44 protein-coding genes and 1 tRNA gene (1 of these 45 running past the window's edge) are annotated in these 57,671 nt (G+C 56.4%); 26 read left to right on the top strand and 19 right to left on the bottom strand.

From position 1 onward, the window contains the following. The 6 genes from URZ40_RS13430 to coaD all read left to right on the top strand — a co-directional run. A protein-coding gene (locus tag URZ40_RS13430; RefSeq protein ID WP_320720671.1) for a glycosyltransferase family 4 protein crosses the window boundary here: on the top strand, nt 1-1,075 show its 3' portion. It extends 53 nt beyond the left edge of the window; the window shows 1,075 of its 1,128 coding nt (coding positions 54-1,128); its start codon lies off the left edge, out of view; its stop codon occupies nt 1,073-1,075. 2 nt (nt 1,076-1,077) lie between these two features. Further along, nucleotides 1,078-2,178 carry a glycosyltransferase gene (locus tag URZ40_RS13425; RefSeq protein ID WP_320720670.1) on the top strand — a complete coding sequence of 367 codons (1,101 nt, stop codon included), beginning with the start codon at nt 1,078-1,080 and terminating at the stop codon, nt 2,176-2,178. Between the two features lie 11 nt (nt 2,179-2,189). After that, nucleotides 2,190-3,179, top strand: a complete 990-nt coding sequence (locus tag URZ40_RS13420; protein ID WP_316380402.1) for a glycosyltransferase — start codon at nt 2,190-2,192, stop codon at nt 3,177-3,179. 66 nt (nt 3,180-3,245) lie between these two features. Continuing rightward, nucleotides 3,246-4,520 carry a lipid IV(A) 3-deoxy-D-manno-octulosonic acid transferase gene (waaA, locus tag URZ40_RS13415; protein ID WP_116342973.1) on the top strand — a complete coding sequence of 425 codons (1,275 nt, stop codon included), beginning with the start codon at nt 3,246-3,248 and terminating at the stop codon, nt 4,518-4,520. Further along, nucleotides 4,520-5,290 (top strand): glycosyltransferase family 2 protein, encoded by a 771-nt coding sequence (locus URZ40_RS13410; RefSeq protein ID WP_163330023.1) that lies wholly within the window; start codon nt 4,520-4,522, stop codon nt 5,288-5,290. The genes waaA and URZ40_RS13410 overlap by 1 nt, the downstream gene beginning before the upstream one ends. Before the next feature lie 3 nt (nt 5,291-5,293). Continuing rightward, nucleotides 5,294-5,773, top strand: coding sequence for a pantetheine-phosphate adenylyltransferase (gene coaD, locus URZ40_RS13405; RefSeq protein WP_320720669.1), 480 nt, complete (start codon nt 5,294-5,296; stop codon nt 5,771-5,773). Nucleotides 5,774-5,775: 2 nt separating this feature from the next. Here the strand turns inward: coaD and mutM are convergent, their stop codons facing one another. The 4 genes from mutM to radC form a co-directional block, all read right to left on the bottom strand. Next, entirely contained in the window at nt 5,776-6,585 is an 810-nt protein-coding gene (gene mutM / locus URZ40_RS13400) for a bifunctional DNA-formamidopyrimidine glycosylase/DNA-(apurinic or apyrimidinic site) lyase (RefSeq protein WP_116342967.1), read from the bottom strand. 72 nt (nt 6,586-6,657) lie between these two features. After that, entirely contained in the window at nt 6,658-6,825 is a 168-nt protein-coding gene (rpmG, locus tag URZ40_RS13395; RefSeq protein ID WP_003024094.1) for a 50S ribosomal protein L33, read from the bottom strand. Nucleotides 6,826-6,847: 22 nt separating this feature from the next. Next, nucleotides 6,848-7,084, bottom strand: a complete 237-nt coding sequence (gene rpmB, locus URZ40_RS13390; protein WP_002436699.1) for a 50S ribosomal protein L28 — start codon at nt 7,082-7,084, stop codon at nt 6,848-6,850. A gap of 218 nt (nt 7,085-7,302) precedes the next feature. Continuing rightward, the gene (radC, locus tag URZ40_RS13385; protein WP_316380399.1) at nt 7,303-7,968 is read right to left on the bottom strand and encodes a DNA repair protein RadC; all 666 of its coding nucleotides are present in this window, start codon (nt 7,966-7,968) and stop codon (nt 7,303-7,305) included. Nucleotides 7,969-8,141: 173 nt separating this feature from the next. On the opposite strand from radC, the gene coaBC reads away from it, so the two are divergent. The 3 genes from coaBC to slmA all read left to right on the top strand — a co-directional run bounded on the left by coaBC (nt 8,142) and on the right by slmA (nt 10,507). Then, on the top strand, nt 8,142-9,353 hold the full coding sequence (gene coaBC, locus URZ40_RS13380) for a bifunctional phosphopantothenoylcysteine decarboxylase/phosphopantothenate--cysteine ligase CoaBC (RefSeq protein ID WP_320720687.1): 1,212 nt from the start codon (nt 8,142-8,144) through the stop codon (nt 9,351-9,353). Beyond that, nucleotides 9,331-9,789 carry a dUTP diphosphatase gene (gene dut, locus URZ40_RS13375; RefSeq protein WP_015570042.1) on the top strand — a complete coding sequence of 153 codons (459 nt, stop codon included), beginning with the start codon at nt 9,331-9,333 and terminating at the stop codon, nt 9,787-9,789. Before coaBC ends, dut begins: the two co-directional genes overlap by 23 nt. 121 nt (nt 9,790-9,910) lie before the next feature. Further along, the gene (gene slmA, locus URZ40_RS13370) at nt 9,911-10,507 is read left to right on the top strand and encodes a nucleoid occlusion factor SlmA (RefSeq protein WP_028015015.1); all 597 of its coding nucleotides are present in this window, start codon (nt 9,911-9,913) and stop codon (nt 10,505-10,507) included. Nucleotides 10,508-10,549: 42 nt separating this feature from the next. On the opposite strand, the gene pyrE is transcribed toward slmA, so the two are convergent. Further along, nucleotides 10,550-11,191: an orotate phosphoribosyltransferase gene (gene pyrE, locus URZ40_RS13365; protein ID WP_041911672.1), complete on the bottom strand. Its 642-nt coding sequence runs from the start codon at nt 11,189-11,191 to the stop codon at nt 10,550-10,552. A 67-nt stretch (nt 11,192-11,258) separates the two neighbouring features. Then, nucleotides 11,259-11,975 carry a ribonuclease PH gene (gene rph, locus URZ40_RS13360; RefSeq protein ID WP_320720668.1) on the bottom strand — a complete coding sequence of 239 codons (717 nt, stop codon included), beginning with the start codon at nt 11,973-11,975 and terminating at the stop codon, nt 11,259-11,261. A 125-nt stretch (nt 11,976-12,100) separates the two neighbouring features. On the opposite strand from rph, the gene URZ40_RS13355 reads away from it, so the two are divergent. Both URZ40_RS13355 and URZ40_RS13350 read left to right on the top strand, forming a co-directional pair. After that, entirely contained in the window at nt 12,101-12,964 is an 864-nt protein-coding gene (locus URZ40_RS13355) for a YicC/YloC family endoribonuclease (protein ID WP_116342963.1), read from the top strand. Nucleotides 12,965-13,170: 206 nt separating this feature from the next. Continuing rightward, nucleotides 13,171-13,788 carry a trimeric intracellular cation channel family protein gene (locus tag URZ40_RS13350; protein WP_061096641.1) on the top strand — a complete coding sequence of 206 codons (618 nt, stop codon included), beginning with the start codon at nt 13,171-13,173 and terminating at the stop codon, nt 13,786-13,788. A 2-nt stretch (nt 13,789-13,790) separates the two neighbouring features. Here URZ40_RS13350 and ligB read toward each other — a convergent pair whose 3' ends face one another. Further along, nucleotides 13,791-15,461 (bottom strand): NAD-dependent DNA ligase LigB, encoded by a 1,671-nt coding sequence (gene ligB, locus URZ40_RS13345; RefSeq protein ID WP_320720667.1) that lies wholly within the window; start codon nt 15,459-15,461, stop codon nt 13,791-13,793. Between the two features lie 251 nt (nt 15,462-15,712). Here ligB and gmk point away from each other — a divergent pair, with 251 nt between their 5' ends. From gmk to recG, 5 genes are read left to right on the top strand one after another with little or no spacing between them, the layout of a single operon-like run. Then, the gene (gene gmk, locus URZ40_RS13340; protein ID WP_010426438.1) at nt 15,713-16,336 is read left to right on the top strand and encodes a guanylate kinase; all 624 of its coding nucleotides are present in this window, start codon (nt 15,713-15,715) and stop codon (nt 16,334-16,336) included. A 54-nt stretch (nt 16,337-16,390) separates the two neighbouring features. Next, nucleotides 16,391-16,666 (top strand): DNA-directed RNA polymerase subunit omega, encoded by a 276-nt coding sequence (gene rpoZ / locus URZ40_RS13335; RefSeq protein ID WP_000135058.1) that lies wholly within the window; start codon nt 16,391-16,393, stop codon nt 16,664-16,666. Between the two features lie 19 nt (nt 16,667-16,685). Further along, nucleotides 16,686-18,800: a bifunctional GTP diphosphokinase/guanosine-3',5'-bis pyrophosphate 3'-pyrophosphohydrolase gene (gene spoT / locus URZ40_RS13330; RefSeq protein ID WP_028015011.1), complete on the top strand. Its 2,115-nt coding sequence runs from the start codon at nt 16,686-16,688 to the stop codon at nt 18,798-18,800. Between the two features lie 4 nt (nt 18,801-18,804). Further along, nucleotides 18,805-19,494 carry a tRNA (guanosine(18)-2'-O)-methyltransferase TrmH gene (gene trmH / locus URZ40_RS13325; protein ID WP_320720666.1) on the top strand — a complete coding sequence of 230 codons (690 nt, stop codon included), beginning with the start codon at nt 18,805-18,807 and terminating at the stop codon, nt 19,492-19,494. Nucleotides 19,495-19,497: 3 nt separating this feature from the next. Beyond that, nucleotides 19,498-21,579: an ATP-dependent DNA helicase RecG gene (gene recG, locus URZ40_RS13320; protein WP_320720665.1), complete on the top strand. Its 2,082-nt coding sequence runs from the start codon at nt 19,498-19,500 to the stop codon at nt 21,577-21,579. 2 nt (nt 21,580-21,581) lie between these two features. Here the strand turns inward: recG and gltS are convergent, their stop codons facing one another. After that, nucleotides 21,582-22,784 (bottom strand): sodium/glutamate symporter, encoded by a 1,203-nt coding sequence (gene gltS, locus URZ40_RS13315; protein WP_116342955.1) that lies wholly within the window; start codon nt 22,782-22,784, stop codon nt 21,582-21,584. 225 nt (nt 22,785-23,009) lie between these two features. Between gltS and xanP the strand changes: the two genes are divergently transcribed. Both xanP and URZ40_RS13305 read left to right on the top strand, forming a co-directional pair. After that, nucleotides 23,010-24,401, top strand: a complete 1,392-nt coding sequence (xanP, locus tag URZ40_RS13310; protein WP_302219412.1) for a xanthine/proton symporter XanP — start codon at nt 23,010-23,012, stop codon at nt 24,399-24,401. A gap of 119 nt (nt 24,402-24,520) precedes the next feature. Beyond that, complete coding sequence (locus tag URZ40_RS13305) at nt 24,521-26,224, top strand: AsmA family protein (protein WP_320720664.1); 1,704 nt, start codon at nt 24,521-24,523, stop codon at nt 26,222-26,224. 60 nt (nt 26,225-26,284) lie between these two features. Here the strand turns inward: URZ40_RS13305 and yicI are convergent, their stop codons facing one another. Together yicI and URZ40_RS13295 are read right to left on the bottom strand one after the other, a co-directional pair. Continuing rightward, nucleotides 26,285-28,603 carry an alpha-xylosidase gene (gene yicI, locus URZ40_RS13300; protein WP_320720663.1) on the bottom strand — a complete coding sequence of 773 codons (2,319 nt, stop codon included), beginning with the start codon at nt 28,601-28,603 and terminating at the stop codon, nt 26,285-26,287. Between the two features lie 12 nt (nt 28,604-28,615). Beyond that, nucleotides 28,616-30,007 (bottom strand): glycoside-pentoside-hexuronide family transporter, encoded by a 1,392-nt coding sequence (locus URZ40_RS13295; RefSeq protein WP_320720662.1) that lies wholly within the window; start codon nt 30,005-30,007, stop codon nt 28,616-28,618. A 288-nt stretch (nt 30,008-30,295) separates the two neighbouring features. Between URZ40_RS13295 and URZ40_RS13290 the strand changes: the two genes are divergently transcribed. Beyond that, nucleotides 30,296-30,390: transfer RNA gene (locus tag URZ40_RS13290), tRNA-Sec, on the top strand. 477 nt (nt 30,391-30,867) lie between these two features. On the opposite strand, the gene URZ40_RS13285 is transcribed toward URZ40_RS13290, so the two are convergent. Then, on the bottom strand, nt 30,868-31,050 hold the full coding sequence (locus URZ40_RS13285; RefSeq protein WP_316380391.1) for a YlcI/YnfO family protein: 183 nt from the start codon (nt 31,048-31,050) through the stop codon (nt 30,868-30,870). Nucleotides 31,051-31,346: 296 nt separating this feature from the next. On the opposite strand from URZ40_RS13285, the gene URZ40_RS13280 reads away from it, so the two are divergent. Continuing rightward, complete coding sequence (locus URZ40_RS13280; protein ID WP_032662102.1) at nt 31,347-31,697, top strand: type II toxin-antitoxin system RelE/ParE family toxin; 351 nt, start codon at nt 31,347-31,349, stop codon at nt 31,695-31,697. Continuing rightward, on the top strand, nt 31,694-31,993 hold the full coding sequence (locus tag URZ40_RS13275) for a helix-turn-helix domain-containing protein (protein WP_032661956.1): 300 nt from the start codon (nt 31,694-31,696) through the stop codon (nt 31,991-31,993). The genes URZ40_RS13280 and URZ40_RS13275 overlap by 4 nt, the downstream gene beginning before the upstream one ends. Nucleotides 31,994-32,015: 22 nt before the next feature. Here URZ40_RS13275 and URZ40_RS13270 read toward each other — a convergent pair whose 3' ends face one another. The 3 genes from URZ40_RS13270 to URZ40_RS13260 form a co-directional block, all read right to left on the bottom strand. Beyond that, nucleotides 32,016-32,456, bottom strand: coding sequence for an acetyltransferase (locus tag URZ40_RS13270; protein WP_116342941.1), 441 nt, complete (start codon nt 32,454-32,456; stop codon nt 32,016-32,018). 102 nt (nt 32,457-32,558) lie between these two features. Next, nucleotides 32,559-33,557: a class I SAM-dependent methyltransferase gene (locus URZ40_RS13265; RefSeq protein ID WP_302219429.1), complete on the bottom strand. Its 999-nt coding sequence runs from the start codon at nt 33,555-33,557 to the stop codon at nt 32,559-32,561. A 78-nt stretch (nt 33,558-33,635) separates the two neighbouring features. Beyond that, entirely contained in the window at nt 33,636-34,160 is a 525-nt protein-coding gene (locus URZ40_RS13260) for a lipocalin family protein (RefSeq protein ID WP_008500115.1), read from the bottom strand. A 117-nt stretch (nt 34,161-34,277) separates the two neighbouring features. On the opposite strand from URZ40_RS13260, the gene URZ40_RS13255 reads away from it, so the two are divergent. The 5 genes from URZ40_RS13255 (at nt 34,278) to URZ40_RS13235 (ending at nt 38,644) form a co-directional block, all read left to right on the top strand. Then, nucleotides 34,278-35,003 carry a MerR family transcriptional regulator gene (locus tag URZ40_RS13255; RefSeq protein ID WP_032661978.1) on the top strand — a complete coding sequence of 242 codons (726 nt, stop codon included), beginning with the start codon at nt 34,278-34,280 and terminating at the stop codon, nt 35,001-35,003. A 99-nt stretch (nt 35,004-35,102) separates the two neighbouring features. Next, complete coding sequence (gene uraH, locus URZ40_RS13250) at nt 35,103-35,513, top strand: hydroxyisourate hydrolase (protein WP_069733374.1); 411 nt, start codon at nt 35,103-35,105, stop codon at nt 35,511-35,513. Nucleotides 35,514-35,615: 102 nt separating this feature from the next. After that, on the top strand, nt 35,616-36,575 hold the full coding sequence (locus tag URZ40_RS13245; protein WP_320720661.1) for a DUF523 and DUF1722 domain-containing protein: 960 nt from the start codon (nt 35,616-35,618) through the stop codon (nt 36,573-36,575). A gap of 146 nt (nt 36,576-36,721) precedes the next feature. Next, nucleotides 36,722-37,810 carry an AAA family ATPase gene (locus URZ40_RS13240; protein WP_320720660.1) on the top strand — a complete coding sequence of 363 codons (1,089 nt, stop codon included), beginning with the start codon at nt 36,722-36,724 and terminating at the stop codon, nt 37,808-37,810. A 102-nt stretch (nt 37,811-37,912) separates the two neighbouring features. Next, nucleotides 37,913-38,644, top strand: coding sequence for a carbonic anhydrase (locus URZ40_RS13235; RefSeq protein WP_163329999.1), 732 nt, complete (start codon nt 37,913-37,915; stop codon nt 38,642-38,644). Nucleotides 38,645-38,708: 64 nt separating this feature from the next. Here the strand turns inward: URZ40_RS13235 and URZ40_RS13230 are convergent, their stop codons facing one another. From URZ40_RS13230 to URZ40_RS13210, 5 genes are all read right to left on the bottom strand, one after another. Further along, complete coding sequence (locus tag URZ40_RS13230; RefSeq protein WP_163329998.1) at nt 38,709-39,131, bottom strand: nuclear transport factor 2 family protein; 423 nt, start codon at nt 39,129-39,131, stop codon at nt 38,709-38,711. 29 nt (nt 39,132-39,160) lie between these two features. After that, nucleotides 39,161-40,138, bottom strand: coding sequence for a beta-propeller fold lactonase family protein (locus URZ40_RS13225; protein ID WP_320720659.1), 978 nt, complete (start codon nt 40,136-40,138; stop codon nt 39,161-39,163). Nucleotides 40,139-40,295: 157 nt separating this feature from the next. Further along, complete coding sequence (locus URZ40_RS13220) at nt 40,296-41,048, bottom strand: anti-sigma factor (RefSeq protein ID WP_116342924.1); 753 nt, start codon at nt 41,046-41,048, stop codon at nt 40,296-40,298. Next, the gene (locus URZ40_RS13215; protein ID WP_116342922.1) at nt 41,045-41,563 is read right to left on the bottom strand and encodes a sigma-70 family RNA polymerase sigma factor; all 519 of its coding nucleotides are present in this window, start codon (nt 41,561-41,563) and stop codon (nt 41,045-41,047) included. The genes URZ40_RS13220 and URZ40_RS13215 overlap by 4 nt, the downstream gene beginning before the upstream one ends. A gap of 420 nt (nt 41,564-41,983) precedes the next feature. Further along, on the bottom strand, nt 41,984-57,181 hold the full coding sequence (locus tag URZ40_RS13210) for a hemagglutinin repeat-containing protein (RefSeq protein WP_320720658.1): 15,198 nt from the start codon (nt 57,179-57,181) through the stop codon (nt 41,984-41,986). Between the last annotated feature and the right edge of the window lie 490 nt (nt 57,182-57,671).

The raw sequence follows: 57,671 nt of genomic DNA, 5'->3' as shown, positions 1-57,671 counted from the left end.
GGCGGAGCGCTTCGTTTCACGTGCTCTCACCGCGCTGAGCAACCAGAATCTTGAACTCAACGTCATTACGCGTGAATGGCAGGGCGAAAAGCAGGACGACTGGCATATCCATATTTGCGACCCGCGTAAATGGGGCCGCATCAGCCGCGAACGCGGTTTTGCCCATGCCGCCCGCGCGCTGTGGCAACAACAGCAGTTTGATATTGTGCAAAGCCATGAGCGTATCCCGGGCTGCGATATCTACCGCGCTGGAGATGGCGTCCATCGCCGCTGGCTGCTGCAGCGTGCGCGCATTCTGCCCGCCTGGCGCGCGCAGATGCTGATGTTCGATCGCTATCACCGCTACGTGATGCAAGCCGAACGAGAAATGTACCAGGCCCCAGAGCTGAAGGCGGTTATCTGTAATGCGGAGATGATCAAACGCGAAATCGTCGAAGACTTTGATATTGACGCAAAAAAAATACATGTGATTTATAATTCAATTGATTCCAGCCGCTTCATTCCAGCCCAGGAAGCACAGCGAGCCGCGCTGCGTCAGCAATTTGGTTTCCCAGCCGATGCCGTGGTGTTCTGTTTTGTAGGGTCGGGATTTGAACGAAAAGGATTGGCCAGCGCCATACGCGCTATCGCAGGAACGCCAGCCTGGCTGATTGTGGTTGGACAGGATAAAGCAGAACATCGTTATCGTGACCTCGCCCGCTCATTAGGCTGCGAAGGGCAAATCCGTTTCCTGGGGATGCAGAAAGAAACTCTGCCTTTTTATCAGCTATCCGATGGTTTACTGTTGCCAACGCTGTATGATCCGTTTCCAAACGTCATTCTTGAAGCGATGGCCTGCGGCTTGCCCGTCATTACTTCAGAGAGCTGCGGTGGCGCTGAATTTATTCAGCAAGGCCAGAACGGATTTTATTGTGACGCCCTGGATATCGACACATTGAAGGAGGCAATTGCAGCCACCCCTTCTCTGGGAAAAAATAACACGATGGGGCAAGCGGCACGTGAACGCGTAAAAAGCGCCACCCCCGAAAAACTGTCAAGTCAGCTTATTTCGCTTTATCAAAAATTACTGGATTAAAAATGCGTATCCTAATGATTATTGATGGTTTACCCGGTGGGGGAGCTGAAAAAACAGTTCTTACACTTTCCAGCGGATTAATGGAAATGGGGCATCAGGTCTCCCTTTTCTCTCTGCGGAAAGTGTGTGATTACGCCATCCCGGAAGGCATTGATTATCAGGTGGTTCAGGATACCTGCAAAAAACCGTGGCGAAAGCTGACGGAGATCCCGCGCCGCGCCCGCCTGCTGGATCAGGCAATTGAGCGGGCTGAGCGCAGCGGAAAATTTGACGTTGTGTTCTCTCATCTGCACAAAACGGACCGCATTGTGGCGCACTGCCGCGCGCTGGAACGTGATAAAGTCTGGTTCTGCGTGCATGGCATGTTCTCGTTCTCTTATCTCCGCCACCGTAGCGGGCTTTCGCGCTGGTTTAAGCATCTTAAAATTCGTCATACCTACGAAAACCGAAACGTTGTCGCCGTCTCAGGCGCCGTGTGGAAAGATCTTTCCGAGACGCTGGCTCTCAAACTCCGGCGTAAAGCGGTTATCCATAATCCTTTTGATATCCCTGAGATTCAGCGTCTGGCGGATGCTCCTTTCGAGATGCAAGGGAAGGATTACATCATCCATGTTGGCCGCTTCCATGAACACAAACGCCACGACCGCCTTTTACGCGCGTTCGCACAGAGTCAGCTTGACACTACGCTTGTCATGATGGGCAATGGCTCCGAAGCCAAAATTCAAAAACTTAAGCAGCTTGCCCGCGATTTGGGTATTGAAAACAAAACGGTTTTCCGTCCGTTCGACGCTAACCCCTACCCCTGGATAAAAGGTGCACGCCTCTTAGTGTTAAGCTCTGACTGCGAAGGTTTTGGTAATGTGCTGGTGGAATCCATTATCTGCCAGACGCCACCGGTCAGTACCAATTGTCCGGGTGGCCCCGCAGAAATTCTCACCGGCGCCTTAGCGCGCGGGCTGGCAGAGTTAAATGACGCGTCACTGGCAAAAACCCTGGTAGATATTTATACCGCCCCGCCGGTCGTTGGCGATGCAACGATTGCGTCGTTCGGTATCAATGCCATCTGCCAGCAGTACATTGCTTTGGTCGACAATCAAAAATAATCAGGTTTCTTATGCAAAATTCAGCGCCATTGTTAAGCGTGGTGGTTGCCGTTTATAACGGCGAAGCTTTTCTGGATCAGTTCTTTACCTGCCTTGTGAATCAACGCATCGACAGCATGGAAGTCATCATTGTCAATGACGGCTCGACTGACCGCTCGATGCAGATCGTCGAAAGCTGGCGTGAAAAACTGCCGCAGATACAGGTGATTGAACAGCATAACCAGGGTGTTTCCATCGCGCGTAATACCGGCCTGGCCGTTGCAACCGGTCAGTATCTCTCTTTCCCGGATATTGATGATGTCTTCAAACCTGGCATGTACCAGCGTCTGCTGGATATGGCCGTTACGCAGGATCTGGATGTCGCCACCTGCAACGGCAACTATGTCTGGGAAAATGACAGGAAACCTTCTCGCCCTATCTTCCCTGAGGATAAACTCGCCTCGACGGGCGTCATGACGGGTCCGGCATGGCTGAAGATGGCGCTGGATTCACGTAAGTTCCTGCACGTGACCTGGCTTAATATTTATCGCCACGATTTTATTCGTAAACACCGTTTCCATTTCGAACCCGGCCTGCGCCATCAGGATATCCCGTGGACCACCGAGGTGCTGCTTGCCGCAGAGCGCGTTCAGTACACCAGCGAACGCTTTTATGACTACTACATTCACTCTGCCTCGGTATCGCACACGCCGGATAATGACGACACGCTGATTCGCTCCGCGCGCCACTACATGAAAATCCTGCAGATGCTTGATGCCATTAACCAGCGTTACCCGGATAAAGTGAAAAATATCCCCGCCTGCTACTGGCAAATCGCCAAAGAGGGGTTGGGAATCATTCATACCTTCGACAACATGAAGGATGAGGCAAAGAAGACAATGATTATCAAAGAGTTCTTCGACACCGGGATCTGGAAGCTTATCTGGAAAAGTGCCAAAAGCCCGCGTTTGCGCTGGCGCCTGGGCCGACGCTACTTCCGTTTAAAACGGTATCTGGCATAAGAGATAGCTTTACCTGGCTTAAATGCTTAGAATTTGCCCGCCGAAACTAAAAAGACGGATAATCGCTTGGAATTGTTGTATACCGCCCTGCTCTATATCATTCAGCCACTGGTGTGGCTGAGACTGTTGCTTCGTAGCCGTAAAGCGCCTGCGTATCGTAAACGCTGGGCTGAACGCTATGGCTTTTGCCGCAATAAAGTCGCGCCGGACGGTATTTTGCTGCATTCCGTTTCTGTTGGTGAAACGCTGGCGGCGATCCCGCTGGTTCGCGCTCTGCGCCATCGCTACCCGTCTCTGCCAATTACCGTCACCACCATGACGCCAACCGGCTCAGAGCGCGCGTTATCCGCGTTTGGTAAAGACGTTCATCACGTCTACCTCCCTTACGATCTGCCCTGCGCCATGAATCGTTTCCTGAACACCGTTCGCCCGAAGCTGGTGATCGTGATGGAAACCGAGCTGTGGCCGAACATGATTTCCGCTCTGCATGCCCGTAAAATTCCGCTGGTGATTGCCAACGCGCGCCTGTCAGAGCGCTCGGCGAAAGGTTACGGCAAGCTGGGTAAATTTATGCGCCGCCTGCTGAGCAAAATCACGCTGATTGCTGCGCAGAATGAAGAAGACGCGGCACGCTTTATCTCTCTGGGCCTGAAGCGCAACCAGCTTGCCGTAACCGGCAGCCTGAAATTCGATATTTCCGTTACCCCTGAACTGGCCGCCCGCGCCATCACGCTGCGCCGCCAGTGGGCTCCGCGTCGTCAGGTCTGGATTGCCACCAGTACTCATGAGGGTGAAGAGGCGATTATCCTGCAGGCGCACCGCAAGCTGCTGGAAAAATTCCCTGATTTACTGCTGATCCTCGTGCCTCGTCATCCGGAACGTTTTAAAGATGCCCGCGAAATGGTGCAGAAAGGCGGCTTCAGCTTCACTCTGCGCAGCAGCGGAGAGATCCCTTCCGGCAGTACCCAGGTGGTGATTGGCGATACGATGGGCGAACTGATGCTGCTCTACGGCATTGCTGACCTCGCCTTTGTTGGCGGAAGCCTGGTGGAACGCGGAGGCCATAACCCGCTGGAGCCGGCAGCCCACGCCATTCCTGTGCTGATGGGGCCACACACGTTTAACTTCAAAGATATCTGCGCGAAATTACAGCAGGCCGATGGTTTAATTACCGTGACCGATGCGGACTCGGTCGTCAAAGAGGTATCGACCCTTCTGACGGACGAAGATTACCGCCTGTGGTACGGTCGCCACGCCGTCGAAGTGCTGCACCAGAATCAGGGCGCACTCACCCGTCTGCTGCAGCTTCTGCAACCTTATCTGCCTCAGCGGAGCCACTAATGTCTACGCGTCTGTCGGTCGTCATGATCGCCAAAAACGCCGCCGACCTGCTTCCGGACTGCCTGGCCTCCGTCGCCTGGGCTGACGAGATCGTCATTCTCGACTCCGGAAGCACGGACAACACGGTGGACGTTGCCCGGGCAGCGGGCGCAAAAATCTTTACCAATACTGACTGGCAAGGCTATGGCATCCAGCGCCAGCGCGCGCAGGGGTATGCCACCGGTGATTACGTGTTGATGCTCGATACCGACGAACGCATCACGCCGGAGCTTCAGCAGGCCATCCAGGCGGTGCTTTCCTCGCCCAAGCCCGGCGCCGTATACAGCATCGCCCGCCGCAACTACTTCCTTGGCCGCTTCATGCGCCACAGCGGCTGGTATCCTGACCGCGTTATGCGCCTCTACGAGCGCGAGCGCTATCAGTACAACGACAACCTGGTCCATGAGTCACTGACCTGCGACAGCGCCCAGGTCATCCCCCTGACGGGCGATTTGCTGCACCTGACCTGCCGTGATTTCGCCAGCTTCCAGCAAAAGCAGCTCAACTATGCCACCGCATGGGCGCAGGAGCGTCACCAGCGCGGCAAGAAGGCCTCGCTGACGGGTATCTTCACCCACACGCTGGGTGCGTTTCTGAAAACGCTGCTGCTGCGTGGTGGCGTGCTGGACGGTAAGCAGGGCTGGTTACTCGCGGTAGTGAATGCCCAGTATACTTTCAACAAATACACCGAGCTGTGGGCGCTCTGCCGCGGCTACTCAGAGAAAACGTGAGCCATGAGCACAAAAGCGATTTATCCGGGTACCTTCGATCCGATCACCAACGGTCATCTTGATATCATCACCCGTGCGGCGTGCATGTTCGACAAGGTGATCCTGGCCATTGCCGCCAGCCCCAGCAAAAAGCCGATGTTTGACCTCAACGAGCGCGTACAGCTCGCCACCGATGCCATTTCGCACCTGTCGAATGTTGAGGTGGTCGGGTTTAGCGACCTGATGGCGAACTTCGCCCGCGCCCAGCAGGCCAATATTCTGATCCGTGGCCTGCGCGCGGTGGCAGACTTCGAGTATGAGATGCAGCTGGCGCACATGAACCGCCACCTGATGCCGGAGCTGGAAAGCGTATTCCTGATGCCATCAAAAGAGTGGTCGTTTATCTCGTCCACGCTGGTGAAAGAGGTGGCGCGCCATCACGGGGACGTTACCCATTTCCTGCCGGATAACGTCCACCAGGCGCTGATGGACAAGCTAAAGTAGCGCTATTTCTGGCACTGACGGCAGTAGAACGTGGCTCGCTGGGCGTGCTTTGCGGCAGCGATCGGCGTCCCGCATACCCGGCATGGCTCACCTTTACGGCCATACACCTGCAGCTCCTGGGCAAAATAGCCCGGTTTACCGTCGCTTTGCAGGAAGTCCTTCAGCGTGGTCCCGCCCTGCTCAATCGAGCGCAGTAATACGGCTTTAATGACCCGGACCAGCAGCTCACACTCCTGCGCCGACAGCGATGATGCCAGCCGATCGGGATGGATCCCGGCCGCGAAAAGCGATTCACTGGCGTAAATATTCCCCACGCCGACCACCAGCTTGTTATCCATCAGCCAGGGCTTGATCGGAGCCTTCTTCTTCGCACACTTCTCTTTCAGGTAGTCCGCGTTGAACGCGTCTGAAAGCGGCTCAGGGCCCAGATGCGCCAGCACGTTGTGTCCTTCCAGCTCCTTTGTCCACAGCCACGCGCCAAAGCGCCTGGGATCGGTGTAACGGAGCACTTTGCCGTTGCTCATCACCAGATCGACATGGTCGTGCTTTTCCGCAGGCAGTTCTTCGGTCAGGATGCGCAGGCTCCCGGACATCCCCAGATGGATAATAATCCAGCCGTCAGGCAACTCCAGCAGCAGGTATTTCGCGCGGCGCTGCACGCTAAGGACGGGTTTGTCGCTTAACGCGTGGATCTCATCGGACACCGGCCAGCGCAGACGTCCATTGCGAACGACAGCATGAAGAATAGTCGCGCCGACCAGATGGGGCTCAATGCCGCGACGGCTGGTCTCTACCTCAGGTAATTCAGGCATGGTTCCTCCGTTGAGATGCAGAATGCAAAAAACCCCGCAGTTGCGGGGTTTTTCAATACAAGGAGGCTAAAATTATTTGATTTTAGCTTCTTTGTACAGTACGTGCTGGCGTACAACTGGATCGAATTTTTTCAGTTCCAGTTTTTCCGGCTTAGTACGTTTGTTCTTCGTGGTGGTGTAGAAGTGACCTGTACCAGCAGAAGAAACCAGCTTGATTTTCTCGCGAATACCTTTAGCCATGATTTATTTCCTCTTTAAGTACTTAGTACTTTTCGCCACGGGCACGCAGTTCAGACAGAACTGTATCGATGCCTTTCTTATCGATTACACGCATACCTTTAGCAGATACGCGCAGGGTGACAAAACGCTTCTCGCTCTCAACCCAGAAACGGTGAGAGTGCAGGTTCGGCAGGAAACGGCGTTTAGTCGCGTTCAGTGCGTGGGAACGGTTGTTACCGGTCACCGGACGCTTGCCAGTAACTTGGCAGACTCGGGACATGTCTATTCTCCAAAAATCAAATTAGCTCGAGCTTCGTATGGGGTATCGGCGCCTCGTCAGGCTTTACAGCCCGGTCATCGCGTAGTTCTAAGTGAACTCTCGATTGCCAGGCCCAAATGCCAAACCCGAGATTCTCAAAGGTGGCGTAGTATACGCTGACTCGGCGGTGTGCTCAAGTCCCGAACAGACAAAGATCCCGATGGATCGCCAGAAATAGTCTAAATCCAGCCATGTTCTGCAAAAGAAATGTACTCTCCGCGGCCAATTATCAGATGGTCCAGCACACGAATGTCCATGAATTGACAGCATTTGATAATGCGCTCGGTGATTTCTTTGTCCGCTCTGCTCGGTTCTGCACAGCCAGAGGGGTGATTATGCGCGAGGATCACGCCTGCTGCATTCACTTTTATCGCTTCGCGCACAATTTCACGCGGATGCACCTCAACGTGGCTCAGTGTACCTGAAAAAAGGCGGGTATGCTTAAGCACCCGGTTTCGGTTGTCGAGAAAGATCACCATAAAGATCTCCCGCTCCAGACCGGATAGCTGGCTTTGCAGAAATTCTCGGGTCATGTCAGGGGTAAGGATCGGATCTTGCTCCTCCATCTGCACGTTATAAAATCGCCGGGCAAGTTCAGCAATACCCCGTAACTGGGCATATTTCGCGACGCCAATGCCTTCTACGTGCGCAAACTCCTCCAGTTCGGCTGTCAGCAAACCATACAGTGAACCAAAATGGTCTATCAGATTTTTCGCCAGCGTAAATACCGTTTTTCCCTTCGTACCTGTACGTAAAAAGAGCGCCAGCAGCTCGTCGTCTTTTAATAACGTGACGCCATGACGCAGCATTTTTTCGCGCGGTAGCAGCAGTTCAGTCTCTTCCATGCCCGGCCTCCTTCTGTTTGCCATTATGCTGCCACAGGCAAATCCGGGGCTCGACGCTGAAGTTTCGTTCTTGCGTAGCGCCTCGCAAAGTGAATAAAGGACTTCATCACCCCGTATTTGGGATTGTGATAAAATGCCCGCTCTCTGGTGAAACCCAACAGGAAAGAATCATGATGAGCCTGGCCGGTAAAAAAATCGTTCTTGGCGTGAGCGGCGGTATTGCTGCCTATAAAGCGCCGGAGCTGGTGCGTCGTCTGCGCGAGCGCGGGGCGGACGTGCGGGTCGCGATAACCGAAGGCGGTAAAGCCTTTATCACCCCTCTGAGCCTGCAGGCGGTTTCAGGATACCCGGTATCTGACAGCCTGCTCGATCCGGCCGCCGAAGCCGCGATGGGGCATATTGAGCTTGGGAAATGGGCCGATCTGGTGATTCTTGCCCCAGCCACGGCGGATTTGATTGCCCGCGTGGCGGCCGGTATGGCGAACGATCTGGTTTCGACCATTTGCCTCGCGACACCTGCACCTGTCGCCGTTGTGCCCGCCATGAACCAGCAGATGTACCGCAACGCCGCCACCCAGCATAATCTGGAGACGCTGGCCTCGCGCGGACTGCTTATCTGGGGCCCGGACAGCGGCAGCCAGGCCTGCGGCGACGTTGGCCCAGGGCGTATGCTCGACCCGTTGACGATTGTAGATATGGCTGTCGCCCATTTCTCACCTGTCAACGATCTGCAACATCTCAACATCATGATTACTGCGGGTCCCACGCGCGAGCCGTTGGACCCGGTGCGCTACATCACCAACCACAGCTCCGGCAAGATGGGCTTTGCAATTGCTGCCGCAGCGGCAAAACGCGGTGCTAACGTCACGCTGGTCAGCGGCCCGGTCTCGTTACCTACGCCACCTTTTGTGCAGCGCATTAATGTCACCACCGCGCTGGAGATGGAAGCCGCCGTGCAGGCTCATGCGCAACATCAGCAGATTTTTATCGGCTGCGCGGCCGTGGCAGACTATCGTGCCGAGACCATCGCCGAATCTAAAATCAAAAAGCAAGGTGATGAATTAACACTGAAAATGGTGAAAAACCCGGACATTGTTGCTGGGGTCGCCGCACTAAAAAACCATCGTCCTTACGTTGTTGGATTTGCCGCAGAAACGAATAATGTGGAAGAATATGCCCGGCAAAAACGTACCCGCAAAAACCTCGATTTAATTTGCGCGAACGACGTATCGCTGGCCACGCAAGGATTTAATAGCGACAGCAACGCACTGCACCTTTTCTGGCAGGATGGAGATAAAATCTTACCGCTTGAGCGCAAGGAACTCCTGGGCCAACAATTACTGGACGAGATCGTTACCCGTTATGATGAAAAAAATCGACGTTAAGATTCTGGACCCGCGTGTTGGCGAGCAATTCCCGCTGCCAACCTATGCCACCTCCGGCTCTGCCGGACTTGACCTGCGCGCCTGTCTCGATGACGCCGTAGAACTGGCTCCCGGTGCCACTACCCTGATCCCGACTGGCCTGGCGATCCACATTGCTGACCCATCTCTGGCGGCAGTGATCCTGCCGCGCTCTGGTCTGGGCCATAAGCACGGCGTTGTGCTGGGTAACCTGGTCGGCCTGATCGACTCCGACTACCAGGGTCAACTGATGGTATCCGTCTGGAACCGTGGCCAGGACAGCTTCACCATTGAACCGGGCGAGCGTATCGCGCAGATGGTTTTTGTACCGGTGGTTCAGGCAGAATTTAACCTGGTGGCAGACTTTGATGCCACCGACCGTGGCGAAGGCGGCTTCGGCCATTCCGGGCGCAAATAACCGCCCGACACACACGTATCTCGCAGCGCCATAACGCAATAACAAACCGCAAACGTCAGTTTGCGGTCGCTGTGTGGATGCCAGCCTGGCAAGTGCTTATTTTTCAGGGGTATTTTGTAACATGGCAGAAAAACAAACCGCGAAAAGGAATCGTCGCGAAGAAATACTTCAATCTCTGGCTCTGATGCTTGAATCCAGCGATGGCAGTCAACGCATCACCACCGCTAAACTGGCCGCCTCTGTGGGCGTGTCTGAAGCGGCGCTGTATCGTCATTTCCCCAGCAAAACAAAAATGTTCGACAGCCTGATCGAGTTTATTGAAGACAGTCTGATCACACGCATTAACCTGATTTTGAAAGACGAAAAAGACACCACCGCGCGTCTGCGTCTGATTGTGCTGTTAATTCTGGGCTTTGGGGAACGCAATCCGGGTTTAACCCGTATCCTGACCGGCCACGCGCTGATGTTTGAGCAGGACAGGCTGCAGGGCCGCATCAATCAGCTTTTTGAGCGTATTGAAGCACAGCTGCGCCAGGTGCTACGCGAGAAGAAAATGCGTGAAGGCGAAGGATACAATACGGATGAGACATTGCTGGCAAGCCAGATCCTGGCGTTTTGTGAAGGCATGCTCTCCCGCTTTGTGCGCAGTGAATTCAAATACCGACCAACGGACGATTTTGACGCCCGCTGGCCGTTAGTAGCAGCACAACTGCAGTAGCGCCGCAGCGCCCGGTAAGCGTAGCGCCGCCGGGCAATTCAATTACACGCCAAACTCTTCGCGATACGCCCGCACCGCCGCCAGGTGATCCGCCATCTCTGGCTTCTCTTCCAGATACGCAATCAGGTCTTTCAGGGTGATGATAGAGGTCACTTTGCAGCTGTAATCACGCTCTACTTCCTGGATAGCAGAGATATCGCCGCGACCACGCTCCTGACGATCCAGAGAAATAAGCACGCCAGCCAGCGTCGCACCGTTGGCCTGGATAATCTCCATAGATTCACGGATCGCAGTGCCTGCGGTGATCACGTCGTCCACCAGCATCACGCGGCCCTGCAGCGCGCTGCCTACAAGATTACCGCCTTCACCGTGGGTTTTGGCCTCTTTGCGGTTAAAGCAGTACGGCACGTCGCGGTCGTGATGTTCCGCCAGCGCGACTGCTGTGGTGGTCGCAATTGGAATGCCTTTGTAGGCCGGGCCAAACAGCAAGTCAAAATCAATCCCGGAATCCACCAGCGCTTCGGCATAGAAACGGCCTAACAGGGCCAGATCGCGCCCGGTATTAAACAGCCCGGCGTTGAAGAAATAGGGGCTCTTACGCCCGGATTTCAGCGTAAATTCGCCAAACTTAAGTACCTGTTTATTAATAGCAAACTCAATAAACTGGCGCTGATACGATTTCATGGATTCGCTCCTTTAGTTTTTCTGTCTTACAGGCAAAAAAAAGGCGACTCACTGGTCGCCTTTAAAATCAATTTTCTAACGCCGCTTTTTGCGTCGTTACAATGGATTCGATTCCCCCTCGGGCCAACGCCAGCAGGGAGAGAAGTTCTTCATGGGTGAACGGCTCGCCTTCCGCCGTGCCCTGCACCTCAATGATGCGGCCATCTTCGGTCATCACCACGTTCATGTCGGTCTCGGCGGCGGAATCTTCAACGTATTCCAGATCGCAAAGCGCTTCGCCGTTAACGATCCCCACGGAAACCGCCGCGACCATCCCTTTCATTGGGTTGGTTTTCAGCTTACCGGCTGCAACCAGCTTGTTCAGGGCATCCGCCAGCGCTACGCAGGCACCGGTAATGGACGCGGTACGCGTGCCGCCATCTGCCTGAATTACGTCGCAGTCCAGCGTAATAGTGAATTCACCGAGAGTTTTCAGGTCAACGGCAGCGCGCAGCGAACGTGCGATCAGACGCTGAATCTCCATGGTACGGCCGCCCTGCTTACCCTTTGCCGCTTCACGGGCATTACGGGTGTGCGTTGCGCGTGGCAGCATGCCGTATTCGGCGGTGATCCAGCCCTGACCCTGGCCTTTCAGGAAGCGCGGAACCCCTTCTTCGATGGACGCGGTGCACAGCACTTTGGTGTCACCAAACTCAACCAGCACGGAGCCTTCAGCGTGTTTTGTATAGTTACGGGTCAGGGTGACGGGACGCACCTGATTGGCGCTACGACCTGATGGACGCATGATGGATTCTCCGGCTTGAAACGAATGTGGCTGCGCATTATACGGATAAAGGAAGCTTATTCCTATCCTGAGAAGCCCCCGAAAGCTATAATCCCCCCATCTCTCCTTTAAAAACGGGAATGTCTATGATCCGCAGTATGACCGCCTACGCCCGGCGTGAAATCAAGGGTAGCTGGGGTAGCGCTACCTGGGAAATGCGTTCGGTAAACCAGCGCTATCTGGAAACATATTTCCGTATGCCGGAACAGTTCCGCAGCCTTGAACCTGTGGTGCGCGAGCGTATCCGTACGCGTCTGACCCGCGGGAAAGTAGAATGCAACCTGCGCTTTGAGCCAGATGCAAGCGCGCAGGGCGAACTGATCCTCAACGAAAAGCTGGCGAAACAGCTCGTGAATGCGGCGAACTGGGTCAAAATGCAGAGCGATGAAGGCGAAATCAACCCGGTTGATATTCTGCGCTGGCCTGGGGTCATGGCCGCCGGTGAGCAGGATCTGGATGCCATTGCCGCTGAAATTTTGGCAGCCCTCGACGGCACGCTGGACGATTTTATCGTTGCCCGAGAAACCGAAGGCCAGGCGCTAAAAGCGATGATTGAGCAGCGTCTTGAAGGCGTGAGCACCGAAGTGGCCAAAGTCCGCACCCACATGCCAGAAGTGCTGCAATGGCAGCGCGAACGACTTGTCGCCAAGCTGGAAGAAGCGGAAGTTCAGCTGGAAAACACCCGTCTGGAACAAGAGCTGGTGCTGATGGCGCAGCGCGTTGACGTGGCCGAAGAGCTGGATCGTCTGGAAGCGCACGTGAAAGAGACCTACAACATACTGAAGAAGAAGGAAGCTGTAGGCCGCCGTCTGGACTTTATGATGCAGGAGTTCAACCGCGAGTCGAATACTCTGGCTTCTAAGTCTATCAATGCTGAAGTGACCAACTCAGCGATTGAACTGAAGGTTCTGATTGAGCAGATGCGCGAGCAGATCCAGAATATTGAGTAATCCCTTTTTGGGTGGTATCGGCTGATGCCACCCATTATTATTTCTAATTCGAATTTTCACACCTTTTCCAATTCACCTGCCAATAATCAACCATATTCAGCATGTATTGATTAGATTTTATAGGTGAAATCCAATCGCCTTAGAAAATCTCAATCGTGATCTTGCGCACAAATCGCTAACCTTCCCGCGTTCACACCGGAGGGTATATGCTGCTTCACATTCTTTATCTCATTGGTATCACCGCAGAAGCCATGACTGGCGCTCTCGCCGCCGGGCGTCGCCGGATGGACACCTTCGGCGTGATCATTATTGCTACTGCAACCGCGCTGGGCGGCGGTTCCGTGCGCGATATCCTGCTTGGCCATTACCCGCTTGGCTGGGTGAAGCATCCTGAGTACGTGATTATCGTCGCAACGGCTGCCGTATTAACCACCATAGTGGCACCCGTTATGCCCCATCTGCGCCGCCTGTTCCTGGTGCTTGATGCGCTGGGGCTGATCGTTTTTTCAATCATCGGCGCGCAAATCGCGCTCGATATGGGGGAAGGTCCGGTTATCGCTACCATCGCGGCCGTGGTCACGGGGGTATTCGGCGGCGTGCTGCGCGATATGTTCTGCAAACGCATTCCTCTGGTCTTTCAAAAAGAGCTATATGCCGGCATCTCCTTCGCCGCAGCGGTGCTCTACATTGCCCTGCAGCATTACGTTTCAAACCACGATGTGGTGGTCATCTCCACGCTGCTGTTTGGCTTTACGGCCCGCATGCTGGCGCTGCGTCTGAAGCTCGGGCTGCCTGTGTTTCACTATAAGCACGGCGCTCACTAATCTCAGAACCCGTTGATGTGCTGTTCAGCGAGCCACTTCGCCAGCACATCTATCTCTGGCGCGTGCAGCCAGCTAACGATTTGCCGCGCCTTCTCCTCTCCCGTTCCCGGCAGGGTCTGCCATGACTTTGCGCTGCGCTCGCTCATCTTCTGCCAGGACACCTCCCCTGAAGCCTTCAGCGACGCCTGCGGTAACGGAACACCCAGAGCCATAATCCAGCGGATGAAAGGCTGCTCGCGCACCTGATTAAAGCGGTGCCAGAGCGCGAGTCCGCGCGCTGCGGAAAACCCCGGCGTCGACTGCAGCTGTTCCTGCGTTAATAGCAGCCATGAAAAGAGATGTTCAAAATGATGTGCCTGCCAGAGCATCCGCCAGCCTGACTCACCTAATCCTTCAATGTTGAATACCTGCTTTGAACTGAGCCACGTCAGCCGGGCAAAGAACTGTTCCATACACTCCGGCGAGGCATAAAGGCAGCTAAGGGAGTGATAACGCGAGGCCGGTGGTTCTGGTTTTTGTCTGTCCGTTCCTCGCCAGACCACCTTATCAAACCGGGGGATACCCTGCCCGGCCAGACTTACCTGAACCTGATCGCCCGGGGCAATATCCAGCCTCTGCCAGCGCCCAACCGAACCCAGGCTCACTCGCTGCACCTGTTTATCGTCCAGTTGGACAGGCTCCAGTGCCGCCACGACAGAAATTTTGCCCGTGCGCCCCACGGAAAAATGAATATTCCTGACCTCAGCGACCTGTGCCGCAGGCGAATATTTCCACGCGATGACCCAATTGCCTTCGCCTGGCAGCCAGTGCTCCCCTGAAGGAGACTCCGCAGACCGAACCACTATGCCATCCGTGGCAAAGGGTAATGCCGTGTTTTGCCAGGCCAAACGCTGTTTTTCAACAGCATCAACAGTCTGTACGGGCAGCGTATAGCGCGCCGTCAGGGAAAAACCTGCGCTGGACAGCTCATAAAGCCTGTTTTCCATTCCCTTCGGTCCATCCGGCCAGGCCCAGATAAATATTCCCGTCTGGTTCAGAAACGCGTTGTCCTTTTGTCGCATCATCGCGCCCGCCACTTTTGCACGTGCATTCATTCCGCCCATCTGCCGCTGGACGTGGTTTTCGCGTAGCCAGAAAAGCTCCCCCTGTAAGACGCTGTTTGCCAGCACGCCGGATACCTCCTTAGGCACGGACGGAATCAAACGCACGCGTGCCGTCCAGTCCTCGCCTTTTAGCCCATTACCACGGCTGATCGCCCGAGCTAGCTTTCCGTTTCGATACACAAGCGTCACCGCCACGCCGTCGACTTTTGGCTGCATCCAGAGATTTTTCCGGCCGTGCATCCACTGGCTCAACGCTTCTTTGCTGGCTGCTTTACGTACCCCCGTATGAGCAACAGGATGTTTTACGCTTCCGGTCAGCGCAGGAAGGGAGCTCTCAGCAAGATCGTTGCCAAAACAGTGTTGCCACTGGGTTAAACGTCCGTTGAGCTGGTCATACACTTCGTCACTGACCTCGCTCACCCCCTGCTTCCAGTAAGCCTCATCCCAGCGTTTAATTTGTGCGCTTAATGACGCAATCTCTTTTTCGGCTTTTGCCTGTGACCACACCGGACACACCGCCGCCCCGTAACCACACCACAACAACATTAACCCGCTTATCCATCGCCACATCGCTACCCCTCCTTTGCAATGCAGGAGGTATAACCTGCCGTGAGAAACGATGCTAATAGCAACCTTTCACGCTGCGAGGCGCTATCCAGCGTAAATTTTTATTGCTGCAAACCGCAGGTAAAACCTGAAAACGGTACGCAAAATTCAATAATCCAGGGGAAAAAGTGTGACAAAGGCTACGTCACACAGCGGCGACGTGTATAATAAGCCCGTATGTAGGACTTCTTCGCTAACACATACAAAAGACTCTCATGGCTCAAGGCACGCTTTATATTGTTTCTGCCCCTAGTGGCGCGGGTAAATCCAGCCTTATTCAGGCACTGTTAAAAACCCAACCGTTGTACGATACACAGGTTTCTGTTTCTCACACCACGCGAGCGCCGCGTCCGGGTGAAGTGCACGGTGAACACTATTTCTTTGTAGATCACGACGAGTTCAGAGCGATGATCGGCAGAGACGCGTTTCTTGAACACGCAGAAGTGTTTGGAAACTACTACGGCACCTCACGTGAAACCATTGAGCAGGTTCTGGCGACGGGCGTGAATGTGTTCCTCGACATCGACTGGCAGGGCGCACAGCAAATTCGTAAGAAAATGCCTGACTCGCGCAGTATCTTTATTTTACCGCCGTCGAAAGATGAGCTGGATCGCCGCCTGCGTGGCCGCGGTCAGGACAGCGAAGAAGTCATCGCAAAGCGTATGGAACAGGCAGTTGCAGAAATGAGCCATTACGCGGAATATGATTACCTTATTGTGAATGATGATTTTGATGCCGCGCTGAGCGATCTCAAAACCATTCTTCGCGCAGAACGACTGCGTATGAGCCGCCAGAAGCAGCGACATGACGCATTAATCACCAAACTGTTGGCAGACTGAACCCACTTTCAGTATCATGCCCAGTCATTTCTTCACCTGTGGAGCATTTTAAGTATGGCACGCGTAACTGTTCAGGACGCTGTAGAGAAAATTGGTAACCGTTTTGACCTGGTGCTGGTCGCCGCGCGTCGCGCTCGTCAGATGCAGGTAGGCGGTAAAGATCCGCTGGTACCGGAAGAAAACGATAAAACCACCGTTATTGCACTTCGCGAAATCGAAGAAGGTCTGATTAACAACCAGATCCTCGACGTACGTGAGCGCCAGGAGCAGCAAGAGCAGGAAGCCGCAGAACTGCAGGCCGTAACCGCCATTGCTGAAGGTCGTCGTTAATTAAACCTGCGGGTCGCCCTTGTATCTGTTTGAAAGCCTGAATCAACTGATTCAAACCTACCTGCCTGAAGACCAGATTAAGCGTCTTCAGCAGGCGTATCTCGTTGCACGTGACGCTCACGAGGGCCAGACACGTTCAAGCGGTGAACCTTACATCACGCACCCGGTTGCGGTAGCCTGTATTCTGGCCGAGATGAAACTCGACTACGAAACGCTGATGGCCGCCCTGCTGCACGACGTGATCGAAGATACCCCTGCCACCTACCAGGATATGGAACAGCTGTTTGGCAAAAGCGTTGCCGAGCTGGTGGAAGGGGTCTCTAAGCTTGATAAGCTGAAATTCCGCGACAAGAAAGAGGCGCAAGCCGAAAACTTCCGCAAGATGATTATGGCGATGGTGCAGGATATCCGCGTCATTCTCATCAAACTCGCTGACCGTACCCACAACATGCGCACGCTGGGCTCACTTCGCCCGGATAAACGTCGCCGCATTGCCCGTGAAACCCTCGAAATCTACAGTCCGCTGGCGCACCGTTTAGGTATTCACCATATCAAAACCGAGCTGGAAGAGCTGGGTTTTGAAGCGTTGTACCCGAACCGCTATCGCGTAATCAAAGAGGTGGTGAAAGCCGCCCGCGGTAACCGTAAAGAGATGATTCAAAAGATCCTCTCTGAAATTGAAGGGCGCTTACAGGAAGCGGGAATTCCGTGCCGCGTCAGCGGTCGCGAGAAACATCTGTACTCCATCTACTGCAAAATGGTGCTCAAAGAGCAGCGTTTTCATTCGATCATGGATATCTACGCGTTCCGCGTAATCGTCCACGATTCGGACACCTGCTATCGCGTGCTGGGGCAGATGCACAGCCTCTACAAACCGCGTCCGGGGCGCATGAAAGATTACATTGCCATTCCAAAAGCGAACGGCTATCAATCTCTGCATACCTCGATGATCGGTCCGCACGGCGTGCCTGTTGAAGTGCAGATCCGCACCGAAGACATGGACCAGATGGCAGAGATGGGTGTTGCCGCACACTGGGCGTACAAAGAGCACGGTGGCGAAAGCAGCACAACCGCACAAATCCGCGCCCAGCGCTGGATGCAGAGCCTGCTGGAGCTTCAGCAGAGTGCGGGTAGCTCGTTTGAATTTATCGAGAGCGTTAAATCCGATCTCTTCCCGGATGAGATTTACGTTTTCACCCCAGAAGGCCGCATTGTCGAACTTCCTGCGGGCGCAACGCCGGTCGACTTCGCCTACGCCGTGCATACCGATATCGGGCACGCCTGCGTCGGCGCGCGCGTCGACAGACAGCCTTACCCGCTGTCTCAGCCGCTCTCCAGCGGCCAGACGGTGGAAATTATTACCGCGCCGGGCGCACGTCCGAACGCTGCCTGGCTGAACTTTGTCGTGAGCTCCAAAGCGCGCGCAAAAATCCGTCAGCTGCTGAAAAACCTCAAGCGCGACGACTCCGTCAGCCTGGGGCGTCGTCTGCTCAACCACGCGTTAGGCGGCAGCCGCAAGCTGGCTGAGATCCCGCCGGAGCATATCCAGCGTGAACTCGACCGTATGAAGCTCACGTCTCTGGACGATCTGCTGGCGGAAATTGGTCTGGGCAACGCCATGAGCGTCGTGGTGGCGAAAAACCTGCAGCAGGGCGAAGCGACGCCTTCTGCTCCAGGCGCATCCGGCCATGCTCATCTGCCGATTAAAGGCGCGGACGGGGTGCTGATCACCTTCGCAAAATGCTGCCGCCCAATCCCTGGCGACCCGATTATCGCGCACGTCAGCCCGGGCAAAGGGCTGGTTATCCACCATGAATCCTGTCGTAACATTCGCGGCTACCAGAAAGAAGCCGAGAAGTTTATGGCGGTCGAGTGGGATAAAGAGACCGCGCAGGAATTTATCACCGAAATTAAGGTGGATATGTTCAATCACCAGGGTGCTCTGGCGAACCTGACGGCAGCAATCAACACGGCCTCGTCCAACATTCAGAGCCTGAATACGGAAGAAAAAGACGGCCGCGTGTACAGCGCCTTTATTCGTCTGACCGCTCGCGACCGCGTGCATCTGGCGAACATTATGCGCAAGATCCGCGTCATGCCGGACGTGATTAAAGTCACCCGAAACCGAAACTAGGTTTATGAATTCACAACGTTATGCCCGTATCTGCGAAATGCTCGCCAGGCGTCAGCCTGACCTGACGGTCTGCATGGAGCAGGTCCATAAACCACATAACGTTGCTGCTATCGTCCGTACCGCTGACGCCGTAGGCGTGCATGAAGTGCACGCCGTCTGGCCAGGCAACCGCATGCGCAACATGGTCTCCGCTGCCGCAGGCAGTAACAGCTGGGTCTCGGTCAAAAACCATCAAACCATTAGCGAAGCCGTATCGCACCTGAAAGGCCGCGGGATGCAGGTTCTTGCGACAAACCTCTCCGCTAAAGCCGTGGATTTCCGCGAGATCGACTATACCCGCCCGACCTGCATTTTGATGGGTCAGGAAAAAACAGGGATCTCCCGGGAAGCGCTGTATCTGGCGGATCGGGACATCATCATTCCGATGATCGGCATGGTCCAGTCCCTTAACGTCTCCGTAGCGTCCGCGCTCATTCTGTATGAAGCGCAGCGCCAGCGTCAGAACGCCGGGATGTACGAGCGCAGCAACAGCATGCTGCCGGAAGAGGAACAGCAGCGTCTGCTGTTTGAAGGTGGCTATCCGGTGCTGGCTCGCGTTGCGAAGCAGAAAAAATTGCCTTACCCCCACGTCAACGCGCAGGGCGAAATTGAAGCCGATGCCGAGTGGTGGGCCACCATGCAGTACGCCGGGTAACCGATGAAAGGCCGCCTGCTGGATGCTATCCCGCTCAACAGCCTGACGGGCGTGGGCGCGGCACAAAGCAATAAGCTGGCAAAAATTGGCCTGCATACCGTGCAGGATCTCCTGCTTCACCTCCCCCTGCGTTACGAAGACCGCACTCAACTCTACAAGATTGGCGATCTGCTTCCCGCCATTTACGCCACCGTTGAAGGCGAAGTTCTGAACTGCAACATCACTTTCGGCGGACGCCGGATGATGACCTGCCAGATCAGCGACGGCACCGGCATCCTCACCATGCGTTTCTTCAACTTCAGCGCGGCGATGAAAAACAGCCTGGCGACGGGCCGCAGGGTGCTGGCCTATGGCGAAGCTAAACGCGGGAAATACGGCGCAGAGATGATCCACCCGGAGTACCGCGTGCAGGGCGATCTCAGCACGCCGGAGCTGCAGGAGACGCTCACCCCGGTTTACCCGACGACGGAAGGCATCAAGCAGGCAACGCTGCGTAAGCTCACCGATCAGGCGCTTGAGCTGCTGGATACCTGCGCCATCACCGAGCTGCTGCCGCCAGAACTGGCTCAGGGGATGATGAGCCTGCCCGAGGCGCTGCGCACCCTGCACCGCCCGCCGCCAACGCTGCAGCTCAGCGATTTAGAAAGCGGCAAACATCCCGCCCAACGGCGTCTTATCCTTGAGGAATTACTGGCACATAACCTGAGCATGCTGGCGCTTCGCGCGGGCGCGCAGCGTTTCCACGCTCAGCCGTTAAGCCAGAATGATACGCTCAAAGATAAGCTGCTGGCCTCGCTGCCCTTTAAGCCCACCGGCGCGCAGGCGCGGGTCACCGCCGAGATCGAACGCGATATGGCGCTCGACGTGCCGATGATGCGCCTGGTACAGGGCGACGTCGGGTCCGGTAAAACGCTGGTTGCCGCCCTGGCCGCGTTACGCGCCATCGCCCACGGCAAGCAGGTCGCACTGATGGCGCCGACAGAGCTGCTGGCCGAGCAGCACGCCAACAATTTCCGCACATGGTTCGCGCCGCTCGGGATTGAAGTGGGCTGGCTTGCCGGGAAACAAAAAGGCAAAGCGCGTCTTGCGCAGCAGGAAGCCATCGCCAGCGGCCAGGTGCAGATGATTGTCGGCACGCACGCCATCTTCCAGGAGCAGGTGCAGTTTAACGGCCTTGCGCTGGTGATTATCGACGAGCAGCACCGCTTTGGCGTGCATCAGCGTCTGGCGCTGTGGGAAAAAGGGCTGCAGCAGGGCTTCCACCCGCATCAGCTGATCATGACTGCCACGCCGATCCCGCGCACCCTGGCGATGACCGCCTACGCCGATCTGGATACCTCCACCATCGACGAACTGCCGCCGGGCCGTACCCCGGTCACGACGGTCGCCATTCCTGACACGCGCCGCAGCGATATCATTGACCGCGTGCGCAACGCCTGCACCCACGAAGGGCGTCAGGCCTACTGGGTCTGTACTCTGATTGAAGAGTCTGAACTGCTGGAAGCGCAGGCCGCCGAAGCGACGTGGGAAGAACTCAAGCTGGCACTGCCCGAGCTGAACGTTGGCCTGGTTCACGGCCGCATGAAGCCTGCCGAGAAGCAGGCGGTGATGCAGTCCTTCAAACAGGGAGATCTGCATTTGCTGGTTGCGACGACGGTCATTGAAGTGGGCGTTGACGTACCCAACTCCAGCCTGATGATCATCGAAAACCCGGAGCGTCTGGGCCTTGCTCAGCTCCACCAGCTGCGCGGACGCGTTGGCCGTGGCGCGGTAGCGTCCCACTGCGTACTGCTCTACAAAGCCCCGCTCTCAAAAACAGCCCAGATGCGGTTGCAGGTGCTGCGCGACAGCAACGACGGTTTTGTGATTGCGCAAAAAGACCTGGAGATCCGCGGCCCGGGTGAACTGTTGGGCACGCGCCAGACGGGTAACGCAGAATTCAAAGTGGCGGATTTACTGCGCGATCAGGCCATGATCCCCGAAGTTCAGCGCCTGGCTCGCCATATTCATGAACGCTACCCCGAACAGGCGGCAGCGTTAATTGAACGCTGGATGCCGGAAACCGAACGCTATTCCAACGCCTGATCTCAGGCAAACATCGGCAGCATCAGGTACAGCTTGATCACCAGCGCGTTGACGATATCAATGAAGAATGCGCCAACCATCGGGACCACCAGAAATGCCATATGCGATGGCCCGAACCGTTCGGTGATCGCCTGCATGTTGGCGATAGCCGTTGGGGTTGCCCCCAGACCAAACCCGCAGTGACCCGCCGCCAGCACCGCCGCATCGTAGTTTTTGCCCATCATGCGCCAGGTCACGAACATGGCGTACAGCGCCATAAACAGCGCCTGCACCGCCAGAATCGCCACCATCGGCAGCGCCAGCGAGGCCAGTTCCCACAGCTTGAGGCTCATCAGCGCCATCGCCAGGAACAGCGACAGGCAGACGTTGCCGAGCACCGATACCGCCCGTTCAAACACGCGGTAGAAGCCCATCAGCGCCAGACCGTTGCTCAGGATCACCCCGATAAACAGCACGCAGACAAAGGTCGGCAGCTCAAACGCGGTACCCGCCAGCCATTGCGCAACCACTTTGCCCACGGTCAGGCAGATGGCAATCATCGCGATAGTTTCAATCATCACCAGTGAGGTGATGCTGCGTCCAACGTCCGGCTTTTCGAACGCGGTCGGCACCATTTCATCGTCAGGTCTGCCGTTCGGCGTGGTGGAGTGCTTCACCAGATAACGCGCCACCGGGCCACCAATCAGGCCACCCAGCACCAGGCCAAAGGTGGCACAGGCCATCGCCACTTCCGTTGCGTTTTCAAACCCGTAGCGTTCGATGAACAGCTTGCTCCACGCGGCGCCGGTGCCGTGGCCGCCCGAAAGGGTAATCGACCCCGCCAGCAGACCCATCAGCGGATCCAGCCCCAGCAGCGTCGCCATGCCGATGCCAATGGCGTTTTGCATCAGCAGCAGCCCCACCACCACAATCAGGAATACGCCGAGCACCTTACCGCCTGAGCGCAGGCTCGCCAGGTTGGCGTTCAGGCCGATAGTGGCAAAGAAGGCCAGCATCAGCGGGTCTTTCAGGGACATATCAAAATCAATTTCCCAGCCCATGCTTTTTTTCAGTATCAGCAGGGCCAGCGCCACCAGCAGACCGCCGGCGACGGGTTCAGGGATAGTGTACTTTTTCAGAAAGGAAACGCTATGTACCAGCTTACGGCCAAGCAGTAAGACCAGCGTTGCGGCAACAAGGGTCGACAACGTATCGAGATGAATCATAAAAGGCTCCTGTTTTGCGCGTGTTCCATACACACGCGGCGTTATCCTGGGCCGGTTTGCGCTCTTCATGAGCCCCCGGCGCAAAAAGTGTAATTTTTTTTCCCGATGCGTTGTAGAAAACCTGCTCACAGCGGCAGATTTTCTTCCCTTTTTTTGCTGGCAATCGTTTGCTTTTACCTGGTGGTCAGATAAAATGCCCGCTTTTCCACCGTGGGATTGCCGCCGATGTCCGTTAACACCATAGAGTCGCCTGATGCGCAACCGATTGCGCAGAAGCATAATAGCGAACTGATTTACCGCCTTGAAGACCGCCCGCCGCTTCCGCAGACGCTTTTCGCCGCCTGCCAGCATCTTCTGGCGATGTTTGTTGCCGTGATCACTCCGGCGCTGCTGATCTGCCAGGCACTTGGCTTACCGGCGCAGGATACGCAGCACATCATCAGTATGTCTCTGTTCGCTTCCGGCGTGGCCTCCATTATTCAAATTAAAGCGTGGGGTCCGGTGGGCTCTGGATTATTGTCGATTCAGGGCACCAGCTTTAACTTCGTGGCACCGTTGATCATGGGCGGTACGGCGCTGAAAACCGGCGGTGCGGATGTCCCAACCATGATGGCGGCGCTGTTCGGCACCCTGATGCTGGCCAGCTGCACTGAGATGGTCATCTCCCGCGTGCTGCATCTGGCTCGCCGCGTCATTACCCCGCTGGTCTCCGGCGTGGTGGTGATGATTATCGGCCTGTCGCTGATCCAGGTGGGCCTGACCTCCATCGGCGGCGGCTATGCGGCAATGAGCGACCACACCTTCGGCGCGCCGAAAAACCTGCTGCTGGCGGGCGTAGTACTGGCAATCATTATTCTGCTTAACCGTCAGCGTAACCCTTACCTGCGCGTCGCCTCGCTGGTGATCGCCATGGCGGCGGGTTATTTGCTGGCGTGGGCGCTGGGCATGCTGCCGGAAAACACCGCGCCTACCAACAGCGCGCTGATCACCGTCCCCACGCCGCTGTACTACGGACTGGGCATTGACTGGGGCCTGCTCCTGCCGCTGATGCTGGTCTTTATGATCACCTCTCTGGAGACCATCGGCGATATCACCGCCACCTCCGACGTCTCCGAGCAGCCGGTGTCCGGCCCGCTGTACATGAAGCGTCTGAAAGGCGGCGTGCTGGCGAACGGCCTGAACTCGTTTGTCTCTGCGGTATTCAACACCTTCCCGAACTCCTGCTTCGGCCAGAATAACGGCGTGATCCAGCTGACCGGTGTGGCCAGCCGCTACGTCGGTTTTGTGGTGGCGCTGATGCTGATCGTCCTCGGCCTGTTCCCGGCGGTGAGCGGCTTTGTGCAGCACATTCCTGAGCCGGTGCTCGGCGGCGCAACGCTGGTGATGTTCGGGACTATCGCGGCCTCCGGCGTGCGTATCGTCTCCCGCGAGCCGCTGAACCGCCGCGCGATCATGATTATCGCGCTGTCGCTGGCAGTTGGCCTGGGCGTTTCCCAGCAGCCGCTGATCCTGCAGTTTGCCCCGGACTGGGTGAAAAACCTGCTCTCTTCCGGCATTGCCGCGGGCGGTATCACCGCTATCGTGCTGAACCTCGTTTTCCCGCCTGAGAAGAACTGATCTCCCTCACGGCAGGCAGTCAATGCCTGCCGTGACATCTAATTACACCATTCCCGCCTTGAGCATTGCGTATAAATCGTGCATAACTCCCTTATGTTCGTTTTGCGGGATGGAAGACCATGAAATTTATTGGAAAGCTACTCGTCTATCTTCTGGTAGCCCTGCTTATTGTGCTGCTGGCGTTCTATATTTTGCTCCAGACCCGCTGGGGCGCGGCTCAGGTCAGCAGCTGGATTACGGTGAATACCGACTACGAACTCAGTTTCGATAAAATGAATCACCGCTTTTCGTCGCCTTCCCACATCATTCTGGAAAACGTTACCTTTGGGCGGGATGGTAAACCTGCCACATTAGTTGCCAAAAAAGTCGATATTGGCCTGAGCAGCCGCCAGATCACCGATCCGCTGCACATGGGCACCATCACCCTGTTCGACGGTACGCTGAATCTCTCGCCTCAAACAGCACCGCTGCCCTTCCAGGCCGATCGTCTGCAGCTGAACAACATGGCCTTTAACAGCCCGAATACCGAATGGGACCTGAGCGCGCAAAAGGTCACGGGTGGCGTCAGCCCATGGCAGCCGGAAGCCGGCAACGTGCTGGGGAATAACGCGCAGATCCAGATGAGCGCGGGCTCGCTGACCCTGAACGGCGTACCGGCCACCAACGTGCTGATCGAGGGCCAGCTGAACGGCAAGGAGGTGGTGCTGAAAACGATTGGTGCCGACATGGCCCGTGGTTCGCTCACCGGCTCCGCCCTGCGCAACACCGACGGGAGCTGGATTATCGACACGATGCGCCTGAACGAGATCCGCCTGCAGAGCGACAAAACGCTGACCGCGTTCTTCGCACCGCTGGCCACCATTCCCTCTTTACAGATTGGCCGTCTGGACGTGACCGACGCCAGGCTTCAGGGTCCGGACTGGGCGGTGACCGATCTCGACTTAAGCCTGCGCAACCTGACTCTCAGCAAAGGCGACTGGCAGAGCCAGGAAGGCCGCCTGTCCATGAATGCCAGCGAGTTTATCTACGGCTCGCTGCACCTTTTCGACCCGATCCTGAATGCGGAGTTTTCCCCGCAGGGCATGGCGCTGCGCCAGTTCACCTCCCGCTGGGAAGGCGGCATGGTGCGCACGTCCGGTAACTGGCTGCGCGACGGCAAAGCGCTGGTGCTGGACGATGTCGCCATCGCCGGGCTGGAGTACACCCTGCCGCAGAACTGGAAAACGCTGTGGATGGATCCGCTGCCGGAATGGCTGCACAGCGTCACGCTGCAAAAATTCGGCCTGAGCCGCAACCTGGTGATCGACATCGATCCCGCCTTCCCGTGGCAGATCACCTCTCTGGACGGCTATGGCGCAAACCTGCAGCTGGTGAAAGATCGCCAGTGGGGCGTCTGGGGCGGCAGCGCAACATTGAATGGCGCGGCGGCGACCTTTAACCGCGTCGACGTACGCCGTCCGTCGCTGGCGCTGAATGCCAACGCCGCCACGGTGAACATTACCGACCTGAGCGCGTTTACCGAGAAAGGTATTCTTGAAGCCACGGCGACGGTTTCACAGCTGCCACAGCGGCAGACCACGGTGAGCCTGAACGGGCGCGGCGTGCCGCTCAACGTGCTGCAGCAGTGGGGCTGGCCTGCGCTGCCGATTACGGGCGACGGCAATATTCAGATGACCGCCAGCGGCAGCGTGCAGGCGAATGCCCCGCTTAAGCCGACGGTGAACGGCAAGCTGAACGCGGTGAATATGGATAAACAGCAGGTACAGCAGACGATGACGGGCGGTGTGGTGTCGACACCACCCTCACCCCAGCCCTCTCCCTGAAAGGGAGAGGGAGCAAACCCTTCCCTCGCCCCTTTGGGGAGAGGGTTAGGGTGAGGGGAATTAAAGGTGAACCACCACCACTTCCCCCTCCGCTTTCACCACCACACCCCACTCGCTGCCCGCGAGTGAACCGCCCTTCACGCCGCTCACCTTCTGCACGTTGCGCAAGCACACCGACCAGTTTTGCGCGTCTCCCGCGCCGGTAAAGGTCACAATGTCTCCCCGACGTGACGCCTTCAGCGTAAACGCCACTGAACCGTCCGCCGCAGGCACCTCGCTTACCGCCGTTGCGCCATCGTCCAGGTTAAACAGCTGGAAGGCCGTCCCCTCATTCCACGCGTAGTCCGGCTTCTGGTTGTTGTTACCCAGCGCCAGCAGGGTATTGTCGCGCACGTAGACCGGCAGGCTCATGAAATCGTGCTGCTGCTTATGCCAGCGGCTGCCCTGAAGTTCGTCGTTGTGCCACAGGTGCGTCCAGCGGCCTTCCGGCAGGTAGAACTGTACGTCGCCCGCCTCAGAGAACACCGGCGCGACCATCACTGAATCCCCCAGCATGTACTGACGGTCAAGGTAATCGCACGCCGGATCGTCCGGGAACTCCAGCATCATCGCCCGCAGCATCGGCGTGCCGAACTCACGCGCCAGCGCCGCCTGGCGATACAGATACGGCATCAGCTGACATTTGATCTGGGTGAAGTGACGCACCACGTCGCAGGACTCGTCATCGTACGCCCACGGCACGCGGTAGGATTTGCTGCCATGCAGGCGGCTGTGGCTGGAGAACAGCCCGAACGCGCACCAGCGCTTGTAGACGTGCGCCGGGGCGGTGTTTTCGAACCCGCCGATATCGTGGCTCCAGAACCCGAAGCCGGACAGGCCAATCGACAACCCGCCGCGCAGGCTTTCAGCCATCGATTCGTAGTTGGCGTAGCAGTCGCCGCCCCAGTGCACCGGGAACTGCTGCGCACCGACGGACGCCGAACGGGCAAACAGCACCGCTTCTTCCTCCCCCACCGTCTCTTTCAGCACGTTCCACACCAGTTCGTTGTAAATGTAGGCGTAGTGGTTATGCATCTTCTGCGGATCGGACCCGTCGAACCACTGCACGTCCGTCGGGATACGCTCGCCAAAGTCGGTCTTGAAGCAGTCGACGCCGATATCCACCAGGCCTTTCAGCTTGTCGGCATACCACCGGCACGCTTCCGGGTTGGTGAAGTCATAAATCGCCAGCCCCGGCTGCCATTTGTCCCACTGCCACAGGGAGCCGTCCGGGCGCCTGAGCAGGTAGCCCTTTTCTTTCAGCTCCCGGAAGATCGGGGATTTCTGGCCGATGTACGGGTTAATCCACACGCAGACCTTCAGCCCTTTCTCTTTCAGGCGGCGGATCATCCCTTCCGGATCCGGGAAGGTCACCGGGTCCCACTCGAAGTCGCACCACTGGAAGGCCTTCATCCAGAAGCAGTCGAAGTGGAAGACGTGCAGCGGCAGGTCGCGCTCGGCCATGCCATCGATAAAGCTGTTTACCGTCGCTTCGTCGTAGTTGGTGGTGAACGAGGTGGTGAGCCACAGGCCGAACGACCACGCAGGCGGCAGCGCCGGACGCCCGGTAAACTGCGTATAGCGGTTCAGCACCTCTTTCGGCGTCGGGCCGTCGATCACGAAGTACTCGAGATATTCCCCTTCCACGCTGAACTGCACTTTGGAGACCTTCTCGGAGCCGACTTCAAACGAGACGTTTTCCGGATGATTCACCAGCACGCCGTAGCCGCGGTTGGTCAGGTAGAACGGGATATTTTTGTAGGACTGCTCGGTGCTGGTGCCGCCGTCGCGGTTCCAGGTTTCGACCGTCTGGCCGTTGCGCACCAGCGCGGTAAAGCGCTCGCCCAGACCGTAGACCGTTTCCCCCACGCCCAGATCCAGACGTTCGAACACGTAATTGCATTCGGTATTGCTGTCCTGCACGTAGCCGTTGTTTTTCAGCTGGCTGCCGGTAATGCGCTGGCCGTTGCGCAGGAAATCCAGCGCCCAGAACTCGCCTTTGGTGACTCGCACGCTGACGCTTCCGCTTTTCAGCTCGGCAAAATCGGCGTTGTTTTCAATCTCTACCTTCACGTCTTTCAGAACGTTCAGCGGGTAGTGCGGGCCATTATTCAGCGCGCCCTGGAAGTGCTCGATGCGCACCCCGACAATCCCTTCCTGCGGGGCAAACAGGCGCACCGTGAACATCAACGTGTCAAGCTGCCAGGTGCGTTCACGCACGTCGCGCGGCGCAACAAACACCACCAGGTCATTGCCCTGCTGCTCCACGTCGAACACCTGAACCGGATACGTCACGTTCAGGCCCGGTTGAATAAGCCAGTTTCCATCACTGATTTTCATACTCTCGTCCTCTTAGTTCTGCAATTCTTTGCTGGCCGGCAGGTTTTCAAACTCCTGCTGATTGCGGCGCGCGCCCTGCGCCAGCTCGCCCAGGATTTTGGTCAGGAAAGGGGTTTTCAGCGTGTAATAGCGTTTAGCGATGATGGCGCTCAGCACGTAGCAGACCGCCGGGGCCAGGGTGAACAGGCCGATAATGATGCTGATGGTCGCGCTGTTCTGGGTTTTGGCCGCCGCGTCGTAGCCGCCGCCTGCCAGCATCCATCCGATCATTGCCCCGCCCAGCGCCAGGCCGAGCTTCAGCACGAACAGCGTGCCCGCAAAGCTGATGCCGGTCAGGCGCTTGCCGTTGCTCCATTCGCCGTAGTCGACGGTATCGGACATCATCACCCACTGAATCGGCGTCACCAGCTGGTGCAGCACGCCGATGACGAAGATGAAGCCGAACATCAGCACGGTGGCGTGCATCGGGACGAAGAACATCGCCACACTGACCACCGCCAGCGCGGCGTTGGTCCACCAGAAGATGCTGACCTTGCATTTCCAGTCGGTGAGCGGTTTCGCCAGCGCGGAGCCGATCAGGTTGCCGACGCAGTAGGTGGTGAGGAACGCGACGAACACCTCCGGCGAACCCATGATCCAGGTGCAGTAGTACATCATCGCCCCGCCGCGCACGCAGACGGCGAGGATGTTGAGGATGGTGAGTACGCCAACGATGCGCCACTGGTCGTTTTGCCAGATGTCGCGTAGGTCTTCTCGCATGGAGGTGGTGCTCGGCGGCACCTGAATGCGCTCTTTGGTGGTGAAGAAGCAGAACGCCAGCATCAGGAAAGCGACAACCGACAGCACGGCGATGCCGCCCTGGAAGCCGAACGCCTTATCGTCGCCGCCAATGAGGTTCACCAGCGGCATCATCAGCACCGTGGAGAGCATGCCGCCCGCGGTCGCCAGCACGAAGCGCCAGGACTGAAGGGAGATACGCTGCGTCGGGTCGTTGGTGATCACGCCGCCCAGCGCGCAGTAGGGGATGTTGACCACGGTATAGAGCAGAGTCAGCAGCGTGTAAGTCACGGCGGCGTAGACCATTTTACCGTTGAGGCTAAGGTCCGGCGTGGTGTAGGCCAGCACGCAGACGATACCGAACGGTATCGCACCGAACAAAATCCACGGGCGGAACTTGCCCCAGCGGCTGCGGGTGCGGTCGGCAATCAGCCCCATGCACGGGTCGGAGATCGCATCCAGCGCGCGGGCCAGCAGGAACATGGTGCCGACAAAACCGGCGGGAATGCCGAAAATATCGGTGTAGAAAAACATCATGTACAACATGACGTTATCAAAAATGATGTGGCTGGCGGCGTCTCCCATGCCGTAGCCAATCTTCTCTTTTACTGACAATACTTCGCTCATCTTTTTTATCCTTCACGCTGTAGGGGGCGCTGAGACCGGTTGCATTGGTTTTAAACCATTGTTTCAAAGGCGGGTATTGCGTTTTCTGGTTAGCAAATTACGTTTCTTGTTTTTTGTGATCGCGGTAAATGTTGGCAGCACGAAAAGCTAACCTGAGGATTTTCTTAAGAATTAACTGAAACAGGGGTGTACAGGTCAAAAGAGAGGTGAAAAAAGTGTGTGGGGGTATGTGGTAAATGCCTGAAAGTAGCTATAATGCGCCCCGCCTCCATGTAGCAATCGAGGCGCGGAAGATCGTCATCTCCGGTGAGGTGGCTGGACTTCAAATCCAGTTGGGGACGCCAGCGTTCCCGGGCAGGTTCGACTCCTGTGATCTTCCGCCAAAATGCCATCCGCTTTAATAAAAACTTTATTAATAAATAGATTCGCCCATTCCAGTCACCTTATGTGAACATGATCACTTATTCATTTAAATATTGAGTGTTATTCTCTCCCCCTTTTCAAAATTATCACCAAGGGAATCCGTAATGGAATGGATTATAGGTGCTGTAGTTTTAATGGTCATTATTGGTGCTATATTGAAGCCCAGACAGTGTGATATCTGTCATAATCCCTTTAAGAAGAAATACTACACATGGGAAATTGAAGGGAAGAAACAACATTTATGTCCCAATTGTAATGGTAAAATGCAACGACGAATCAGTTCGCAAAAATTTAAAAGCAGATTCGGTTAAAATCGACTGATACATTTTAATTATATAAATGATAATTATAAAATCATCATCAATGATAAGTTTGGAACATATATTCCGAACTTATCATCTATTTTATCGTTAACACTACCTATAAAGCTTTGATGACTACTCACTCAAAAGCCTAAGCCTACAAGCCTCTTTCACCCACTTATTAAAATTCCCCTTACCCGCAGCCTTTTCAATCTGTTCCAAAAGCTCATCCTCGAACCGGATGTTCTTCATCGTGCTCTTTGTGCGGTCAAAATTGGTTTCTTTTTCTTGAGACGTAATCCAATCTCCGGCAGCCATGGCCGATCTGTAAGGTAAAGATGTTCGAACTATTAATGGGTATCTCATGAAAAAATTTTCTGGTCGCAAAGTTGATTAACATTCAACTAACCGGTTATCCCGGATAGTTCACTAGCCAGCATGAATAGAAAATACGCTGGAAAGCGCCTCGCAATTTTTTAATTGCGCGATCCGCTTGATTTCCCTTCTTTGTCATACTCTTGCCACTAACAGCCTGGCTGTCGATGACAGCCATTGCATTTATTAACTACAGCTTATATTCTATTTATAAGCTACAGCTTATCATGGACGAAAGCATGTGGACGGTTCTGTTCGGAAAGGTATTCGAGCAATGGCTGCTTGAGCAGGAAGAAGGATTACAGGATAAGGTACTGGCAGACCTGTTAAATCTGCAAAACTATGGGCCACGTCTTCCTCGCCCCTATGCAGATACGGTTAAAGGCTCACGGTATAACCATATGAAGGAATTACGTATTCAATATGCTGGTCGTCCGATACGTGCTTTCTTCGCATTTGATCCTATCCGTCAAGCCATTGTGCTTTGCGCGGGCGATAAGAGTAATGACAAAGCCTTTTATGAAAAAATGATTCGCATCGCAGATGCCGAATTTTCCTTTCATCTGACAAGCCTGGAGGCAACCAAGTGAAAACCTTAAATGAAGTGATTGCGTCACGTTCACCGGAAAGCCAACAACGTATTAAAGAGATGGCAGATGAAATGATCCTCGAGACGGGTCTACAACTTTTACGTGAAGAGCTGAGGCTTTCGCAAAAAAATGTTGCCGATCTGATGGGGGTGAGCCAACCCGCAGTAACGCAGCTTGAGCAACGTGGAAATGAACTAAAAATTGCCACGCTTAAGCGTTACATCGAAGCAATGGGTGGAAAACTCTGTATCGACGTTGAACTTCCCACAGGAAAACGCGTTGCATTTCATATCTAACAAGCGTGATATTTGCGTTAAGTTAGCATTCACCCAACCGCATATGCAGCAACGGAAACGGATTCCCCTGCCCGTCCAGTTCCGAGCGTCCGACCTGCTCAAACCCCATATGGCGATAAAATCCCACGCCCTGCGGGTTCTGCTCATTCACGTCCACCTCGTTCGCGCCAAACTCTTCGATGGCGTGTTGCAGCAGCAATTTCCCGACGCCCTTTCCCCGGCTCGCGTCATCCACAAACAGCATTTCAATGCGGTTTTCATCCACGCCTAAAAAACCGTGAATAACGCCTGCGTCATCGCGAGCGATCACAACCTTGAGGTTAGGCAGGTAGGCGTTGAGCAATAGCGGGCGCAGCGCCGCAATATCGCTTTCCTGTAAAAAGTGATGGGTGGCACGGACGGAGGATTCCCAGATCGCGACCAGACGTTCGAAGTGTGAGGGGAGTGCGGTTTCTATTTTCATTGGGGGATCATGATTGGAAAACCGAGCTATTTCAAGCCACGCTTTGCGGTCTGTTCCACCCTCACCCTAACCCTCTCCCTCAGGGAGAGGGAACAGATCGAGCTAAACCTTAATCTCCATCACCGCGTACACCCCATCCTTCGGCACAACCACGGTGACGTTTTCCACCGGCACGCCCGCCGCGAGGTGAATATCCTGCAGCTGCTGTAACGATCTCGGGTAAATATCTTCCCAGCCGATACCCCGCAGCACAAAGTCAATTTGCGGGCTGCTGGTGAGCATGTTCGACACAATCACCGCGCCGCCGGGTTTGACCAGCCGCAGGGCGCGCTGGAGAAAAATCACCGCGTCGGTATCGTTGAAGTATTCGAAGATCCCCAGCGCGTCGACCAGTTCGGCCTGGTGCTCGCCCAGCTCCAGCAGCAGGTCCTCGTTACGCACCAGCGTATGGAGCAGGTTGCGCCTGAGCAGGGTCAGCTGTTCGCCCACCACAATGCCTTCCTGCGCCGCCATGGTTTCGGCCCAGCTGAGCGCTACCGGGTCTTTGTCCACCAGCGTGAGATAGACCTGCTGGCCGTCGAGCTTTGCTTCGCGCAGCGCCTCCAGCACCGGAATGGCGGCGCCGCTCGCGAGGCTGACCCAGTTGTTCTCGCTCTCGTTGTGAATGTACTTATCCACCAGCGCGGCCAGCACCCGGGCGCGGGAGCGCACGCCGATGGCATCGTTGGCGTGGATAAACCACTGGCGGCTGTCGCTGTCCATTTTTGTGCCGTCGGGCAGGCGGTCCTCCAGCGGGTTTTGCACCACAAACAGCGCCAGCGCAGAGGGCACCAGCCGGGTGCGCCACGCGGCGAGCGCCGGACGGTTGCGGAAGGCCTGTTCGGAATAGCGGTTCTGAGGAACCAGCACGGCCTGCCCCCCTTCGTCGTATTCCACCCTCGGTGGCCGGAGCGCCGGTTCGGCTTTCAGGGCGCGGTCAAGGGAGGCGATCTCACGGGCAGCATCGTCTTTCATCGGCCACTGGTCGCTGACGTCGGGAAAGGACGCGCTGAAAATGGTCATATTTTCCGGTGCATCGCCGCGAAAAGGCTGCCAGTTCATGTTGTCGTCCCTCCGTTAGGCTTTTAACGGAAGTCTATCCAGGCGAGCCAGTAATGCCCCAGGAAGAAAGCACGATTTTTATTGCTTCACCCACACCAGCTGATCAACCCGGAAGCCCAGACTGCGCGCGGTGTTCAGGTAATCCTGCTTCACCGCATCCGGAATGGTTGGCGTGCGCGACAGGATCCACAGGTAATCGCGGTTCGGGCCGCTCACCAGCGCGTACTGGTACTTATCGTCCAGCCTGATCACGTTATAGCCGCCGTAGAACGGGCCGAAGAACGACACCTTGAGCGCGGCGGTGGTCGGTTCGCCGGTAAAGTACGCTTTCCCTTCACTCTCGTTCCACTTGTTCTTCACCGGATCGTAGCCCCGGTTAAGCACGCTGATGCCGCCGTCGCTGCGTTTGCCGTAGGTGGCGGTTACCTGCTCCAGCCCGCGTTCAAAGCGGTTTTCCAGACGGGCGACCTCGTACCATTTTCCGAGATAGCGGCTGGCTTCAAAGTTGGTAATAGGCTGCACGCCCTTCGGCGGCGTGGGGGATTTACAGGCGACCAGCGTCAGCGCAATGGCAACACCGGTCACTACAGGCCATAGCTTCATGAGAATTCCTTTCATTTGCGCGGTTGGATGTTAAGTGTAGTGCACCGTTTCGGCGCTTCATCCCGTTCGGGAAAATTCGTAGTATATTGAGAGTATTCCTCCACTCTGGACACGGACATGGCTTACTCCATCGGCGAATTCGCCCGACTCAGCGGCATCACCGCCACCACCCTGCGGGCGTGGCAGCGTCGCTATGGTTTACTCAAGCCACAGCGCACGGAAGGCGGCCACCGCCAGTACAGCGATGAGGACGTCCAGCAGGCGCTCAAAATCCTCGACTGGGTAAAAAAAGGCGTCCCGATCGGCCAGGTCAAACCGCTGCTGGAACGCCCGATGCCGGGTCGGACCAACAACTGGCAAACCCTGCAGCAGAACATGCTGCAGCGCCTGCAGGACGGCAAAGTCGAGTCCCTGCGCCAGATGATTTACGACGCCGGACGCGAATACCCAAGGCCGGAGCTGGTCGCGAACGTGCTGCGCCCTCTGCGCAGCCAGGTTTCGGCCAACGTCGCCGCCGCCATGACCCTGCGCGCGATCCTCGACGGCATCATTATCGCCTACACCTCGTTTTGCCTCGAAGGCGATAAAAAAGCGCCGGGCGATAACATTCTGCTCAGCGGCTGGCACCTGAATGACCCGTGCGAGATCTGGCTCGAAGCCCTGACGCGCACCGGGCAGGGCCACCGCATCGACATCCTGCCGGTTCCGCCTGACGCGCTGGCACCGGAAATTTTCCCGGAGCGAAAATGGCTTCTGGTCACCAGCGGCAAACTCACCGCCGGGCGGAAAAAGCAGGTGGAGCAGTGGCAGCAGCAGGTATCGCTTGAAGTGATTATCCTCTGATAATTTTCTCCTGCGGGAATCTTCACGAAAAGTTGAATATTTTCCCGCGCCGCAGATGCTAACGTTTTCCTGTGACGAATAACTCCACAGGAATACACCATGAAAAAAACTGCCCCTCTGCTGATCCTGGCCTCGATGGCCTTTGCCCCTGCCGCCTTTAGCGCCCCTGCCGGCACGCTGAGCGTCCACATTCTCGACCAGCAAACCGGGATGCCGCCGTCGGATGTGACTGTGACTCTCGAAAAGCAACAGCAGGACAAGTGGACCCCGATTGCCAGCGGCAAAACCGACCACGACGGCCGTATCAAATCGCTCTATCCGCAGGATCAGGACATGCAGCCTGGCGTGTATAAAGTGACCTTCAAAACCGCAGAGTACTTCCACGGCAAAAAGCTGGACACCTTCTTCCCGGAGATCCCGGTGCTGTTTACCGTGACCCGCACCAACGAGAAACTGCACATTCCGCTTCTGCTGAGCCAGTACGGTTATTCGACCTACAAGGGCAGCTAAGACGCATTGATTTTAAAGGATTATAAAAAATAGTTCCGCGAATACTTGGACAAATTAGTCATGTTGTGTAAGTTTTAGTTATATGAACGGGAGGACTACATCATGACAACGAAACCTGTGCTCGGTATTAGCGGATGTTTGACCGGATCCGCTGTTCGCTTTGACGGCGGACACAAACGCATGGGCTTCGTCATGGATGAGCTGGCCCAGTGGGTGAATTTCAGGCCCGTCTGCCCGGAAATGGCCATCGGCCTGCCTACGCCTCGCCCGGCCATACGCCTGACGCTGACGGACAGCGGCGAAACGCAGCTCCGTTTCAGCAAGCCGCCTCATGATGACCTCACGCAGAAAATGGCCGAGTTCACGGCGGACTACCTGCCGAAAATCGGCGATCTGTCAGGATTTATCGTCTGTGCAAAATCCCCAAGCTGCGGCCTGGAACGCGTGCGGCTGTATGATGAAAACGGCAACCGGGGCCGCAAGGAGGGCGTCGGGCTGTTCACCGCCGCCCTTCTTGAAACCTGGCCGTGGCTGCCCGTGGAAGAGGACGGACGCCTGCACGACCCGGTGCTGCGGGAAAACTTCGTCGAGCGCGTTTTTGCGCTGCACGAACTGAATACGCTGCGTAAAAATGGCCTTACGCGCCGCGCGCTGCTGGACTTCCACAGCCGCTATAAGCTTCAACTGCTGGCGCACCATCAGGCGGGCTACCGTGAAATCGGCCCGTTCGTTGCCTCGCTGCACGAGTGGGAAGACCTGGACGCCTTCTTCGTGGCGTACCGGGAAAAGCTGATGACCATCCTGAAAAAACCCGCCTCGCGGAAGAATCACACCAACGTGCTGATGCACATTCAGGGGTATTTCCGTAACCAGCTGAACAGCCGCCAGCGCGGCGAGCTGCGCGACGTGATCCTGCACTATCGCAACGGACAGTTGCCTATCCTCGCGCCGATCACGCTGCTGAAGCACTACCTGGCCGAATACCCCGACCGGTATCTGATGACGCAAAACTATTTTGATCCCTATCCTGATGATTTGGGTCTGCGTCTGGCAGTCAAGTGATCATAAAAATGCGAAGGCCCCATTGACCCTTAGAGGCCCAAAGCAGTACCCCGTTTAGACGACATCCTCACTGTCGTCTCTTTTTTGCATTTCACCTCAAAGACTGTGATTATATACAGGCTTATTCTGCAAAAAGGGGCCTGCCTGTGATCAACACCCTGCATATTCAAAACTACCGCTCCATCCGCGAGATGTCGCTGGAGCTGGAGCAGCTCAATATCGTCTTTGGGCCAAACGGCACCGGGAAATCCAATATTTACAAGGCGATATACCTGATGCACAGCGCCGCCCAGGGGCAGTTTTCCCAGGCGCTGGCGAACGAGGGTGGCATTCTGAAGGTGTTCTGGGCAGGTAAAACCCGTAGCGACCAGCTGCGGCGGATGAACCTCGCGGTGGAAACAGAGACCTATGAATACGAGCTGCAGGTCGGGTTTGTGGAGAAGCTACCCTACCCCTCGCAGTTTCAGCTCGACCCGGTGATCAAGGAAGAATCTCTCTGGCTGAGCGGCCAGCATCGACGCCCCTCGTCCCAGCTGATGAAGCGCAGGAATCAGGCCGTGTTTCTGAACAACGTGCATCACGAGAAGGTGACCCACAGCGGCACGCTGTACGAGAACGAATCGGTATTCGGACAGCTCGGCGAACCGCACCTTTACCCGGAAGTGTCGCAGATGCGCGAGTCCCTGCGTAACTGGCGCTTTTATCATGAGTTTTCTGTATCAATCGGCTCGGCGATGCGCGCCCCGCAGGTCGGCTTTCGCTCGCCGGTGCTGGCCAGCGACGGCGCTAATCTCGCGGCGGCGTTTCAGACCATTGTGGAGATTGGCGACGAGCTGCTGCTGATGCGCATCCTCGACCAGGCCTTCCCCGGCTGCGTGTTTTACAGCGACAACACCGGCGGACGTTTTCGCATGATGATGCAGCGCGAGGGGCTGAGCAGACCGCTGGAACCGGCGGAGTTCTCCGACGGCACCCTTCGCTTTTTATGCCTGGCGGTGGCGCTGCTCAGCCCGCGTCCACCAGCATTTATCGCGTTGAACGAACCGGAAAACAGCCTGCACCCGCAGATGCTGCCCGCGCTGGCGAGCTTAATCGCCGAGGCCAGCCGCTACTCGCAGATTTGGCTCACCAGCCACTCGCCGGAGCTGGCGAAGCTGATTGAGAAGCAGCGGTCGTTTTCGCTGTATCAACTGTCGATGGTTGAGGGGGAGACGAGGGTGGAGAGGCTGGGGTAGCGTCTTTCATTTTCCACTTTAAAACACGTTTCAGGACGGGTCTTGTAGGACTTAATACGATGTCATCTCTATCTTTATCCGCTTTAACTATAGAGACACATCATGAAACGAGTCCTTACTGCATCCCTGTTCGTTTTGTCTGTTTCCGCCTTCGCGGAATCGACCCCGCACTGGGCGTATGAAGGAAAAGGTGGACCGGACAACTGGGGAGAACTCAGTGATACATTTTCCACCTGCAAGACCGGGAAATACCAATCCCCTATCGATATCCGCCATCCCTTTGATGCCACACTGCCGCCGCTGATTCTGGATTTTCATACCGCAGCAGAAAAGCTTGTCAACAACGGTCACACTCTTCAGGTCACTGCTGGAGATGAAGATGAATTCCGTCTGGATGACACCACGTTTATCTTGCGCCAGTATCATTTCCATACCCCGAGCGAGAACCGGATTAACGGTAAATCCTTCCCGCTTGAGGCGCACTTTGTCCATGCCAGCGAAGACGGCGACATCGCGGTGCTTGCCGTTATGTTCGAGGTTGGCCCTGAAAACACCGCTCTGTCCCCGCTGCTGGCGCGTCTTCCGAAAGAGAAGAACCACGAAGTCTCGATTGATAAACGCTTCGACCTCCGCCCGCTGTTTCCGGCCGATCTCCACTATTATCGCTTCAGCGGCTCACTGACGACCCCACCCTGTACTGAAGGGTTGCGCTGGCTGGTGATGAAAAATACGGTAAACCTATCTGAAAAACAGCTGGAAACATTTAAGCAAGCGCTTGAACACAGCAATAACCGCCCACTCCAGCCGCTAAATGGACGGGTTATTGTTCAATAACACGCTGTGATGCATAAAAAAATCCCGCCGTACTGGCGGGATATAACTGGGGGGCAGCCGTTTTTTAACCTTTTGCAGGATCAATCTGCCACGTTTCATTGACGATTTTGCCTTCGCGGTAGGTCAGGACATAAAAGACATTGATTGTCGTTTTCCCGGCAAACTGAACGCGTGCGGTGACGGTACTCCCTTTCGGGTTTGTGACCTCATTCAGATTATCGACTTTGTGGCTCAGTTTTCCCTGGGCCGTGATGAATTTGCTCCATACTCCGCCAATCGCGTCAGATGAGGTATAAGTGCCGTCCAGCGGCCCTCCTATCCAATCCAGACGCGCGTCTTGCGCGTACTGTTGCTTGAGATCTGCGGTTTTCCCGTCGGCGATAGCGTTAAAATGCGCCAGCGCGTCATCCTTTACGGCAGCAACGCTTTGCCCAGAAACCAGAGCCAGCAGTGCAGCAAGTAAAACGTTGTGTGTTGTTTTTTTCATGTCATTCTCTTTGCGTAAGTTTCAGGTCTTCAGCGTTTGATCGTGGACACAATACGTTGCGTTTCACGATCGATTCTGGAGATGCTCAAATCTTTGTTCAGTACCCAGGCATATCGGTTATCTGCGGTAAAGACGATGGCCTGTCGCGGTTCGTTAAAGCCCTTCACGGTGGCGATCGCTTTGCGTGTCTGCACGTCGATAATGGAGACGCTGTTATCACCCAGGTTGCCGCTGTAAACGAATTTACCGTCTGGCGACAGCGCCGCACCATACGGTTGCTTCCCGACAGGAATGGTGTCAATCACCTTTTGCGCGGTGGTGTCGACGACCGAAATCGTGTCATTCCCACTATTGGCGGCAAACAGCGTTTTCCCGTCTGCGGTCACGGAAATGGCGCGGATCTTATTAAACCCGCCAATTTCACCGATGATTTTGTTGGTGGCGGTATCTACGAGGGTGATTTTGTCGCTAACGAAGTTGGTAACATACAGCACCCGGCCATCCGGGCTGAGTCGCACACCCTGTCGGGGTTGCGAAAACCCGGTGATCACGGCATTCGCAATTTTCGTCTCAGTATTCATACTGATGACTGCGTTGCTGGCCTGATTATTGATATAGAGCGTCTTGCCATCTTTGCTTAACACCGTGCCAAACGCGCCAGGGCCTGCGGCATAGTATTCACGCGTTTCGAAGGTCGAAGCATCCACGCGCTCGATAAGGCCCAGACTGCTATCCGAGACATAGAAACTCTTACCGTCCGGTGCAAATACGATATTTCGCGGAGTGTTGAAGTGCTTCAGCACCGCGCTGACGGTACCGGTCGTCAAGTCGTAAACAATGACTTCAGGTTGTCCGCTGCGTGCAACAACGGCCTGTGTTTCATTCGGGCTCACTGCCAGCGTATTGTTCTGGATTTCGCCATCAAAATTTTGTTTGACCGCTTTTGTCAGCGGCGTCGTGCTTGCGGAAACCGGGAAGGCAGTACCTGCAAGCAATAAAGACGCCATGAAAAAACCGTGAGTGGCTAGCGTTGCTTTTCTCATCTCTCAATCCTTATTCATCCAGGTCTGCATCATGCAGACCTGTGTAAGAGATGCTTCAGCGCGCCGTTTATTCCCGACTGTTGCAAAAAAACTATTTTTTCCGCAACGGACAATGACGTCGTCAGATCCGTTTGCTCAGCTCGCGGGAAATGGCCGGATTATTGACCATGCCAGCCGGGCCGACGACGGCGTAGTTCAACCCCTGCGAGGAACCATAAAGGGCAACCAGACCTTCTGCGCTGCGCTGCCCGGTAGAAAGCAGCGGCTGGCGAGGATCCGGTGGACGAATATAAAAGCTAAGGGTATGCCCGGCATGATCCCGATAGAGCACCATCGCGGCGGCCCCCTGTTCCGTAGCAAACAGGCGACCGCTCACCGGCGTGAAGCCAGCCTGACGCAGATCCGGCATTTGTGCGCTCGTACCAACGTGCTGGGTGAGCCACGCTGTCAGCGCTTTCGGTCCATCCGGAGTAAAATCGGCGGTCATGCTCTTCTCTATGACCATCAGCTTGTAGGCGCTGAGCGCATCACCCATCGGCGCGCTGGCGGGGCTTTGCCAGCTGTGAGCCTGCCAGCCCCCCAGCAAACCCAGCGCAATACACAAAACAAAAGAGGCGGCCAGCCGCATACGGCTGTGGGTGCGACGCACCTGTCGGGCGCGTATCGCGGCAGGATCCAGCGTGGTAGTTACGTCGGGCAGAGGCAGCCCTGCCAGCGTGGCACGCAGGCGTTGTGCATCCTCCCGCCAGCCCTGAACCTGACGGGCAATGTGCGGGTGCTGCGCCAGGTAACGTTCAATGACAACGCGTTCGCTCGCATCCAACTGGTCGTCGACGTACGCATGCAAATCGTGCTCGTTAGGCGGTATTTTCATTTCATCAGTCTCAATATCGGCTGTGGGACGTCACCCTCACCCAGACGGTGTAGTGCCTGGCGGGCCCGGGACAATCGGGACATCACGGTGCCGATGGGAATATCCATCACATGGGCAACGTCCTGATAACTCAGTCCTTCAATGGCAATGAGTATCAACAAACTCCGTTGTTCTTCCGTCAAACGACCAAAGGCTTCCAGCATACTTTGCGTTGCAATCTCTTGCTCTGCTGACGGCCAGGCAGGATTGTCATCGCTTTTCATTCTGCTGAGCAATCCCCAGTAGCGCTTTGTGCGGCGTTTCTCGATCAGGAACTCGCGATAAAGAATGGTGAATAACCAGCTTTTTAACGAGGCATCGGGGCGTCGTGTTGTCCATTTATCCAGGGCACGCTCAAGCGTTGTCTGAACCAGATCGTCGGCTACATGGACATCCCGAATCAGCCAGAGGGCGAAACGGCGCAGTCCGGGGATCAGCTCTCGCAGCTGGTTATTTTCAGCGTCATTAGGGGGCATAAGGTCTGCACTCGTCGTGGGCTCGTTATCATTCGCAATAAGATGCCGCTTGTAGGATTTTATTCCATCACGGCAGAATTATTTTTAAGCGGAGGGAGGCGGTGCCAACCTGGTGGCCGCGTTTCAGATTAACGTCGAGATTGGCGACGAGCGGCTGGGGTAGATCTATATCCTCATCTCCAACTCACCGGGGTGGATTCTTTTCTTTCGACATAAAGCACTGTATCCCTCCAATGATTACCCCGCCACTAATGGAAAGGTTAACAGCTTCAATAAGGTCACTCATTGGAAAGTCAAATTGCCCGATGAAAAAAAAGGTAACAAGGGCTATCAGCAAACGGCCGCATAAAAGCGTGGCAAAAATGCCAGCGATCCAAACAGCTACCAGCAACAGGAATAATTTTATCCTTGTAGTAAACATTATTTTTTCTCGCTTAATTTGTTTTGTATAGCCTCAGTGGCTGCCTGCCCTTTGCTTCCGAAATATTCAGAACTCAATGACTCCAGAACCGATCCTGTATATTTCGGAATCATATATTGCGGCAGCATTTCTTGTACTTTCTCATAACCCTTGCCTGTTAATACCCCTCCCGCTGTTCCTATTCCGGCACCAATGGTGGGAGCAAGCGGATCTTTCCCTTGCAACACAGCCCCCGCATAAGCACCAGCCATACTTGCACCTTCAGTAAACCAGAATCCACGCCCTTGTGTTAATCCACTAACCCCTGTTGCTAAAAGCGCGTCGGTTACGCTGAAGGGATCATTACCGTTTAATTGAGACCACACATTTGCAGTACCACCAATCATTCCAGAAGCCACGACGGATCCAGCCGTTGCTGTTCCAGGTAATAGTGCAGGAGCAACCACTGTTGACATTCCCGCCCCCCATGCTTTAACCAGTCCTGTAGCGGGTTGCTGATTTTCAGGCAAATCACCTCTTGCCAGCTTGTTCAACATCGCCTGCTTTTCTTCCGCAGATGTCCCTTTGGCTTCCGCATAATTGTTCAATGTGCCTGCAGAAGTCATATAGTCGGCCAAACCATTAGGTAGAGGTAAAGAAGTGGCATTATTCTCTGCTGCGTTCTTCCCACCTTGCGCCCCAGCAGATGCCGAAGCCGTACTACCTCCCGCCAAACCACCAGCCATCCCCGCCGATACTGATGCCAGCGTAATGACCGTCTGCTTTTGATCTTCACTCAGTTTCGACAAGTCTTTCACATCCGGATAAAGCAGCCCGGCTATAGTGTGCGCAGCCAGCTCACCTGATGCCGCACCCGCAGCTCCCGCTGCGGCACTGTTACCCTGGAGAGCCGCAACCGCGCCGCCCAGAATAGCGTGAGCAACGATATTGACGGTCGGATCGCCTTCGGTTGATTTAAGCAGATGCGCCAGCTCAGGTGCCGACGCGCCCGCCAACGCACCCGCAATATTACCACCCGCCAGTCCCTGCAGCGCTGCCGTTGCCGCCTGAATACCGCGCTGAATATCGCTGCCTGTACCGTACTTCTCCATTGCCGTCTGGCCAGCCTGATTCACGATTTGCTTATCACTTGGGTTAGCATTACCTTCCGATTTCAGCTTCTCTTTGGCCGCCTTCAGCGCTGCCGGATCGGTCATGGCATTCCGTGCCGCTATCTCTCCCTGCGTCTGTGCGATATGCGCCGCCTGGCTGCCGATATCACTGATAAGCCCGACCGCTTTAAGGCGATTCAACTCTTTCTCTTTGTTAAAGATCGGGTCGATACTGCCGTTGGCATGGTCAGTGTCACGGCTGAGCGTGCTGACATCCTGCTTCTGATTAGACTGGTCGCGAACGATGATAGCGCCGTCGGCCACCGCTGACTGCGTGGTCCCTTCCGCATTGCCGCTGCTCCCCATCCCTGCCAGCAGGGTGTTGGCCATATTGCCAACCAGATTACCTGCAACCCCGACGCCGGTACTGAAGCCCACGCCCTGATGCTCAACCTTATACTCCGCTTTATTGTTGATGTCCGCGAAGCCTAGCGTCGCCGTCTCCAGGCGGTTTTTGTCTGCGTCAGCACGGCTGGCAATCACCGCACCGTCCAGCTGCGTATGGTTGCCGACGTTAATATCAAAGCCGCCTTTGCCTGCAAAGATCCCGGTCTGCTCCTGCACCGAGTCATAATTACTCTTCATCTTATCGCGGCTGATGCTAAAGCTACCGCTACCGCCGCCCGCACCCCAGGTGTAGCTTGCGCCAGCATTCATGCTCTGCTGTTTGCTGTTGTATTTGTCGCTATCCTGCAGGCTGCTGAGGGTCAGGTCGCGCCCGACATCCGCCGTGATTTTATCGCCATTGACCTGTGCGCCTTTCAGCACCGTGTCGCGGCCGCTCGTGAGGCTGACAGTCTGCCCGGCATCCAGCGTCGTTTCGTTCCAGGAGGTTCCATTACCTTTTTCTTTACCTTTTGCAGCGTTTACGCTGGCAGAGAGGGTGATACCCGCACCTTTCGGACCGGCGGTGATACCGATGCCGACCGAGCCACCTTTGCTGGAGTTGCTGCCCGTCAGCTTGTTGGTATCGGCTGCGCCCGCCAGGCTGATATCCTGGGCTGCATTAAGCGTCAGATCTTTGCCCGCCTTCAGTTGGCTGCCCGCAACGGTAATATCACCGCTGTTGGCAGCATGTCCCTGACCTGTCGCCGTGATGGCGAGGTTATTACCAGCATTCAGCGTGCTGCCGGTGGTCTTATCCTGCTCCGAATGTGAAGTGGATTTAGAAGACTGCCCGCCAATCGAGGCCATCACGCCGAACGCACCATTCCTGGTGGGGTCGCTGCCGTGGGTTACTTCTGCGAGACGGTTGGCCTGCACGGCCTGGGCACCCGAAAGCGCAGCTTTGGTCGCCTGTAACGCTGCGAGACGACCATCGCTCTGCTCTTTTACCGCCATTGCCGTGCTGGCGGCAGCGTTCACTGCGTCACCCACGGCGCCGGAGAGGGCAATCGTCAGGCCGCTGCTTTTCTGCTTGAAGGTTTGATCGCTGGTAAGCCTGTCATGACCCGGTTCGATCGCCACGCTGTCACCGGTGAGCGCCATGTCCTTGCCCGCCACCAGGTCCGCACCGCCGACATGAAGCTGATTACCGGCAGCGATATCCACGCTTCCCCCTGTCGAGCCCACCGTACTGAAGCTCTGGCTCTGGGTGGTGCCCTTCTCACGGAGATCCTGGGTACTTTTGCTGCTGCCGATGGTGAAGCCAATCCCGCCCGAGCCCATCAGGCCGGATTTTTTCTCTTCCTTAAAGCGCCAGGAGGTGTCGGTGTTGGTAGCTGCAACGATATCAACGTTGTTACCTGCCTTAAGCCGCACGTCGCCATCGCCCGCCACGGCGGAGCCTGACACCCGCAGGTTATTGCCCGCCACCACCTGCACGTTATCGCCGCTCAGCAATGAGCCGGATTCACGCGTCGCGCTGTTCTCCTCGATGGTGTGGGTGGTTTTCTTGCTCAGGAAACCTTTCTTAGTTTTGGTCTGCTCTTTGTAGTGGTAATCGCTGTCGGTAGCGGTGGCGAGATTTATGTCCCGCCCTGCGCCCACGCCAATATCCCCGTGTGCTGTGACCTGCGCCGCCTGGGCATTAACATCACGGTTCGCAATGATTGTGGTGCTGCTGCCGCTGGCGATCTCCGTTCCCTGCTGGCGCACGGACTGGTTGATCTCGACCTTTTTCTTCGCGCTGTATTTGTCGCTGGTTGTGGTCTCTGCCGCCAGCAGATCGATATCCCGTCCGGCCTGCAGCCCCACGCGATCCTGTGCGGCAAGCGCCGCGGCGTTACTGCGCAGATCGCGGCCTGCGGCCAGCGTCAGATCGTCGCCAGCGCTAATGACCGTACGCGTATTATCCGTCTTCAGGGAATCCGTTTTCGCGGTCTGGCTGTGGCGGCTATTCTGCGCCACATCCAGCACCAGATCGTTCCCCGCCCAAAGCGCAGCGCTGCCTCCGGCCGTCAGATTACTGCCCGTAACGTTCAGATCGTGACCTGCCTGCAGGCCAAGATTGCCTCCGCTGGTGACCGTACTGCCCTGGTTGGTGACGGTCTCATTGAGATTGCGGCCATAACGGTCGCGCGTCACCAGTTGATTCCCTGTAACAGAGATATCATCCAGCGCTTTTAGCAACATATCGCCGCCAGCACTGAGGTTAGCGCCAGTATTGATGATATCTTTCCCGGCGCTCAGGGTCAGGCTGTCCGTCGCTTTGATGGAAGCAAGTGCGCCCAGGTCGGTTTGCGTCAGCGAGACGGCCTGGCTGTTCCATCCGTTCGTAGCGCCCGAGATATTCCACTGGTTGGTCAGCGTCTGGTTAATAATGCTCCCCCCCACGCTCTCAAGGCTAACCGTCTGCCCGCTGATGGTGGACCCCACGTTATTGATATTGCCCAGGGCGCTAAGCTGCAGGCTTCCGCTGGAACCGATCAGGCCGCCATTGATGTTGTTGATTGTGCTCTGGCTGCTGGCAGCCAGCAGGCTTTTACCCTGCAGCGTACTGCCGTCATTCGTGATGCTGCCAGCATTAAGGATCACCTGGTTCCCGGCGATAATGCTCCCTTTGTTAAACGCCACGTCCTTCGCCGACAGGTACAGCCTTGGCACGAGGACATTTTGTCCCTCAATCACCGTGTTTTCCCACCACAGGATACTGGAATCCAGCGAGGCAACCTGCTCTTCCGACAGGCTGACGCCGAGCTGTAACCCCAGCTTGTCACGGGCCTGAGCGGCGCGATCGATCAGATACTGCATCTGCTCAAGGTCGGAGCCCACGCCGTTAACGTAGCGGCTACCGGTCTCGTTCAGGATCTGATTGCTGACGTAGCGGGTGTCGAAGGCCGCATCGCCCAGGAAACGGTAATCATATTCCGGACGCAGATTCAGACGCGCCAGGAAATAATCCGACCCCAGGAACTGCGTGGTATCGGTATAGGTTGTACGGTTTTCCTGCGGCGCCGAAGGCGGCGTTGTCCCGGCCAGCTTGTACAAATCATTAAACAGGCTGCTATCCAGTTGCCCTAAACCCGCCAGTTTCGGGTTGGTAACAATGAGATACGGGCTTTTCGGATCGCGGTTTGCCACAAAATAGCCGTTATTGTTGGCCGGTAGCGGATAGTCGCTCAGCTTAATCGGCGAACCATTGCTGGTCAGCGCTGGGGCAACCGACGAGATATCGGTAAGCGAAACAGGACGGTAGTTATAACCCGGTGGCGGAGGCGTTTTCCCGCCGCTGGAAAGCGAAATGATCTGAGCCGTTACCGCAGCGATTTCACCGATCTTATCGCGGGAAGCCAGCGCGGACGTTCCGCTTGTTCCCGACTGCTTCTGCCCCGCCAGCGCTACGGCATCGCTGGCAATAGTCGTATGCTTGCCACCCGTGCTGCCGGGAACCACCAGGGCTGCACCGGTCCCGGTCAAATCAACCGGCGTACCGTTCGCACCGTTCTGGGAGGTTAAGCCTGCAGCCTGCAGGTGAACGTCAGCCAGCTTGCCGCCAGCCTGGCCAAAATCGCCGATGCTCTGGGGACGGTTATCAATCGATGCCAGACCGTTATTACCGGCATTGCGGCTGGTGAGCGCTTCCGCATTGCCTATGCCACTCCCACCGCCGGGCAGGTTAATGGTCGCCTGCGGTGCGGCAACGCTTTGGCTGCTTGCCGCGCCGAGCCCGGTGGCCTTAGCGCCAGACGCAACGGTCGGACCGCCAGACAGGTTCAGCCCGGGGGCACTGAGGCCAGGCTTATAGCCCGGGGCGTTCGCCGTGGTGGAGGTATTGCTGATATTGTTGCTGAAGCTGGCGACTACCGCGCCGCCAGCCTGGATAACGGCGCGATAAACGTCTCCGCTGGCCCCTTCAGTGGTCACACTGTCAAGAACATAGCTAATCGACTTCGATACCAGCTTGTCATAGCTTCGCGTGGTCTCATCAGGTCTGCGAGCATATTTATCGCCTACCCCATAGCGATAAACGTTATAAACCGTCGACGTGCCGTTTAGCCATGACTGGTTATTTAAGGTACTTCCTGAAAGCTGAATATTTCTGTTCGCCAGAATCGACGACGCCATATTTTCAACGTTATCAGACCGGGCGATGATGTCTCGGCCGGACGCAATGCGGGACTGCTGCCCCTTCGCGCTCACGGAAACCGAAACGGTTTTAACGGCAACTTTTTGAACATCCGCGTCTTCATAAGGCGCATAGTTGCCAAGCATTTCGCTCCAGTCGTCACCGTGGCCGTGATAACGCTGTCCTTCCGTCACATAAATACCGTATTTACCGGTACCGGAAGAGGAAATCCAGTCCACAGGAATATCCGCCGTTCCACCCTTAACCCAGGACGGTGCAATATTCGTTTCGCTCTGGACTGCATTGAGCCCATCCCGCTCGTTTACTAAATGCCCGGTCAGGATTGAAATGTCGCCACGCTGGGTTTCAATACTGCCTGAGGTATTCACGACCTCCGCGCTAGCGTTACCTGCGCTGTCGCGCTGCATCCACAGGCTGTTGCCGGCCAGAATATCGCCGCGCGCGTTACGGATACTGTTCGCCAGCAGGCTCATATTATTGCCCGCGTACAGCAGAGCGCTATTCAGCAGCGTGCTTCCGGCGCTGGCGATCAAATCGCCTGCAGTTCCGACAAACCCTGCGTTATTAATACCATTCAGGCTGCTCAGGCGCAGCGTACCGCCCGCCTCGACGCTGCCTGTACCATTCAGGTTTAGCTGTCCTGCGCTAAGCTGGCTTTCGCCATAGCCCGCCCGCAGCTGGCCGTTATTATTCAGCGTACCCGCAGCGGAAAGCTGTATCCCCTTGCCCTGCATCAGGCCATTGGTCGTGATATCGCCCTGGCTGGTGACGGACAGCGTATTCCCCGCAGCCAGCGTAGTCAGCTGATTATAAGAAGCCTTACTCGCGAGGGAGAGGTCCCCCAGCGCCACAACCTGCCCCTGAAGGCCGGTATTAGTGGCGTTAATCGCCAGGTTACCCTGGCTAAGCATCCGGGCAGCAGCAGCGTTATTGACCTGCGAGGCGGCAATCCCCAGATTTTGGGTGGCGTATACCGTACCGTTATTATCGAGCTGGCCCGGATTAACCGTCAGGTTCGCGCCCTGCAGCATGCCGTTGTTTACAATATAATTACCACCGAGCGTTCCCTGCTGCTGTGCCAGCACCGTACCGCTGTTGTTCAGCGAACCGGCGTTGAGCCACAGCGCAAAGCCCTGCACCCAGCCGCTGTTGGTCAGCCCCGGCGTATTCAGCGTTAGCGTTGCACCACTGAGTAACTGCCCCTGATTACTGCCGCGATCGCGCAGGTCAAGCTGTGTATTACCGTTCCCCTGTAGCGTACCGTCATTATTCAGCGTCTGTGCGCCCAGCTGGAAAGTGCCCTGGCTCAGCATCACGGCATTGCGTCCGTTATCGACGTTACCGCGCAGCGTGGCGTTGAGCGCGGTATTCGCCTCCATGCGGCCCTGGTTATTCAGGCTACCGGCATTCAGCGTCAGGGTGCTCCCCTGGATATGACCGAGGTTGGTCAGGATATTGGCGCCCATGCTGAGCAGGCCGTTGCTTAACAGCTTCGCACCCGCCTGCTGGTCAAGATCGCCGCTGAGCGTGACGCCAAGGCCATCGGCACCGCTGATGCTGCCGCTGTTACTGAGCGAACCGCCCGACAGCGACATCTTCTTCGCCAGCATTTGCCCCTGATTCTTCAGCGTTGGCGCCCCGAGCGTGGCCGTCCCGTTCGCCACCATTGAGCCCGTATTGACCAGGGAGGAGGTCAGCGCGAGATCCATATTTCCCGCGCTTTGCAGCGTGCCGTTGTTCTGTAACTGCCGGGCGTTAACCTTCAGGTACTGCGACTGCCACAGACCATCATTCGTGATGCTCTGCCCACCCGCCAGCAGCGTTCCCTGCGTTTTCATTGATGCACCGGCCCGGTTGGTCAGCCCCTGAAGAGGTTGAAGCGTCAGGGCGTTCAGACCAATCACGGAACCGGCGTTATCGACCGTACCACTATTTACCGTCAGGGTACTGCCCTGAAGGCTGCCCCCGTTTGACAGGCTGCCGCCGTCCACTATCAGGTCACCGTCAACCAGCAGAGAGCCCTGGTTATTCAGCGCCCCCGCAGCGACGCGCGTACTCCCCTGGCCAAGCAGGCGACCCGTGTTGGTCAACTGGTTATCAACCTGAGCGGTCAGTCCGTCGGTACCGAGCGCGCTGCCGCTGTTGTTCCAGCCACTCGCGTTCACGCCCAGCCGTTGCCCCTGCATTATCCCGGCATTCACAAGCTGACCGGCCTTGAACGTCAGCTGTCCGCCGGTAAGCAGTTTACCGCCCGTCAGGTTGTTCAGCGTCGGGCCGGTAATCGACAGCCCGCCGTCGCCCTGAAGCACGCCGCGGTTATTCAGGATATTGACCGCCAGCGTGGCATTACTCGCCGCCAGCTGACCTGCGTTATCCAGCCTTGCGGCCGTCAGGTTCAGCCCCTGCTGAGCGAGCAGCCGTCCACTTTGTTGGTTCGTCAGCTGGTTGCCGATATTCAGGCCCAGATCGCGCGCCTGCACGATGCCCTGGTTGTCGAGATTATCGAGATTAAGCGTGAGCCCCTGCTGCGAAAGCAGCAGCCCCTGGTTGGTCAGCTGCGGCAGGGAAAGCGTCAGCGCCCCGCCGGTGATAATTTGCCCGTCGCTCTTATTGTTAAGTACCAGAGTTGATGGCGTCAGGGAGTTCAGCGCCAGCGCGCTGTTGCCCTGCAGCAAGCCGACGTTGGTCAGCAGATTGGTGATGATATTCACCGAATCTCCCGCTAACGTGCCCTGGTTGTTAAGGCTGGCGGCGCTCAGGGTCAGATCTTTTTGTGCCACCAGGCGTGCATTGCCGCGGTTCACGACGTCGCCGGAGAAGCTTAGCCCCACGCGGCTCCCTTGTAGCGTTCCCTGGTTATCCAGGGTGGCTCCGGAAAGGACCAGCGCCTCTTTTACAGACATCAATCCCAGGTTGACCATCTGCGGGATAGAGAGATTCAGCGAGCTGCCGCTAACAATTTGCCCGTTCGTCAGATTGTTGAGACGCGGCGTGTGCAGCGCCAGCGCGCTATCTCCCTGCAGGATGCCGTTGTTGTCGATCTGACCGCTGGTAAGCTCGACACTCATTGCGGCAAGCACACCGTTATTCGTCAGGCTGGCGCTCTGGCTGCTAAGTTGACGGGTCGCCAGCAGCTTGCCCCCGCTCTGGTTATTCAGCTGTTGCGCGACGTTAAGATTTAACGCTCCGGCAGACAATGTGCCCAGGTTGTCAAAGCTGCCGGTCGTCAGCGTCATATCCTGACTCGCCTGAACGAGCCCGCCGTTGGTAAACTGCGGCAGATCGAGATTAAGCGAGCCGCCGGACAGAATTTGTCCACCGGTAAGGTTATCCAGGGCCCGGGTATCGAACGTCAACGCAGCGCTACCCTGCAATAAACCGCTGTTGCTGATGCTGTCCGATTGCAGGTTAAGCGTACCCGCCGCCAACTGCCCGCGGTTATCTACAGCGCCTGCGCGAATATCAAACCCGGCCTCGCTGAGTAACGTTCCGCTGTTTGTCAGCGTGCTGCTGACGTTCAGGCTCGCGCCTTGCTGGCCAAGCAGCGTCCCCTCGTTATTCCAGCTTCCGGCCTTAACGTTCAGCGTCCGGCCCTGTAGCGTGCCGGCGTTATCGCCCTTATCCCCGGCAATCGTCAAATCGCCGCCGCTTAACAGCTGTCCGACGATCAGGTTATTAATCACTTTGGCAGCAGGCGTCTGCGCGGCGTCAACACTTCTCAGGCCCGAGGTCTGTGCCGCTTGACCCTGGATCGCCAGCCCACTGTTACCCTGCACCAGGCCGCTATTGTTCAGGATCCCGAGAGCCAGGTGCGCATTATCTGCCGCCAGCGTGCCGCTGTTGGTTAACGTATTGCCGTCAAAAGCCAGCGCCTGGGTGGCAAGCACTTTGCCCGTGTCCCGGTTGGTCAGCGCGTTTTTTACCGCGAGGGTCAGCGTGTCGGCCTGAATCACACCGCTGTTAGTCAGCATTGCGCTCGTGAGATTTAGCGCCTGTTTGGCCAGAAGCGTACCAACGTTGCTGAACGCGTCTGCAACGAGATTCAAAGCACCATTGCTTTGCAGCGTCCCGGTATTGTTCAGCTCTCCGGTGCTCACGCTAACCGTATTTGCTGCCAGAATACCGCTATTATCGAGCTGACTGGCGTCAAGCTGCAGCTTGCCCTGGCTCAGCATTTGCCCGCTGATGGTCGCGGTATTATCCACATTCAGCGTCAGATCGCCTTTACCTGTCAGCGAACCCGCATTAGTGAAATCCACGCCGTGCAGGAGAGCGTTCTGCCCCTGCATCAGGCCATTGTTGTTCAGCTGCTGGCCGGTAATATCGAGCAGCCCACCGCTTAATATCTTGCCTGCTTGATCGTTATCGAGGCCGGTAACGGCAAGTTTGAGACCAATATCCCCCTGCAGCAGGCCGCTATTTTGCCCGCGCCCGGACGTAATAATGACGTTGTTGCCGATAAGCTGCCCGTCGTTACGCCAGCTTCCGGCGTTAAGCGTCAGCAGATCGTCTGCAAACAGATGCCCCTCAGGCTGGTTGTTTACCTGACCGGACAAATTCAGCTGCACATTCAGTGCTTCCAGACCACCGCGGTTATCAAGAGAAGTCCCGTCCAGGCGCAGGTTTTTCCCCGTCGACATCAGCCCGTCATTGATCAGCGCAGGTACCGTCAGCGCAATATCATCGCCTGCTACCAGCGAACCGCTCTTTTGATTGGACAATGAGGCGGCGGAGAAGCTGAGCTTGCCGTCGGCCTGAATTAATCCGCTGTTATTTGCCTGCCCCACTGCGCTGTCGATGTTAACGGTTGCAGCAGCAATTACCCCGGTATTAGAAAGCGCCCCGCTTTTCAGGCTGAGGGAATTCTGGCTGATAAGGCGCCCGTCGTTGTTGAAGGCCCCGGCGAACAGAATATTCAGCGCCTCGCGGCCCAGCATTTGTCCGCGGTTAACGCCGCCAGACTGTCCACCCGCGAGCGTCAGGCTTTTCCCCTGCACCCGGCCAGCGTTATCCAGACGGTCAACATTAAGTCCCACATCACCATCGCTCAGCAATTGGCCGCTGGCGATGTTGTTCAACTGGCTGCTCTGCAGGCCGAGGGACTGGTTTCCCTGAATCAGCCCGCTATTTGTTAAGCTGCTAACCGCAAGACGCGCGTTACTGCTGATAAGCTTCCCGGCGTTATCACCGCTGGCGGCGTCAATCGAGAGGGTATCGTCTGCCAGCAGTACGCCACTGGTCTGGTTATTCAGCGTCTGTACCGACGTTAACGCCAGATTGCCCGCTTCAATATTGCCGCCATTCGTTAGCGTCAGCGCGTCGATAGCCAGCCCCTGGCTGACCGAAATCAGTCCGGCGTTGACCAGCTGATCAACATGTAAACTGCCCCCGCTACCGCTCATTTCTGCGCCAGCAGTATTATTCAATTCCCCGGCGGTGAGCGACAGGCCGTTGACAGCAAGCACCTGGCCGCTGTTATTCAGCCTCCCCACACTGACCTGGACCGTATCCCCCTGCAGGCGACCGGCGTTTTTTCCCAGCACGGAATTCAGGGTAAGCGCGCCGCCGCTCAGGAGTTGACCTCCTGAAAAGTTATCCAGCGTCTGGCTGCTGACCGAAAGCCCCTGGTTTCCCTGCAGTAATCCCGCATTTGACAGAGTATCGGCGATCAAAGTGCCTGAGCGACTAATCAGCTGCCCCTGGTTGGTGAACGCAGGCGTCGACAGATGAAGCGTATCATCCGCCAGCAGCACACCTTTATCCTGGTTATTCAACTGCTGGCGCAGCGTCAGCTGTAAATCCTTTGCCTCGATGTTCCCGGCGTTGTCCAGCGTCGCGGCCTCGATAGCCAGCCCCTGGGTGACCGAAATCAAACCGGCGTTCACCAGGTCGGGAATGGCAAGCCTGAGCCCGCTGCCGCTGATAATGCTGCCCTGCTTCAGGTTATGGAGTGAGGAGGCGGTAAAACCAAACAGCTGGTCACCCTGTAGCAAACCGTTATTGTTCATCTGCCGGGTGTTGATGTTCAGCTCGGGCGCCGCGATCTGCCCCTGGTTATCCAGCTGCTCGCTCGTAAGGCCCAGTTTGCCTTTGCTGAGCAAATTACCGCTATTGGTGAGGCTTTCGGTTCCGCTCAGGCTAAGCGCAGATAATCCCAGCATCTGGCCACTGTTATCCGCCCTTCTGGTATTCAGACCAATAGTCTCGCCCTGCACCTTACCGGCGTTGCTGAACCCTTGGGACTCATTGAACGTCAGCGTACCGCCGCTGACGACTTCGCCTTCGGAGGCATTGTTAAACTCCTCACCGTCAGCGACAAGTGCCGCGCTCCCCTGCAGCAAACCCTTATTGACGAGCGTCTTCGCGTTCAGCGTCGCGCTTTCCGACATCAGACGTCCGTCGTTACTGAGCAGCGGCGTCGCGAGCTTCAGGCTGCGCTGGGCGAGTAGGATCCCCTCAGCCAGGTTATTCAGCTTTTCGCGCAGCGTCAGCTGCAGATCCTGAGCTTCAATCCGCCCGTTGTTATCCAGCGTTAACGCATCAAGGGCAGCGCCTTGCTGAGCGGAGATCGCGCCAGCATTAACCAGCTGCTGTACGGTAACGGCCAGACCGCTGCCTGCCTGAAGAGTGCCGGAAAGCCGGTTAGCCAGCGCGCCGACATTCAGATACAGCGCCCCGCCACTTTGCAACCAGCCGTCGTTAGTCAGGCTGTTGCCGCTAATGCGCAGATTGCCTGCCGTGACGCCGCCGAAATTAGCAAACTGCCCGGCGTTTACGCTGCCGCTCTGCTGGCTGACAAGCCGCCCGTCGGCGAGGTTAGTAAACGTATCGCGGACATTGACCGACAGATCGTCCAGCCCCGAAGCCTGACCCCCGTTGCTCCACTCCCCGGCGTCAATCGTCAGCGTTTTGCCCTGAACGCTGCCCGCGTTATCAAACGCCGGGGTGGTCAGCGCCAGCGACGCTTCCGCCAGCATTACGCCGCCTTGCTGATTACTTGATTTCTGACCCGCTTTCAGCGCCATCGACTGGGCTTCAAGATTGCCGCTGTTCGTCAGCATCAGGCTTTCAATGGTGAGCCCCTGCTTCACCGAAATCAGCCCGGCATTTACCAGCTGTGGGATGTTCAGCGTCAGCCCGCTGCCGCTGATGATTTTCCCGCCGCTCTGGTTAGCCAGCCTTTCTGAAGCGAGCTGCAACGTTTGCCCGCCCTGCAGCAGGCCGCTATTGTCGAGGGTATTCGCGTTCAGGTTCAGAGCGGATGAGGCCACTCTTCCGGCGTTATTGAACACCGGAGCGGCAAGGTCGAGAGTATTTTCGGCGAGCACGCTGCCGGAGGCCGTGTTGGTAAAGGCGTTATTTAGCGTCAGCGCCAGCGTGCTGGCAGCCAGCTGGCCGTCGTTGGTTAAGGTATTTCCCGTCAGCGTGAGTCCGTTGCGGGCCGTCATTTTGCCGCTGGCGTGGTTATCGGTATGCCCGGTAATGGCAAGCGTTAAGGCATCGCTATCCAGAGAGCCACCGTTGGTCAACTGGCTGGCATTAATCTGCAGCGCTTTCTGCGCCAGCAGCGCCCCTCCGGCCTGCTGAACAATGGTTTCGGCGCTCAACGACATGGCATTATCCGCCTGCAGGGTGCCGCTGGTGTCAATCTGGTTAGCCTGCAGAGAAACGTTGCTGCCGCGGCTCGTACCGCGATGCGTTAAGCTGCCGGTAGCGAGCGTCAGGTTGCCTTTTGCAGCCTGGACACCGTCCAGCCCGGCGGCGTTATGCGCCTGCAACAGCATATCGCCCTGCGACTGAAGCTGCCCGCTCGCCAGCGTCGTGATCCGGTCGCCGCTGAAGGACAGATCGCCCTGGGCCAGAACCTCCCCGGCGATCTGCGCATCACCCGCATTGAGCTGCAGGCTGCCCCCGCTGGTCAGCGTGCTCCCCTGAACAGCGCTGAATTGACGGCTGGTGAGCGCGAGATTCTGTTTCCCACTGACCAGCCCGTTGTTTATGACGCTGTCAGACTGCAGTCCGAGCCTGCCGGCGGATAACAATTGCCCGTTTTGCCCGATATTCAGCGCGCCGGTACCGCTAACGCTCAGATCGCTATCGCTGCTGAGCATGCCGTCAATCCAGGCATCCCCCATTGAGATCCCCAGCACACCACCGGTCAGCAGCTGACCAGTGTGGTTCAACGTGCCCAGATCGAGCCGGGTATTTTTCTGCGCCTGTACCGCACCGCTATTGGTAAAACCTCCCGCCTTCACGTTTAGATCGCCGTTCGCGGTCATTTTCCCGCTGTTAGCGAGCTGGCCTGCGGAAAGAGAGATACCGCTGCCTGCCAGCATCTTACCCGCATGGTCTGCAGCACCGGCGACGTTAGCCTGAATTGCGCCAGCCGCATTAACCTCACTCGTGGTATCTGCGGTAAGCGAACCAGAGCTCAGGTTAATGTCTTTACCCGCCGTTAACGTACCGTTAGCGACGCTCAGCTTTCCATTCCCGGCAAGCGTAATATCCCCGTCGCTAACCAGTTTGCCGTTCGTTACCGCCACGTCTGAACGGCTGTTGATCTGCATCGTTCCCGTACTTTTATGTTCGCCGCTGAGGACAACGCTATCCGCCTTCGCCGTCAGGCTACCGCTTGCAAGGCTGTTATTCACCCTCAGCTTACCGTTGGTATCCAGCGTAATATCGCCCTGTCGGGCGTTAAGATCCCCGAGGTTAACCCCGACGCCTTTTTCACTGGAAACAAGATGGATACGGTTGGCGTACATCCCGCCGAGCGCGCCAGTGTCCACAGAAACCTGAGGAGCCGCACCTTCCCCTGCGACAGGCGTGACGCTGCCGTCGGTAGCAACCCGGTTGGCGCCCACGGTCACAGTGAGATCTTTCGCGTGAATCGCGGCGTTCACTTCCGTTGCGCGCGCAATAATCGACAGCGCGTCGCTCCTGCTGGCGTCCAGCCCCTGGCCTTCAACCGTGATGGCCCCTTTCGTCACGTCCAGCGCCAGCAGGTTACCGTTAGCGTCAAACTGCGGTTTACCCGTGGTCAGCGTGGCGTTGGGGGTGTTGATAAACCCGCATCCGTTACAGGTGATACCGTACGGGTTAGCCACCATGACGTTTGCCGCCTTGCCGGCGACTTCCGTGTAGCCCTGCAGCTGGGAGCGGCTGGCCCCTGTGACTTCGTTGATGATGCCTTTCGCTTCCCGCCCGGCCTGCAGGTTGGGGTTGTTCTGGATAAGCCCGCCCAGTTGGGTCTGGGTTAAGCGGTCCGTGCCGTTATTGAGGATAAGCCCCTCTTTGCCGACGTTGTAATCCTGGAACTGGTTATGCGAAATACCCGCCCCGTTCGGCGTGGCGATATTGATGACCGGAACCCCGTTCCCCGCCTGGTCCATCCGGGTACCTGGCGTCACCGGGTTGATGGATGCAGCAACTGCGGGAAAGACTGGCTGCCCTGCCACAAGAAACATGATCAGATAACTAATCAGACGCTTCGCTAATCCAACGGGATGCTTATCCATGCCTTTACCTTAAATCATCAACCCAATACGGTAATAAATGTCGAGGCGCTCAGGTGCCAAATCGCCCGGATAATAAAGCCGAGCGCCCTGCCCGATATTAAGCAGGCGGCGAATATCACGTGTAGTCAGGAGAAAAAGATGCGGTATTGCCGAGGGAGCAATACAATAACGAACAACGAAAGACAGCCGGGCTGTAATTACGCATAAGCAGAGAGAATTTTTTGAGTTTTCTTCAGTATGCCACCCCCACCATAAATAGGAATAGTCCCAAAGGAAGCACTACCAGAATTAGTAGTAATATTTAGGTTAAGGATGAAAATAATTAAAAACATGTGATATCGATGGGCAGCAGCGATGAAAATGGCATTATTCCGCTCGTCTTACTTCGCTATTTAAATAGAGATAGAGATGGGGGGCCGTCTGCTCTAATTTTTGATACGTAAGACGATTGTAAGTCTCTGCTATACGCGGGAAGGGGATGGTTCTTGTG

Source organism: Enterobacter sp. 296B2 (assembly GCF_034106185.1).
GTDB classification, from domain to species: Bacteria; Pseudomonadota; Gammaproteobacteria; order Enterobacterales; family Enterobacteriaceae; genus Enterobacter; species Enterobacter cloacae_N.
This window is presented reverse-complemented; position numbering and strand designations above follow the sequence as displayed.

What these genes read in the sequence shown, in the direction of transcription:
- URZ40_RS13230 (WP_163329998.1), bottom strand. Translation starts at nt 39,131, where the DNA reads ATGAAAAAAACAACACACAACGTTTTACTTGCTGCACTGCTGGCTCTG.
- rpoZ (WP_000135058.1), top strand. Translation starts at nt 16,391, where the DNA reads ATGGCACGCGTAACTGTTCAGGACGCTGTAGAGAAAATTGGTAACCGT.
- rpmG (WP_003024094.1), bottom strand. Translation starts at nt 6,825, where the DNA reads ATGGCTAAAGGTATTCGCGAGAAAATCAAGCTGGTTTCTTCTGCTGGT.
- slmA (WP_028015015.1), top strand. Translation starts at nt 9,911, where the DNA reads ATGGCAGAAAAACAAACCGCGAAAAGGAATCGTCGCGAAGAAATACTT.
- yicI (WP_320720663.1), bottom strand. Translation starts at nt 28,603, where the DNA reads ATGAAAATCAGTGATGGAAACTGGCTTATTCAACCGGGCCTGAACGTG.
- radC (WP_316380399.1), bottom strand. Translation starts at nt 7,968, where the DNA reads ATGGAAGAGACTGAACTGCTGCTACCGCGCGAAAAAATGCTGCGTCAT.
- URZ40_RS13420 (WP_316380402.1), top strand. Translation starts at nt 2,190, where the DNA reads ATGCAAAATTCAGCGCCATTGTTAAGCGTGGTGGTTGCCGTTTATAAC.
- coaD (WP_320720669.1), top strand. Translation starts at nt 5,294, where the DNA reads ATGAGCACAAAAGCGATTTATCCGGGTACCTTCGATCCGATCACCAAC.
- URZ40_RS13225 (WP_320720659.1), bottom strand. Translation starts at nt 40,138, where the DNA reads ATGGCGTCTTTATTGCTTGCAGGTACTGCCTTCCCGGTTTCCGCAAGC.
- rph (WP_320720668.1), bottom strand. Translation starts at nt 11,975, where the DNA reads ATGCGTCCATCAGGTCGTAGCGCCAATCAGGTGCGTCCCGTCACCCTG.
- rpmB (WP_002436699.1), bottom strand. Translation starts at nt 7,084, where the DNA reads ATGTCCCGAGTCTGCCAAGTTACTGGCAAGCGTCCGGTGACCGGTAAC.
- URZ40_RS13235 (WP_163329999.1), top strand. Translation starts at nt 37,913, where the DNA reads ATGAAACGAGTCCTTACTGCATCCCTGTTCGTTTTGTCTGTTTCCGCC.
- URZ40_RS13285 (WP_316380391.1), bottom strand. Translation starts at nt 31,050, where the DNA reads ATGGCTGCCGGAGATTGGATTACGTCTCAAGAAAAAGAAACCAATTTT.
- gmk (WP_010426438.1), top strand. Translation starts at nt 15,713, where the DNA reads ATGGCTCAAGGCACGCTTTATATTGTTTCTGCCCCTAGTGGCGCGGGT.
- URZ40_RS13425 (WP_320720670.1), top strand. Translation starts at nt 1,078, where the DNA reads ATGCGTATCCTAATGATTATTGATGGTTTACCCGGTGGGGGAGCTGAA.
- URZ40_RS13265 (WP_302219429.1), bottom strand. Translation starts at nt 33,557, where the DNA reads ATGAACTGGCAGCCTTTTCGCGGCGATGCACCGGAAAATATGACCATT.
- pyrE (WP_041911672.1), bottom strand. Translation starts at nt 11,191, where the DNA reads ATGAAATCGTATCAGCGCCAGTTTATTGAGTTTGCTATTAATAAACAG.
- ligB (WP_320720667.1), bottom strand. Translation starts at nt 15,461, where the DNA reads ATGTGGCGATGGATAAGCGGGTTAATGTTGTTGTGGTGTGGTTACGGG.
- URZ40_RS13350 (WP_061096641.1), top strand. Translation starts at nt 13,171, where the DNA reads ATGCTGCTTCACATTCTTTATCTCATTGGTATCACCGCAGAAGCCATG.
- URZ40_RS13410 (WP_163330023.1), top strand. Translation starts at nt 4,520, where the DNA reads ATGTCTACGCGTCTGTCGGTCGTCATGATCGCCAAAAACGCCGCCGAC.
- URZ40_RS13210 (WP_320720658.1), bottom strand. Translation starts at nt 57,181, where the DNA reads ATGGATAAGCATCCCGTTGGATTAGCGAAGCGTCTGATTAGTTATCTG.
- dut (WP_015570042.1), top strand. Translation starts at nt 9,331, where the DNA reads ATGATGAAAAAAATCGACGTTAAGATTCTGGACCCGCGTGTTGGCGAG.
- URZ40_RS13280 (WP_032662102.1), top strand. Translation starts at nt 31,347, where the DNA reads ATGTGGACGGTTCTGTTCGGAAAGGTATTCGAGCAATGGCTGCTTGAG.
- coaBC (WP_320720687.1), top strand. Translation starts at nt 8,142, where the DNA reads ATGAGCCTGGCCGGTAAAAAAATCGTTCTTGGCGTGAGCGGCGGTATT.
- URZ40_RS13305 (WP_320720664.1), top strand. Translation starts at nt 24,521, where the DNA reads ATGAAATTTATTGGAAAGCTACTCGTCTATCTTCTGGTAGCCCTGCTT.
- URZ40_RS13215 (WP_116342922.1), bottom strand. Translation starts at nt 41,563, where the DNA reads ATGCCCCCTAATGACGCTGAAAATAACCAGCTGCGAGAGCTGATCCCC.
- URZ40_RS13270 (WP_116342941.1), bottom strand. Translation starts at nt 32,456, where the DNA reads ATGAAAATAGAAACCGCACTCCCCTCACACTTCGAACGTCTGGTCGCG.
- URZ40_RS13260 (WP_008500115.1), bottom strand. Translation starts at nt 34,160, where the DNA reads ATGAAGCTATGGCCTGTAGTGACCGGTGTTGCCATTGCGCTGACGCTG.
- uraH (WP_069733374.1), top strand. Translation starts at nt 35,103, where the DNA reads ATGAAAAAAACTGCCCCTCTGCTGATCCTGGCCTCGATGGCCTTTGCC.
- recG (WP_320720665.1), top strand. Translation starts at nt 19,498, where the DNA reads ATGAAAGGCCGCCTGCTGGATGCTATCCCGCTCAACAGCCTGACGGGC.
- URZ40_RS13355 (WP_116342963.1), top strand. Translation starts at nt 12,101, where the DNA reads ATGATCCGCAGTATGACCGCCTACGCCCGGCGTGAAATCAAGGGTAGC.
- mutM (WP_116342967.1), bottom strand. Translation starts at nt 6,585, where the DNA reads ATGCCTGAATTACCTGAGGTAGAGACCAGCCGTCGCGGCATTGAGCCC.
- xanP (WP_302219412.1), top strand. Translation starts at nt 23,010, where the DNA reads ATGTCCGTTAACACCATAGAGTCGCCTGATGCGCAACCGATTGCGCAG.
- URZ40_RS13220 (WP_116342924.1), bottom strand. Translation starts at nt 41,048, where the DNA reads ATGAAAATACCGCCTAACGAGCACGATTTGCATGCGTACGTCGACGAC.
- trmH (WP_320720666.1), top strand. Translation starts at nt 18,805, where the DNA reads ATGAATTCACAACGTTATGCCCGTATCTGCGAAATGCTCGCCAGGCGT.
- gltS (WP_116342955.1), bottom strand. Translation starts at nt 22,784, where the DNA reads ATGATTCATCTCGATACGTTGTCGACCCTTGTTGCCGCAACGCTGGTC.
- URZ40_RS13295 (WP_320720662.1), bottom strand. Translation starts at nt 30,007, where the DNA reads ATGAGCGAAGTATTGTCAGTAAAAGAGAAGATTGGCTACGGCATGGGA.
- URZ40_RS13245 (WP_320720661.1), top strand. Translation starts at nt 35,616, where the DNA reads ATGACAACGAAACCTGTGCTCGGTATTAGCGGATGTTTGACCGGATCC.
- URZ40_RS13255 (WP_032661978.1), top strand. Translation starts at nt 34,278, where the DNA reads ATGGCTTACTCCATCGGCGAATTCGCCCGACTCAGCGGCATCACCGCC.